Source organism: Providencia sp. UF-183 (genome assembly GCF_058246155.1).
In genome coordinates this window covers 1-57,671 of record NZ_JBSICD010000018.1, presented here as the reverse complement: position 1 = coordinate 57,671, position 57,671 = coordinate 1, and the positions used below count along the sequence as shown (strand labels likewise).

General features: G+C 41.2%; 54 protein-coding genes and 1 other RNA gene (1 of these 55 running past the window's edge). 38 read left to right on the top strand and 17 right to left on the bottom strand.

The window, feature by feature from the left end:
• From secM to mutT, 3 genes are all read left to right on the top strand, one after another.
• A protein-coding gene (secM, locus tag AC4IFT_RS16200) for a secA translation cis-regulator SecM (protein ID WP_490733613.1) crosses the window boundary here: on the top strand, positions 1–123 show its final stretch. 405 nt of this gene lie to the left of the window's left edge; the window shows 123 of its 528 coding nt (coding positions 406–528); its start codon lies off the left edge, out of view; its stop codon occupies positions 121–123.
• A gap of 91 nt (positions 124–214) precedes the next feature.
• Positions 215–2,926: a preprotein translocase subunit SecA gene (gene secA / locus AC4IFT_RS16195; protein ID WP_219246532.1), complete on the top strand. Its 2,712-nt coding sequence runs from the start codon at positions 215–217 to the stop codon at positions 2,924–2,926.
• Between the two features lie 63 nt (positions 2,927–2,989).
• Entirely contained in the window at positions 2,990–3,382 is a 393-nt protein-coding gene (gene mutT / locus AC4IFT_RS16190) for an 8-oxo-dGTP diphosphatase MutT (protein WP_490751892.1), read from the top strand.
• A 74-nt stretch (positions 3,383–3,456) separates the two neighbouring features.
• On the opposite strand, the gene yacG is transcribed toward mutT, so the two are convergent.
• From yacG to ampD, 7 genes are all read right to left on the bottom strand, one after another.
• Positions 3,457–3,654, bottom strand: a complete 198-nt coding sequence (gene yacG, locus AC4IFT_RS16185) for a DNA gyrase inhibitor YacG (RefSeq protein WP_490733608.1) — start codon at positions 3,652–3,654, stop codon at positions 3,457–3,459.
• A gap of 16 nt (positions 3,655–3,670) precedes the next feature.
• Positions 3,671–4,429: a cell division protein ZapD gene (gene zapD / locus AC4IFT_RS16180; RefSeq protein ID WP_490733606.1), complete on the bottom strand. Its 759-nt coding sequence runs from the start codon at positions 4,427–4,429 to the stop codon at positions 3,671–3,673.
• Positions 4,430–4,437: 8 nt separating this feature from the next.
• Positions 4,438–5,043 (bottom strand): dephospho-CoA kinase, encoded by a 606-nt coding sequence (coaE, locus tag AC4IFT_RS16175; protein ID WP_490733604.1) that lies wholly within the window; start codon positions 5,041–5,043, stop codon positions 4,438–4,440.
• 160 nt (positions 5,044–5,203) lie between these two features.
• The gene (locus AC4IFT_RS16170) at positions 5,204–6,391 is read right to left on the bottom strand and encodes a type II secretion system F family protein (protein WP_490733602.1); all 1,188 of its coding nucleotides are present in this window, start codon (positions 6,389–6,391) and stop codon (positions 5,204–5,206) included.
• 1 nt (position 6,392) lies between these two features.
• Complete coding sequence (locus AC4IFT_RS16165; protein ID WP_490751891.1) at positions 6,393–7,790, bottom strand: ATPase, T2SS/T4P/T4SS family; 1,398 nt, start codon at positions 7,788–7,790, stop codon at positions 6,393–6,395.
• A gap of 12 nt (positions 7,791–7,802) precedes the next feature.
• Positions 7,803–8,228, bottom strand: a complete 426-nt coding sequence (ppdD, locus tag AC4IFT_RS16160) for a prepilin peptidase-dependent pilin (RefSeq protein WP_490751889.1) — start codon at positions 8,226–8,228, stop codon at positions 7,803–7,805.
• A gap of 289 nt (positions 8,229–8,517) precedes the next feature.
• Positions 8,518–9,060 carry a 1,6-anhydro-N-acetylmuramyl-L-alanine amidase AmpD gene (gene ampD, locus AC4IFT_RS16155; protein ID WP_490733596.1) on the bottom strand — a complete coding sequence of 181 codons (543 nt, stop codon included), beginning with the start codon at positions 9,058–9,060 and terminating at the stop codon, positions 8,518–8,520.
• Between the two features lie 105 nt (positions 9,061–9,165).
• Between ampD and nadC the strand changes: the two genes are divergently transcribed.
• From nadC to acnB, 13 genes are all read left to right on the top strand, one after another.
• Complete coding sequence (gene nadC / locus AC4IFT_RS16150) at positions 9,166–10,065, top strand: carboxylating nicotinate-nucleotide diphosphorylase (RefSeq protein WP_490751887.1); 900 nt, start codon at positions 9,166–9,168, stop codon at positions 10,063–10,065.
• A 607-nt stretch (positions 10,066–10,672) separates the two neighbouring features.
• Positions 10,673–11,443 carry a pyruvate dehydrogenase complex transcriptional repressor PdhR gene (gene pdhR / locus AC4IFT_RS16145; RefSeq protein WP_490733592.1) on the top strand — a complete coding sequence of 257 codons (771 nt, stop codon included), beginning with the start codon at positions 10,673–10,675 and terminating at the stop codon, positions 11,441–11,443.
• Positions 11,444–11,614: 171 nt separating this feature from the next.
• The gene (gene aceE, locus AC4IFT_RS16140; protein WP_490733591.1) at positions 11,615–14,281 is read left to right on the top strand and encodes a pyruvate dehydrogenase (acetyl-transferring), homodimeric type; all 2,667 of its coding nucleotides are present in this window, start codon (positions 11,615–11,617) and stop codon (positions 14,279–14,281) included.
• Positions 14,282–14,294: 13 nt separating this feature from the next.
• The gene (gene aceF / locus AC4IFT_RS16135) at positions 14,295–16,154 is read left to right on the top strand and encodes a pyruvate dehydrogenase complex dihydrolipoyllysine-residue acetyltransferase (protein ID WP_490751885.1); all 1,860 of its coding nucleotides are present in this window, start codon (positions 14,295–14,297) and stop codon (positions 16,152–16,154) included.
• 204 nt (positions 16,155–16,358) lie between these two features.
• Positions 16,359–17,786 (top strand): dihydrolipoyl dehydrogenase, encoded by a 1,428-nt coding sequence (lpdA, locus tag AC4IFT_RS16130; protein WP_206082677.1) that lies wholly within the window; start codon positions 16,359–16,361, stop codon positions 17,784–17,786.
• A gap of 268 nt (positions 17,787–18,054) precedes the next feature.
• Positions 18,055–18,591 (top strand): hypothetical protein, encoded by a 537-nt coding sequence (locus AC4IFT_RS16125; protein ID WP_490751883.1) that lies wholly within the window; start codon positions 18,055–18,057, stop codon positions 18,589–18,591.
• 56 nt (positions 18,592–18,647) lie between these two features.
• Complete coding sequence (locus AC4IFT_RS16120) at positions 18,648–19,406, top strand: Contact-dependent inhibition of growth factor CdiA (RefSeq protein WP_490751881.1); 759 nt, start codon at positions 18,648–18,650, stop codon at positions 19,404–19,406.
• Positions 19,403–19,639 carry a hypothetical protein gene (locus AC4IFT_RS16115; RefSeq protein ID WP_219249335.1) on the top strand — a complete coding sequence of 79 codons (237 nt, stop codon included), beginning with the start codon at positions 19,403–19,405 and terminating at the stop codon, positions 19,637–19,639. The genes AC4IFT_RS16120 and AC4IFT_RS16115 overlap by 4 nt, the downstream gene beginning before the upstream one ends.
• 274 nt (positions 19,640–19,913) lie before the next feature.
• Positions 19,914–20,198 carry a hypothetical protein gene (locus AC4IFT_RS16110; RefSeq protein WP_490751880.1) on the top strand — a complete coding sequence of 95 codons (285 nt, stop codon included), beginning with the start codon at positions 19,914–19,916 and terminating at the stop codon, positions 20,196–20,198.
• 219 nt (positions 20,199–20,417) lie between these two features.
• Positions 20,418–20,642, top strand: a complete 225-nt coding sequence (locus AC4IFT_RS16105; RefSeq protein WP_353242985.1) for a hypothetical protein — start codon at positions 20,418–20,420, stop codon at positions 20,640–20,642.
• A gap of 97 nt (positions 20,643–20,739) precedes the next feature.
• Positions 20,740–21,087, top strand: a complete 348-nt coding sequence (locus AC4IFT_RS16100; RefSeq protein ID WP_490751878.1) for a DUF3969 family protein — start codon at positions 20,740–20,742, stop codon at positions 21,085–21,087.
• Between the two features lie 197 nt (positions 21,088–21,284).
• Positions 21,285–21,638, top strand: coding sequence for a VOC family protein (locus tag AC4IFT_RS16095; RefSeq protein ID WP_275076458.1), 354 nt, complete (start codon positions 21,285–21,287; stop codon positions 21,636–21,638).
• A 441-nt stretch (positions 21,639–22,079) separates the two neighbouring features.
• Entirely contained in the window at positions 22,080–24,677 is a 2,598-nt protein-coding gene (gene acnB / locus AC4IFT_RS16090; protein WP_219246564.1) for a bifunctional aconitate hydratase 2/2-methylisocitrate dehydratase, read from the top strand.
• Positions 24,678–24,730: 53 nt separating this feature from the next.
• Here acnB and AC4IFT_RS16085 read toward each other — a convergent pair whose 3' ends face one another.
• On the bottom strand, positions 24,731–25,108 hold the full coding sequence (locus tag AC4IFT_RS16085) for a VOC family protein (RefSeq protein WP_490751876.1): 378 nt from the start codon (positions 25,106–25,108) through the stop codon (positions 24,731–24,733).
• A gap of 181 nt (positions 25,109–25,289) precedes the next feature.
• Between AC4IFT_RS16085 and AC4IFT_RS16080 the strand changes: the two genes are divergently transcribed.
• The 4 genes from AC4IFT_RS16080 (at position 25,290) to AC4IFT_RS16065 (ending at position 28,364) form a co-directional block, all read left to right on the top strand.
• Entirely contained in the window at positions 25,290–25,655 is a 366-nt protein-coding gene (locus tag AC4IFT_RS16080; protein ID WP_273804531.1) for a YacL family protein, read from the top strand.
• Between the two features lie 142 nt (positions 25,656–25,797).
• Positions 25,798–26,664, top strand: coding sequence for a small-conductance mechanosensitive channel MscS (gene mscS, locus AC4IFT_RS16075; protein ID WP_490733577.1), 867 nt, complete (start codon positions 25,798–25,800; stop codon positions 26,662–26,664).
• Positions 26,665–26,842: 178 nt separating this feature from the next.
• Positions 26,843–27,475 (top strand): arginine exporter ArgO, encoded by a 633-nt coding sequence (gene argO / locus AC4IFT_RS16070; protein ID WP_490733575.1) that lies wholly within the window; start codon positions 26,843–26,845, stop codon positions 27,473–27,475.
• A 157-nt stretch (positions 27,476–27,632) separates the two neighbouring features.
• A complete protein-coding gene (locus AC4IFT_RS16065) occupies positions 27,633–28,364 on the top strand; it encodes an oxidative stress defense protein (protein ID WP_490751874.1) in 732 nt (243 codons plus the stop codon).
• Here AC4IFT_RS16065 and AC4IFT_RS16060 read toward each other — a convergent pair.
• Positions 28,361–29,275, bottom strand: coding sequence for a LysR family transcriptional regulator ArgP (locus AC4IFT_RS16060; protein WP_219246576.1), 915 nt, complete (start codon positions 29,273–29,275; stop codon positions 28,361–28,363). The two genes, AC4IFT_RS16065 and AC4IFT_RS16060, sit on opposite strands and share 4 nt — an antisense overlap.
• A gap of 193 nt (positions 29,276–29,468) precedes the next feature.
• Between AC4IFT_RS16060 and rpiA the strand changes: the two genes are divergently transcribed.
• Together rpiA and serA are read left to right on the top strand one after the other, a co-directional pair.
• Positions 29,469–30,131 (top strand): ribose-5-phosphate isomerase RpiA, encoded by a 663-nt coding sequence (gene rpiA, locus AC4IFT_RS16055; protein WP_490751872.1) that lies wholly within the window; start codon positions 29,469–29,471, stop codon positions 30,129–30,131.
• 484 nt (positions 30,132–30,615) lie between these two features.
• The gene (gene serA, locus AC4IFT_RS16050) at positions 30,616–31,866 is read left to right on the top strand and encodes a phosphoglycerate dehydrogenase (protein WP_219246580.1); all 1,251 of its coding nucleotides are present in this window, start codon (positions 30,616–30,618) and stop codon (positions 31,864–31,866) included.
• Between the two features lie 44 nt (positions 31,867–31,910).
• Here serA and AC4IFT_RS16045 read toward each other — a convergent pair whose 3' ends face one another.
• The 3 genes from AC4IFT_RS16045 to zapA all read right to left on the bottom strand — a co-directional run bounded on the left by AC4IFT_RS16045 (position 31,911) and on the right by zapA (position 33,257).
• Entirely contained in the window at positions 31,911–32,501 is a 591-nt protein-coding gene (locus AC4IFT_RS16045; RefSeq protein WP_490751870.1) for a 5-formyltetrahydrofolate cyclo-ligase, read from the bottom strand.
• Between the two features lie 133 nt (positions 32,502–32,634).
• Positions 32,635–32,816, bottom strand: a non-coding RNA gene (gene ssrS, locus AC4IFT_RS16040) — 6S RNA.
• Between the two features lie 111 nt (positions 32,817–32,927).
• On the bottom strand, positions 32,928–33,257 hold the full coding sequence (gene zapA / locus AC4IFT_RS16035; protein WP_047756767.1) for a cell division protein ZapA: 330 nt from the start codon (positions 33,255–33,257) through the stop codon (positions 32,928–32,930).
• Positions 33,258–33,395: 138 nt separating this feature from the next.
• Here zapA and AC4IFT_RS16030 point away from each other — a divergent pair, with 138 nt between their 5' ends.
• The 4 genes from AC4IFT_RS16030 (at position 33,396) to ubiI (ending at position 37,942) form a co-directional block, all read left to right on the top strand.
• Entirely contained in the window at positions 33,396–33,974 is a 579-nt protein-coding gene (locus AC4IFT_RS16030) for a YecA/YgfB family protein (protein ID WP_490751868.1), read from the top strand.
• 164 nt (positions 33,975–34,138) lie between these two features.
• Entirely contained in the window at positions 34,139–35,461 is a 1,323-nt protein-coding gene (gene pepP, locus AC4IFT_RS16025) for a Xaa-Pro aminopeptidase (protein WP_490751866.1), read from the top strand.
• Between the two features lie 48 nt (positions 35,462–35,509).
• Entirely contained in the window at positions 35,510–36,688 is a 1,179-nt protein-coding gene (gene ubiH / locus AC4IFT_RS16020) for a 2-octaprenyl-6-methoxyphenyl hydroxylase (protein ID WP_490751864.1), read from the top strand.
• A gap of 24 nt (positions 36,689–36,712) precedes the next feature.
• Positions 36,713–37,942 carry an FAD-dependent 2-octaprenylphenol hydroxylase gene (ubiI, locus tag AC4IFT_RS16015; protein ID WP_490733562.1) on the top strand — a complete coding sequence of 410 codons (1,230 nt, stop codon included), beginning with the start codon at positions 36,713–36,715 and terminating at the stop codon, positions 37,940–37,942.
• An 81-nt stretch (positions 37,943–38,023) separates the two neighbouring features.
• Here the strand turns inward: ubiI and AC4IFT_RS16010 are convergent, their stop codons facing one another.
• Positions 38,024–38,599 carry an NleF caspase inhibitor gene (locus AC4IFT_RS16010; RefSeq protein ID WP_490751862.1) on the bottom strand — a complete coding sequence of 192 codons (576 nt, stop codon included), beginning with the start codon at positions 38,597–38,599 and terminating at the stop codon, positions 38,024–38,026.
• Positions 38,600–39,101: 502 nt separating this feature from the next.
• Here AC4IFT_RS16010 and gcvT point away from each other — a divergent pair.
• From gcvT to gcvP, 3 genes are all read left to right on the top strand, one after another.
• Positions 39,102–40,196, top strand: coding sequence for a glycine cleavage system aminomethyltransferase GcvT (gene gcvT / locus AC4IFT_RS16005; protein ID WP_490751860.1), 1,095 nt, complete (start codon positions 39,102–39,104; stop codon positions 40,194–40,196).
• 43 nt (positions 40,197–40,239) lie between these two features.
• Positions 40,240–40,632: a glycine cleavage system protein GcvH gene (gene gcvH / locus AC4IFT_RS16000; protein WP_273827314.1), complete on the top strand. Its 393-nt coding sequence runs from the start codon at positions 40,240–40,242 to the stop codon at positions 40,630–40,632.
• 275 nt (positions 40,633–40,907) lie between these two features.
• Positions 40,908–43,784, top strand: coding sequence for an aminomethyl-transferring glycine dehydrogenase (gene gcvP / locus AC4IFT_RS15995; protein ID WP_490751858.1), 2,877 nt, complete (start codon positions 40,908–40,910; stop codon positions 43,782–43,784).
• A 94-nt stretch (positions 43,785–43,878) separates the two neighbouring features.
• On the opposite strand, the gene AC4IFT_RS15990 is transcribed toward gcvP, so the two are convergent.
• From AC4IFT_RS15990 to ygfZ, 3 genes are all read right to left on the bottom strand, one after another.
• Positions 43,879–44,775 carry a YncE family protein gene (locus AC4IFT_RS15990; RefSeq protein ID WP_490751856.1) on the bottom strand — a complete coding sequence of 299 codons (897 nt, stop codon included), beginning with the start codon at positions 44,773–44,775 and terminating at the stop codon, positions 43,879–43,881.
• Between the two features lie 185 nt (positions 44,776–44,960).
• Entirely contained in the window at positions 44,961–45,581 is a 621-nt protein-coding gene (locus AC4IFT_RS15985; protein ID WP_490733552.1) for an HD domain-containing protein, read from the bottom strand.
• Between the two features lie 11 nt (positions 45,582–45,592).
• Positions 45,593–46,579: a tRNA-modifying protein YgfZ gene (ygfZ, locus tag AC4IFT_RS15980; RefSeq protein ID WP_490751854.1), complete on the bottom strand. Its 987-nt coding sequence runs from the start codon at positions 46,577–46,579 to the stop codon at positions 45,593–45,595.
• Positions 46,580–46,828: 249 nt separating this feature from the next.
• Here ygfZ and sdhE point away from each other — a divergent pair, with 249 nt between their 5' ends.
• Positions 46,829–47,095: an FAD assembly factor SdhE gene (gene sdhE / locus AC4IFT_RS15975; protein WP_490733548.1), complete on the top strand. Its 267-nt coding sequence runs from the start codon at positions 46,829–46,831 to the stop codon at positions 47,093–47,095.
• Complete coding sequence (locus AC4IFT_RS15970; protein WP_490751852.1) at positions 47,025–47,486, top strand: protein YgfX; 462 nt, start codon at positions 47,025–47,027, stop codon at positions 47,484–47,486. The genes sdhE and AC4IFT_RS15970 overlap by 71 nt, the downstream gene beginning before the upstream one ends.
• 53 nt (positions 47,487–47,539) lie before the next feature.
• On the opposite strand, the gene fldB is transcribed toward AC4IFT_RS15970, so the two are convergent.
• A complete protein-coding gene (gene fldB / locus AC4IFT_RS15965) occupies positions 47,540–48,058 on the bottom strand; it encodes a flavodoxin FldB (RefSeq protein ID WP_490733544.1) in 519 nt (172 codons plus the stop codon).
• A gap of 117 nt (positions 48,059–48,175) precedes the next feature.
• Between fldB and xerD the strand changes: the two genes are divergently transcribed.
• The 7 genes from xerD to AC4IFT_RS15930 form a co-directional block, all read left to right on the top strand.
• A complete protein-coding gene (gene xerD, locus AC4IFT_RS15960) occupies positions 48,176–49,078 on the top strand; it encodes a site-specific tyrosine recombinase XerD (protein ID WP_490733542.1) in 903 nt (300 codons plus the stop codon).
• Between the two features lie 17 nt (positions 49,079–49,095).
• The gene (dsbC, locus tag AC4IFT_RS15955) at positions 49,096–49,800 is read left to right on the top strand and encodes a bifunctional protein-disulfide isomerase/oxidoreductase DsbC (protein ID WP_490733541.1); all 705 of its coding nucleotides are present in this window, start codon (positions 49,096–49,098) and stop codon (positions 49,798–49,800) included.
• A 9-nt stretch (positions 49,801–49,809) separates the two neighbouring features.
• Positions 49,810–51,543: a single-stranded-DNA-specific exonuclease RecJ gene (gene recJ / locus AC4IFT_RS15950; RefSeq protein ID WP_490733539.1), complete on the top strand. Its 1,734-nt coding sequence runs from the start codon at positions 49,810–49,812 to the stop codon at positions 51,541–51,543.
• Between the two features lie 128 nt (positions 51,544–51,671).
• Positions 51,672–52,773 (top strand): peptide chain release factor 2 gene (gene prfB, locus AC4IFT_RS15945; protein ID WP_490733537.1). Its coding sequence is split into 2 segments (ribosomal slippage): positions 51,672–51,749 and positions 51,751–52,773, totalling 1,101 coding nucleotides; the frame shifts between segments, so codons are not numbered across the junction.
• Positions 52,774–52,780: 7 nt separating this feature from the next.
• Positions 52,781–54,295, top strand: a complete 1,515-nt coding sequence (gene lysS / locus AC4IFT_RS15940; RefSeq protein ID WP_490733535.1) for a lysine--tRNA ligase — start codon at positions 52,781–52,783, stop codon at positions 54,293–54,295.
• Between the two features lie 816 nt (positions 54,296–55,111).
• Entirely contained in the window at positions 55,112–55,657 is a 546-nt protein-coding gene (locus AC4IFT_RS15935; protein ID WP_490733533.1) for a YuaE family lipoprotein, read from the top strand.
• The coding region (locus AC4IFT_RS15930) for a coiled-coil domain-containing protein (RefSeq protein WP_490751850.1) at positions 55,654–57,671 on the top strand (2,018 nt) is incomplete at its 3' end. The genes AC4IFT_RS15935 and AC4IFT_RS15930, both read left to right, overlap by 4 nt.

The window sequence follows — 57,671 nt, the reverse complement described above, 5'->3', positions numbered from 1 at the left end:
CTTCAAACGCATGAAAGCACAGTGCTAGTCAGTCATTATATTTACCCTCACTTCATTACCTACCAACCTGCGATTTGGGTTGCACAAGTACATGGCATCCGTGCTGGTCCATTAACTGCTTGATCTCTTAATAGATTTATCAATTCAATGTTGAGAAAATCTGCGCCTTAAATTTATGAAAAAAATAACTTATTGATTTAATGAGATTAAAAGTATGTTAACTAAAATTTTGACCAAAGTATTTGGTAGCCGTAATGATCGTACTCTGCGTAGACTGCGCAAAGAAGTAGAAAAAATTAACCGTCTAGAGCCTGATTTTGAAAAGTTATCAGACGATGAGTTAAAAGCCAAAACAGTTGAATTTCGCGAGCGTTTAGCGAAAGGTGAGAGCCTAGAAAGTATTATTCCAGAAGCATTTGCGACCGTGCGTGAAGCCAGCCGTCGTGTTTTTGGTATGCGTCACTTTGATGTACAGTTAATCGGTGGGATGGTACTGAATGAACGTTGTATCGCAGAAATGCGTACAGGTGAGGGTAAAACATTAACCGCGACATTACCAGCATATATCAACGCATTAACGGGCAAAGGCGTCCACGTTGTAACGGTGAATGACTACTTAGCAAAACGTGATGCGGAAAATAACCGCCCATTATTTGAATTTTTAGGTTTAACCGTTGGTATTAACTTACCAGGTATGGCGCCGCCTGCGAAGCGTGAAGCTTACGCCGCAGATATTACTTATGGTACTAACAACGAATTTGGTTTCGACTACTTACGTGACAACATGGCATTCAGCCCTGAAGAGCGTGTGCAGCGTAAACTTCACTATGCATTAGTGGATGAGGTCGACTCAATTCTTATTGATGAAGCGCGTACACCACTGATCATTTCAGGCCCCGCAGAAGACAGCTCAGAACTTTACCAAAAAGTGGATAAACTCATTCCACATCTGCAACGCCAAGAAAAAGAAGACTCTGATACGTTCCAAGGTGAAGGTCATTTCTCTGTTGATGAAAAATCACGCCAAGTCACTATCACCGAACGCGGTCTGGTATTAATTGAAGAACTTCTGGCGAAAGAAGGCTTAATGGATGAAGGTGAGTCGTTATATTCACCAGCAAACATTATGCTTATGCACCACGTAATGGCAGGTTTACGTGCGCATGCGCTGTTCACATTAGATGTTGACTACATTGTTAAAGATGGCCAAATCGTTATTGTTGACGAACATACAGGTCGTACAATGGAAGGTCGTCGCTGGTCAGATGGCTTACACCAAGCGGTTGAAGCTAAAGAAGGCGTTGAAATTCAAAATGAGAACCAAACCTTAGCGTCGATTACATTCCAGAATTATTTCCGTCTATATGAAAAACTAGCGGGTATGACGGGTACAGCGGATACTGAAGCATTTGAATTTAGCTCGATTTATAAGTTAGATACCATTGTTATTCCAACGAACCGCCCAATGGTGCGTAAAGATTTGCCTGACCTCGTTTACATGAACGAAGCTGATAAATTTACGGCAATTATTGAAGATATCCGTGAAAGAACATCTAATGGTCAGCCTGTTCTAGTTGGTACAATCTCTATCGAGAAATCAGAGCTTATCTCGAATGCACTGAAAAAAGCCAAAATTAACCATAACGTTCTGAATGCAAAATTCCACGCAATGGAAGCGGATATCATCGCAAATGCGGGTCAAGCAGGCGCAGTTACTATTGCAACTAACATGGCAGGTCGTGGTACCGATATCATGTTAGGGGGAAGTTGGCAGACGGAAGTTGCTGCATTAGAAGAGCCAACGCAAGAGCAAATTGATGAAATCAAAGCTAATTGGAAAGTGCGTCATGATGCGGTTTTAGCTGCGGGTGGCTTACATATTATTGGTACAGAGCGTCATGAATCACGCCGTATTGATAACCAGTTACGTGGTCGTGCGGGTCGTCAAGGGGATGCAGGTTCTTCACGTTTCTACTTATCAATGGAAGATGCTTTGATGCGTATCTTCGCCTCTGACCGTGTTACAGGCATGATGAAAAAACTCGGTATGAAACCGGGAGAAGCCATTGAGCACCCATGGGTTACTAAAGCAATTGCGAACGCACAACGTAAAGTTGAAAGTCGTAACTTTGATATTCGTAAACAATTACTTGAATATGATGATGTTGCGAGTGATCAACGTCGTGCTATTTATACCCAGCGTAATGAATTGCTCGACGGTGGCGATATTAAAGAAACGGTTGATAGCATTCGTGAAGACGTATTTACCACCACAATGGATGCATATATTCCACCTCAATCATTAGAGGAAATGTGGGATATCGAAGGTTTGCATCAGCGTTTAGTTAATGATTTTGACCTTGATCTGCCAATGAAAGAGTGGCTGGATAAAGAACCAGAGCTGCATGAAGAAACTCTACGCGAGCGTATCATGCAAAAAGCGGTTGAAATCTATGCGCGTAAAGAAGAAATTGTTGGCGCAGAAGCGATGCGTAACTTCGAAAAAGGTGTCATGTTACAAACATTAGATACCTTATGGAAAGAGCATTTGGCTTCAATGGATTACTTACGCCAAGGCATTCACTTACGTGGCTACGCGCAAAAAGATCCAAAACAAGAATATAAACGTGAATCATTCAGTATGTTCGCTAATATGCTTGAAGCCTTGAAATATGAAGTAATTAGTACCTTATCTAAGGTTCAAGTTCGTTTGCCAGAAGAAGTTGAAGCGTTAGAGCAACAACGCCGTGAAGAAGCAGAACGTTTAGCAAAAAGACAACAGCTGAGCCATGAAACGGGTGCAGAGTCTTTAATGACAGAAACTGAAGCTAAAATGGCAACAGAAGGCCATAAAATTGGCCGTAATGATCCATGCCCTTGTGGTTCAGGCAAGAAATATAAACAATGCCATGGTCGCTTAAACTAATCGATCTTTAATTTATATAACTAAATAATAGGCGGGGTAACCCGCCTTTTTGACGAAAAAATTATGGAAAAAAAACATCTGCATATTGCCGCTGGAGTTATTCGTAATTCACAGCAACACATTTTTATTACTAAACGCCCAGAAGGGACTCACATGGCAGGGTTTTGGGAGTTTCCCGGCGGAAAATTAGAACAAGGTGAATTACCTGAGGCTGCATTAATTCGTGAACTTGAGGAAGAAGTAGGGATTATTGTCACTGAATATGAACAATTTCACCGTGTAGATCATGAGTTTGAAGATAGAATTATTACGCTTTATTTCTTTATTGTGTCTGCGTGGGATAACGAGCCTTATGGAAAAGAGGGGCAGGATTCGCGTTGGGTAGAGCAAAAAGCATTGATAGCCGATGAATTTCCGCCTGCGAACCGTATTATTGTTGATATGCTGACACGATAATATATTGAAAATAAAGTGGAAAATATACAAAATTAAAGCTGATTTACATTTTCCACTTTATGAGAAATTCACAATCAATTATCGGGTTGCTCACTCCAGTCATCACTTTCAGAAATGTCACTCTGACTAGCAATGCGTTTCTCTTCACTCGCCCATTCACCAAGATCAATTAATTGGCAGCGCTTGCTACAAAAAGGTCGAAAAGGGCTAGCTTCATTCCAAATCACAACTTTTTGACATGTTGGGCAGTTAACTTCAATAATTTCACTCATAAAACATTTCTCTACTTTAACAGCAAGATAATTCAAAACGGATCATATCAGGGAGTATACCATTCTCGCTATCTATATGCAGGAAACGTAAAGCAAAGCGTGTTTTATGGCCTGAAATTTGTGGGTAAATAAAGTTTTCAGCGGGTAATTTTATGCGGAGCAATTCTTTGCCTTCAACACTATCTTGGTAAAAGCCATTATAGGATTCTTTGCTTTCAAACGTTCCTGCTTGGCGAATCAATGACAGAACTGTTTTTAAAGCATCATTAAGTGGGTCGAGACTTTGGAGCCAACCGCTGATAGCTTTATCACGCTCACTTTGTGGGACATTTAGCCATAGTTGTAATGTAGGTAAATCGAAACTGCAGCAACCACCGGGAATGCTTAAGCGTTGACGAACCATACTGATGATTTTATCTGTTCGTAAATGATGGCCAAAGCGAGGTGCTGACATTAAACGAGAAATTTTTGCTGATAAATCTGACAATAATGAGCTAATTAGCTGGTTATCAGCATTCGGATCACTAGCCCAATTTGATAAACGTGTGCGTTGCTTTTCAAGCTCTTTGATAAGATCTGAACGAACTTCGCCTCTATCAAGGATTTCAATAAGTTCTGAGACAGAACGGAAGAAGGCGATACCGGAAGAGTAGGAGGTGATATTGCTGAGCTCATAAATTTGAGACAAAAGAGTTTCAAGGCGCAACCAAGAACGGATCTTTTCATTCATTGGATATTCATAAGTGATAAAATTTGTAGCTGCTAGTTCGCCCATTTTAATTCCTATGTTTTTATTTTTGCTAATGTCAAATACTGATTGTGAAGATTTGCTACCTTGTCTTGAATGCTGGTGTCATTAGTATGGTTTGTAATAACATCATCAGCATAAGATAATCGTTTTTCGCGACTAACTTGTGCTTTTAATATATTTTTAACCTGTTCGAGACTTATATTATCTCTTTTTATTGTGCGTTGAATTTGTTCTTCAGGAGTAACATCTACAACTAATACTCTATTTGCTAAATGAGAAATGTTGTTTTCAATTAATAAAGGAACAACCCACAGGACATATGGATAAATAGCTTGCTTGAGCTGTTTTTGTGTTTCTTGTTGAATTAATGGATGAAGAAGGGCATTTAGCCATTTTTTCTCATCGGAATTTGAAAAAATAATTTCTCTTAAGAGATCTCTATTTAAAGCTCCCTCTTTAGAGACTATTCCATTACCAAAATGCGATATGATAGCCGCAAAAGCAGGAGTATTAGGCTCAACAACCTGACGAGAAATTACATCAGCATCGACAAGCGGGACTCCGAGTTTAGCAAATTCATTTGCAACGGTAGTCTTACCACTTCCTATTCCACCTGTTAGAGCAACTATATAAGGCATAAAATTATTCGTTCACCTATTGGAGATAAAAATAGATTACACTGAAATTACCCATTTGTCTTCATTCAAATTAATGTAACTGAAATAGTTAAAAATACTTATTAAACATGATTTTATATGGTTATAGTATGTTAATGATATAAGTTGCATTATCTACGAATTATAAGCCTGTAATGACGTTTCCTAAGTTAAATATTGGTAGGTACATAGCTAACATAATTATGCCAACCAACAAAGAGATACCTAGAAGAAGTATAGGCTCAAGGCTTTTAATTTTTCTCTCGATAAATAGCATATATTGATCTGTATAATAATTAGACAAATAATTCGTAAAGTATTGAAGTTTACCTGACTCTTCAGCAATCGCGATTAATTGAACGACTAAATTAGGAAATAAAGTTGTTTCTTTCATTGCGTTAGACAGTGAGCTACCTCTAAGAACAGCAGATAGAATATTTTCACAATCTTGTTTGTATTGTACATAATTGATTGTTTTTATTGTACAGCGCAAACAATCAATCAATGGAAGACCATTTTTATATGTTGATGATATTACTAGAAAATATAAATTTAGGTGGTAGTATTTGATTAAATCCTTAAGTATAGGGGTATGTAATAAGACATTATATAGGTATGGGGTTAAATTTTGCTTTATTTTAAATATAACGATAAAGCTAATAGCAACATACAACAAAAAATAAGTGTATTTTTTTTCGATAAAGTCAGATATATAAATCATGGTGGTGGTTATTAGTGGTAAATCATGCTGAAAACTATCATATATACTTTTAAATTGTGGAATTACATATAAAAATAAAATGAATAGCAACCCTCCTGAAAATAGACAAAGCGTAAATGGATAGCGTAATGATTTTTTGAGTAATCGCATTGTCCTTTCATGATGCTCTAACATAAAACTAATCGTATTGAAATTTTCATCATATTTTCCCGTTTTCTCTGCAACAAGAATAAGACTAATAATTGTGCTATTGAAAATTTGCGGGTAATTTTTTAAAAAATCAGAAAAAAGCTCTCCTTTTTCAATATGCAGAATCAAATTGTTAATAAACCCATCCCAAAAAGGAAGATGGCTATTTTCTGATAGTATTTTTAAGCTTTGTACCAGTGTTATCCCTGATGAGGTTAAGGCGCCTAATTGATGAAAGAAAAGTATTCGGTAGTTAATATTTTTTTTGCTTAAAGTAAAAATAGCTTTGAAATTAATTCGTAAGGGAGTTAAGTTTTTTTGCGTAATGATAATAAAAGCTTTTCTTTTATTTTTTGCTATCAAAGTATCTTTAATTATCTGGTTGTGAGCATTGAGTGCAACATACGAATAAATGAACATTTCATGCCCCCTCGATACCAACAACGGCATAAATTTCTTGTAACGTTGTTTCTCCTGACTCAATGAGTTTGATACCCGCTTGAAAAAGGCGCTCAAAATTTACACTGTTGCTACCTTTCTGCTCCGGTATATCTTGAATTATTTGCTGGTCAATGTACTCATAAACAGCGGTTCTTCCCATAAAGCCAGAAAAGCAGTGCTCACAGCCCTTAGATTTCCACTCGTTAATCGTTAGCAGGTTATTTAGCTGAGTTTTTGATGGCGCAGGTATTTTACATTTAGGACATAATTTACGCACCAATCTTTGGGCTATTACCATTTTTAAGCAAGACATAAGTTGTTTTTTTTCTACACCAAGCTGCACCATACGTTCAATAGCGCTTACAGTACAATTGGTATGCAGTGTTGATAAAACTAAATGCCCTGTTTGTGCTGCACGAGTAGCTATTTGGGCTGTTACTTCATCCCTTATTTCACCGATCATTATAATATCAGGGTCTTGACGTAATAGTGCTCTAAGAATAAAAGAAAAACTAAGCTCGGATTTTTCATGAACTTGTATTTGATTTATTCCGTGTAAAGGAATTTCTATGGGATCCTCTATTGTTGAAATATTTCGAGAAGATTGATTTAGAAATTCTAAGGCACTATATAAAGTCACCGTTTTGCCACTGCCTGTAGGCCCTGTTACTAAAATTAGGCCTTGCGGCTGATTTAAGGATTTTTTTAATGAGTCTAGAAGGGAAGAGCACATCCCTATGTGCTCTAATGAATATTTTAATTGGGTATTAAGAATTCTTAATACGAGTTTTTCACCATATAAGGTGGGGATACTAGAAAGGCGAATACTGTAATTTTGCCCATCAAAATACCAATTCATTTGCCCATCTTGTGGACGCCTTTTTTCCGCAATATTCATTTTGGAAAGTATTTTTAACCGTGCAATAATTTCATTGTGGATTTCGTATGGGGCGGAGGGAAGAAAGTAAAGTTTTCCATCAACACGGATCCTAATTTTTAAACCTTGTTTCGATGGCTCAAGGTGAATATCGGATGAGCGCTTATGAATCGCAGTTCTAAGTAAATTCTCAACAAAATCAACAGCAGGGGATGTTATGTCTAATGACTCCGTCTCTTTAGGCTGATAAGGAACAATCTCCTCTTTGATTTGATGTATTGCACTATTGAAATAATGGTCAATTTTTTCTTTAGGCCAGATGTCATAACAAACAGGCACGCTAGCAATAAATTTTAGAGTTGCCATAAGGTTATCATCGGGCTTTTTAACCGTAGCGATTGATAATCGCTTCTGATTATAATCGACGATAATAATATAGTGTTTATCGCATAGTTTTTTCAGTTCTTTATAGATAAATTGGTTGTCTTTCGTTGTGTTCATAATTGTCCTTAATTAAAAACTAAACGTCTTTTCACATAAAGATTTTAAATTTGCATTATTTTTTACTTCGCATATAACATTCCATTTAAATGGTGTGTTATTTGTTGTGGGAATAGGTGTTAGGGATATATTAAGGTCCGATAACGTTTTATCTCCACTAAGTTTTATAACACCTGCTTTTACATCAATAGTTTTGATGTGTTTCCCTGATACATTATTTGGAATGTTGTCATTTCCACTATCACATTGAGATAGGCTACCAAAGTTAAAGTGGCATATTTCAACGCTATTTTTGTAAGGTAAAACGGTTTGAAGGACATCGGTCATTGCCGCTTTTTGCATATAACTTTGATAACTAGGAATAGCAATAACACCAAGTATAGATATGATTGCAATGACTACCATTATTTCGATAAGTGAAAATCCTTGTTGACGCATGATAAAACCTCCGTTGTTAAGTGAGGCTCTAGCATAAAGCGTATTTTCTAGAGATTTTATTTAGAGTAAATGATATTGCGAAGCGCTTTGTAGATAAATAAAGAAAATGATTAGTTATTGCATTTTTTTTCGAGCCGCTTCGCAGAATATAATTTATCATTAATTTTGGTTTGTTTTATGCTTTTAATTAAAGAAAAATAAGTGTGCGAATAAAATGAATAGGGATATTGAAAAATATATTAGCAATTAAAAAATAGATTAATTATTAATTGCTAATAATATTATTAAATTAACATGAAAGTAGGCCATTATAATATTGCCAATCAAAGAATGGACCAGGATCGGTTTTACGCAAGGGGGCTATATTGCTATGACCCGTAATATTATGGGCAATCAATGGATATTGAGTAATCAGTTGTTGCGTTAAAATTGCGAGAGATTGGTACTGTGATTCAGTAAAGGGCTCAAAATCAGTCCCTTCTAGCTCAATCCCTATTGAAAAGTCATTGCATTTTTCTTTTCCTTGGTAGCTAGACTGCCCAGCGTGCCAAGCACGTAAATGGAAAGGAACATATTGAATGATAGAGCCATCACGACGAATTAAACAATGAGCAGAAACACGAAGATGTTTTATCTCATCAAAAAAAGGATGCTCTTGAGGGTTTAAGGTCCCTGTAAATAATTGGTTGATATAAGGCCCACCAAATTGGCCGGGAGGAAGGCTAATATTATGGATAACCAGCAATGAGGGGGTAACCCCATCAGGCCGTTGATCATGATGCGGTGAGGGGATATGAGTCACATTATTTAACCAACCATCATGTATTTTCATCTCGTTATCCATAGTATTCTGTTTTCTTTTTGTCAGCGCTCGTTATCTTTGGATGGAAAGATTAGCATAGATACAATAAGACGAGAGCATATTTTGGAGTAAGAAATGGCTATACGACGTTATGATGAGCAGCAAAGACGCAGCATTCTATTAGAACGATTAGCGGTTGATATCCCTTTTATGGTGACGGTTGCGTTAAAAGAAGATCTAGGGCAAGTTGTTGACTATAAAAGAGATATTACAGGGCAACTACTTAATGAAGGTACAATGGCAGCCGCCCGTATAATTACACGGGAAAATGGCGTCTTTTGTGGTAAGCAATGGCTCGAGGAAGTCTTTCTGCAGCTAGGCGGGCAAGTCAAAATTGATTGGAAAGTGCAAGATGGCGATACTGTTGCACCAAACCAAGTATTGTGTGAAATGCAGGGGCCATCTCAAGTTTTATTAACAGGGGAGCGGACTGCACTAAATTTTATTCAAACTCTCTCCTCTGTTTCGACAGCAACCGCAATATATGTAAAAGAAATTGCAGAGACGCGCGCTAAGTTACTTGATACTCGTAAAACCATTCCTGGCCTAAGAACTGCGCTGAAGTATGCTGTTCTTATGGGTGGGGGGTTTAACCATCGTTTAGGTCTTTCTGACGCATATTTAATTAAAGAAAATCATATTATTTCAGCGGGTTCTGTGGATAACGCAGTTGAACTCGCCAGACAAGCGCATCCTGACGTGCCTATTGAGATTGAAGTGGAAAGCCTAGACGAATTACTCCTCGCGCTAAAGGCAGATGCAGATATCATCATGTTAGACAACTTTACACCAACAATGATGAAAGAGGCCGTAGTGTTAACCGCTGGGAAGGCTGCGCTTGAAGTTTCAGGTAATGTGACATTAAAAACAATAAAGGAATTTGCCGAAACGGGTATTGATTTTATTTCAGTCGGAGCTTTGACTAAACACATTCAAGCAATGGACTTATCAATGCGTTTTGTTGAGAACCACTAGTTACAAGGGCTTACCCTATCGATTATTTGGCAAGAGAATTGTATGAAGCAAACTCGTCATATAGTTCTCTTGCTCCTTATACATCTCTTATTGCTATATTGGTAATTTGTTAGAATGAAAATAGGAAAGGGCACTTCTCAATAAATTTGACATTCCACTGAAATGAGATGACCAATCTTGCCAAATCAGGGCTTATTAAATTTAAGTTAAGTTTTTTTTGATTGCATTTTTAACATTAATGAAACAAAAAAGATGTAGGTTATAAGTATAATATAAAGGTTATAAGTGCATCTGATTTTTAAATCATAAAAAGTGAATAATTAGTCGGTATAATTTGTGGTTTTACGATTCAGCTTTTGGTTTTAAGCAGTAATGATTGTTTTTTATGTTAAAAATTCTCTTACCTAGTTGCTCACTTAGTTATCAAAACATGCTAAATTTTAAAAAAAATTGTTAAGATTTGCAGGATTTTATGATTTAGCGCAAGGTCTTTATGGACAGATAGTGAATACTTTGTTACTTTATTAGCCCATAAACAAATTGGTATTACCAATTAACACTGGGTAATACGTAATCAATAATTACTCACTAATGAATATGGCAGATTATGACTTACGGTAAAATTCGCCAACCAAAGTTATCAGATGTAATAGAGCAACGGCTTGAACATCTCATTTTCGAAGGGACATTGCGCCCTGGCGAAAAGCTGCCCCCTGAACGCGAACTTGCAAAGCAGTTTGACGTATCTAGGCCATCAGTGCGTGAAGCTATTCAAACATTAGAAGCGAAAGGGCTTCTATCTCGTCGCCAAGGCGGCGGAACCTTCGTACAAAAGAAAATGTGGCAAAGCTTTAGCGACCCTTTAGCTCTACTACTTGAAGGTAATCCTGAATCTCAATTTGATCTTCTCGAAACTCGTCATGCCCTTGAAGGTATTGCGGCTTATTATGCTGCTCTTCGCGGTACTGAAGAAGATCTTGACCGTATTCGTCAAAGTTATGAACTTATCGAAATAGCGCAAAAAAGCGGCGAATTAGATGCTGAATCTGATGCAGTACTTCAGTATCAACTCATTGTGACGGAAGCGGCTCACAATGTGGTTTTGCTACATCTATTGCGTTGTATGATCCCGATGTTAGAACAAAATATCCGTCAAAACTTTGAATTTTTGTATACCCGTAAAGAGATGTATAACGCAGTTAGCTCCCATAGAGCGCAAATTTTTGCAGCAATAATGGCAAGAGAGCCTGAAAAGGCGCGCGAAGCATCTCACCGTCACCTGTCCTTTATTGAAGATTTGCTATTGGATATTAGTCGAGAGCAAACTCGCAGAGAACGTTCTTTACGGCGCTTACAGCAACACCCTGATTTAACTTAATAATATAGATCCTGACTGCTGCGTCTATATTATTGTGAATGCTCTAAAAGAGAGTTAAAGCGGCAACTACATCAGGGCCTATCTTCCCGCTGTTTTAGCAACATTGGGAAAATAGCAGGAAGATAGGCTCCACATAACCATATAAAATAGATAACAGATAAGGAATACACCATGTCAGATATGTTAAAAAATGACGTGGATCCGATTGAAACTCGCGACTGGCTACAGGCGATTGAATCGGTCATCCGTGAAGAAGGTGTTGATCGTGCTCAGTTTATTATCGAACAGGTATTAAGCGAAGCGCGTAAAGGCGGCGTAAGTATTGCTGCTGGTGCATCTGGTCGTTCTGATTACATCAACACAATTGCTGTTGAAGATGAGCCTGCATACCCTGGTAACATGGACTTAGAGCGCCGTATTCGCTCTGCAATTCGCTGGAACGCAGTAATGACTGTTCTGCGCGCGTCTAAAAAAGACTTGGAACTGGGCGGCCATATGGCTTCTTTCCAGTCATCAGCAACCTTGTATGAAGTCTGCTTCAACCACTTCTTCCGCGCTCATAATAACAATGATGGCGGGGACTTAGTATTCTTCCAAGGCCACATCTCTCCAGGAATCTATGCACGTGCTTTCTTAGAAGGCCGTTTAACTGAAGAGCAAATGAACAACTTCCGTCAAGAAATTGGTGGAAATGGTCTGTCTTCATATCCGCACCCTAAATTGATGCCTGATTTCTGGCAGTTCCCAACCGTATCAATGGGTCTGGGCCCAATCAACGCTATCTATCAAGCTAAGTTCCTGAAATACCTTGATAACCGTGGCCTGAAAGATACATCTGCGCAGCGCGTATATGCATTCTTAGGTGATGGTGAAATGGATGAGCCAGAATCTAAAGGTGCAATTACTATCGCAACACGCGATAAATTAGATAACTTAGTTTTCGTTATCAACTGTAACCTGCAACGTCTGGATGGCCCAGTAACAGGTAACGGCAAAATTGTTAATGAATTAGAAGGCATCTTTAGTGGTGCTGGTTGGCAAGTTATCAAAGTTATGTGGGGCGACCGTTGGGACGAGCTGCTGCGTAAAGACACGAGCGGCAAACTTGTTCAATTAATGAACGAAACCTTAGACGGTGACTACCAAACCTTTAAATCACGTGATGGCGCATACGTCCGTGAGCACTTCTTCAATCGTTACCCAGAAACTGCTGCATTAGTTAAAGATATGACTGATGATGAGATTTGGGCACTGAACCGTGGTGGTCACGATCCGAAGAAAGTCTATGCTGCATTTGCGAAAGCAAAAGAAACCAAAGGCAAACCAACTGTTATTTTAGCGCAAACCATTAAAGGCTATGGTATGGGCGAAACAGCAGAAGGTAAAAACATTGCACACCAAGTGAAGAAAATGAACATGGACGGCGTTCGCCATTTCCGTGATCAATTCAATGTGCCAGTGGCTGATGAGCAAATCGAAAAACTGCCATACATTACTTTCGAAAAAGATTCAGAAGAGTACAAATACCTGCACGAGCGCCGTCAAGCGCTGGGTGGCTATTTACCTGCTCGCCGTGCAACTTTTGATGAGAAACTGGAAATCCCTGCTCTGGCAGATTTCAGCCAATTATTAGAAGAACAATCAAAAGAAATTTCGACCACGATCGCTTTCGTTCGTGCATTGAACGTGATGTTGAAAAACAACTCTATCAAAGAGCGTTTAGTGCCAATTATCGCTGACGAAGCGCGTACATTTGGTATGGAAGGTCTGTTCCGTCAAATCGGTATTTATAGCCCGAAAGGTCAGCAATATACGCCGCAAGACAGAGAACAAGTTGCCTACTATAAAGAAGACTCGAAAGGTCAAATCCTGCAAGAAGGTATCAACGAGCTGGGTGCAGGTTCTTCTTGGTTAGCTGCTGCAACATCTTACAGCACTAACAACTTGCCGATGATCCCATTCTATATCTACTACTCAATGTTTGGTTTCCAACGTATTGGTGACTTAATGTGGGCAGCGGGTGACCAACAAGCGCGCGGCTTCCTGATTGGTGGTACTTCAGGTCGTACAACGCTGAACGGTGAAGGCTTACAACACGAAGATGGTCACAGCCATATTCAATCACTGACTATTCCTAACTGTATTTCTTATGACCCAGCATTCGCTTATGAAGTTGCTGTGATTATGCAAAACGGTTTAGAGCGCATGTACGGTGAGAAACAAGAGAACGTGTACTACTACATCACGACGCTGAACGAAAACTACCACATGCCTGCAATGCCAGAAGGCGCAGAAGAGGGTATCCGTAAAGGTATCTACAAACTGACTTCTGTTGAAGGTAGTAAAGGTAAAGTGCAGTTATTAGGTTCAGGTTCAATGATGCGCCACGTTCGTGAAGCGGCGGATATCCTGTCTGCTGAGTATGGCATCGGTTCTGATGTTTACAGCGTAACTTCATTCACTGAATTGGCGCGTGATGGCCAAGATTGTGAGCGTTGGAACATGCTGCACCCATCTGCAACACCACGCGTTCCATACATTGCACAAGTGATGAATGATGCGCCAGCGGTTGCATCAACTGACTACATGAAACTGTTTGCTGAACAAGTTCGTACTTACGTGCCTGCAAGTGATTACCGTGTACTGGGTACTGATGGTTTTGGTCGTTCTGACAGTCGTGAAAACCTGCGTCACCACTTTGAAGTGGATACCAGCTATGTCATCGTAGCAGCGTTAGGTGAATTAGCTAAACGTGGTGAAGTTGATGTTAAAGTCGTTGAAGAAGCGATTAAAAAATACAACATCAACCCAGAAAAAGTTAACCCACGTTTGGCATAAGAGGTAAATATCAATGTCTATTGAAATCCAAGTGCCAGATATCGGTGCTGATGAAGTTGAAGTCACCGAAGTGATGGTTAAAGTTGGCGACAAAGTAGAAGCAGAGCAATCGCTCATTACCGTTGAAGGTGATAAAGCCTCTATGGAAGTCCCATCACCACAAGCGGGTGTGGTAAAAGAAATTAAAATTGCGACTGGCGACAAAGTCAAAACTGGCTCGCTGATCATGGTCTTTGAAGCAGAAGCGGGTGCAGCTGCGCCTGCTCCAGCACAAGCGCCAGCTGCTCCTGCGGCAGCACCAAGCGCAGCAGCGTCAAAAGACGTTGCTGTACCTGATATCGGTGGCGATGAAGTTGAAGTTACTGAAATCATGGTTAAAGTTGGCGATACCGTGACTGCGGAGCAATCTTTAATTACCGTTGAAGGCGATAAAGCTTCAATGGAAGTCCCTGCACCATTTGCAGGTACCGTTAAAGAAATCAAGATTGCGACAGGCGACAAAGTGAAAACTGGCTCGCTGATCATGGTCTTTGAAGTTGCAGGCGCAGCGCCAGCCGCAGCTCCAGTTGCACAAGCTGCAGCACCAGCGGCTCCAGCAGCCTCTGCAATTAAAGATGTTAACGTTCCAGATATCGGCGGTGATGAAGTTGAAGTTACCGAAGTGATGGTTAAAGTGGGTGACACCGTTTCTGCTGAGCAATCAATCATTACGGTTGAAGGCGACAAAGCATCAATGGAAGTTCCTGCACCATTTGCTGGAACCGTTAAAGAAATCAAGATTGCGACAGGCGACAAAGTGAAAACTGGCTCGCTGATCATGACCTTTGAAGTCGCCGGTGCAGCACCAGCTGCGGCGTCAGTTGCTCAAGCAGCGGCACCAGCACCTGCAGCAGCGCCAGCAGCTTCTGCACCTGCGAAAGCAGCTGATAGCAAAAATGAATTTGTTGAGAACGATGCATACATTCATGCAACACCGGTTATTCGCCGCTTAGCGCGTGAGTTTGGTGTTAACTTGGCGAAAGTAAAAGGCACTGGTCGTAAAGGCCGTATCCTGCGTGAAGACGTTCAAGCTTACGTGAAAGATGCAGTCAAACGTGCTGAAGCTCCAGCTGCGGCAGGTGGCGGTTTACCAGGTATGCTGCCATGGCCGAAAATTGATTACAGCAAATTTGGTGAAGTTGAAGAAGTCGAACTGGGTCGTATCCAAAAAATCTCTGGTGCAAACCTGAGCCGTAACTGGGTGATGATCCCGCACGTTACGCTGATGGAAGAAGTGGATACCACTGAAGTTGAAGAATTCCGTAAGCAACAAAATAAAGAAGCAGAGAAGAAAAAACTGGACGTGAAAATCACGCCATTAGTTTTTGTCATGAAAGCGGTTGCTCGCGCTCTGGAAGAAATGCCGCGCTTTAACAGCTCGATTTCTGAAGATGCACAGCGTCTGTTCTTGAAAAAATATATCAACATCGGTATCGCGGTTGATACACCAAATGGCTTAGTTGTTCCTGTCTTTAAAGACGTTAACAAAAAAGGCATTTTAGAGTTATCTCGTGAACTGATGGAAGTTTCTAAGAAAGCGCGTGCAGGTAAACTGACTGCGGCTGATATGCAAGGCGGATGTTTCACCATCTCTAGCCTTGGTGGTATCGGTACAACCGGTTTTGCACCAATCGTGAACGCACCAGAAGTTGCTATTATGGGGCTGTCACGTTCTTCAATGAAACCTGTTTGGAACGGTAGCGAGTTTGTTCCTCGCCTGATCCTGCCTATGTCACTGTCCTTTGACCACCGTGTCATCGATGGGGCTGATGGAGCACGCTTCATCACCCTAGTAGGGCAATTAATGAGCGATATTCGCCGTTTAGTGATGTAAGTAATAAGACCGGCGAATAAGCCGGTCTGTTTTATTTAGGCTGAGGCAGAATTTTTTGCTGCTGCTACGAAAGGTTGGGAGTTACATCACGAAATGAGCCTTTTCAGGGTGTTAACAATTCTGTAAACTGCTCTCGGTGTGTACTTTTCCAGTGGAAGATCGTTTATTCAGCAGTACCGCTGGACAAAACAAAAAGAGGTCATGATGAGTACTGAAATTAAAGCCCAAGTCGTTGTGCTTGGTGCAGGCCCTGCAGGCTATTCTGCGGCTTTCCGTTGCGCTGACTTAGGTTTAGAAACTGTTTTAGTAGAACGTTATTCAACCCTTGGTGGTGTTTGTTTAAACGTTGGCTGTATCCCTTCAAAAGCTTTGTTGCATGTTGCAAAAGTGATCGAAGAAGCGAAAGCATTAGCAGAGCACGGTATCGTATTTGGTGAGCCAAAAACCGATATCTCTAAAGTTCGCTTATGGAAAGAAAAAGTCATTAATCAGCTGACAGGTGGTTTAGCTGGTATGGCGAAAGGCCGTAAAGTTACCGTCGTTAACGGTCTGGGTAAATTTACTGGTGCAAATACACTGGTTGTTGAAGGCGAAAACGGTAGCACGACTATCAATTTCGATAACGCAATCATTGCAGCGGGTTCACGTCCAATTCAATTACCATTCATTCCTCATGAAGACCCACGTATTTGGGATTCAACCGATGCGTTAGAACTGAAAGAAGTTCCAGAGCGTCTTCTGGTTATGGGTGGTGGTATCATCGGTTTAGAAATGGGAACTGTGTACCATGCACTGGGTTCTCAAATCGATGTGGTTGAAATGTTTGACCAAGTCATCCCTGCGGCTGACAAAGATGTGGTTAAAGTATTCACCAAACAAATCAGCAAAAAATTCAACCTGCTATTAGAAACGAAAGTAACTGCAGTTGAAGCGAAAGAAGACGGTATCTATGTGTCTATGGAAGGTAAAAAAGCTTCCGCAGAACCACAACGTTATGATGCTGTGTTAGTGGCTATCGGCCGTGTTCCTAACGGTAAAAACTTAGATGCAGGCAAAGCTGGCGTTGAAGTTGACGATCGCGGCTTTATCCACGTGGATAAACAAATGCGCACTAACGTTCCGCACATCTTTGCTATCGGTGATATCGTTGGTCAACCAATGTTGGCTCACAAAGGTGTTCATGAAGGTCACGTTGCCGCAGAGGTTATCTCTGGTCTGAAACACTACTTTGACCCGAAAGTTATCCCATCTATCGCTTATACTGAGCCAGAAGTTGCTTGGGTTGGTTTAACTGAGAAAGAAGCGAAAGAGCAAAACATCAGCTACGAAGTGGCAACTTTCCCATGGGCTGCATCAGGTCGTGCAATTGCATCTGACTGCTCAGAAGGTATGACTAAGCTGATTTTCGACAAGCAATCTAACCGTGTTATCGGTGGTGCGGTTGTCGGTGTGAACGGTGGCGAATTACTGGGCGAAATCGGTCTAGCAATTGAAATGGGCTGTGATGCAGAAGATTTAGCATTAACTATCCATGCTCACCCAACACTGTACGAATCAATTGGTATGGCTGCTGAGATCTACGAAGGTAGCATCACTGACTTACCAAATGCAAAAGCGAAAAAGAAAAAGTAATTTTCTAATTCGCAGTGGTAAATAGTCTCTCTAGTCGGCTATTTATCACTAACGTATATAAAGAAGCCAATGTGGAAACACATTGGCTTTTTTGTATCTGTCTAAAAATAAAAAAATATTTTATTTAATTCACTAATGCTTATTTTAAATATAATTATTTAATTCTGAAATTTCATATTATTAGAATGATATCGCTTAGTTGACTATAAAAAATTAAAATCTTATTTTCCTTATTGAGTTATTTAATCGCTAATAAGGATATTAGATTATGGAAAATATGAGTCATATAGATTCAATGACAGTAATAGGAAGTCACTCCCCACCCAGTAGCTTTAGTCATTATTTTCAAAATGAAATGAATCATGTTTCTGATGAGCAATATGAGGACATAAATAAAAATACATGGGTTACTGATTATTATGATAGGTTAAAAGAAGCGGATTATTATGATAGCTTCCATAAAGAGCCTCCTCAAAAGGAGTTTTATGATTATCAGGATCAGGTACAGTCACCACCAGAGTTACCCGTTTTAAAATATGAATCGCCAAAATCACCACAAGAAATTATCGAAGATAAAATTGTTATATTAAGGGGGGAACTGAGTAATATTGAAAAATCTTATGAGTGGAAGTTTTTGAATAACCCAGAGCAATACCCTTGTACTTATCAATGGAAGTTTTATTCATCAGAGTTAAATATCACTGCAACATTAAAATTAAATACGAAGCAAGATAGAGATAGAATTTTATCTAATAATTTTTCAGGTAACATACCGGGTATACCCCGAGTTGATTTTTTAATGTAGAGCCATTTTATAAGGCAGTTAATCAGCGCGTCGAAATAGAAGCAAGAAATCATTTATTGGCTTTTAAAGCGCGGCATCAAAATACGTTGAATGAAATTCAGTCTAATATAAATGAATTAAATAAACTGAGAATAGCTCGAAGTAGTGTATTGGCTATCCCCACGCCAAGTGTTCCTACATTATCTTATCATGCAGGTTCAAACTCGCAAGTAACACAAACGGCAAATAGTGGCCTTGCGAAAGGTATCGAAAATACATTTGGCAATATTCGCGATGGTCTAGCGGAAACGTTTGATTGCTCTTTTGGCATGAGCTGCTCAAATGATATCGATCAAGCAAATAAAGATCCGAATGTTGGAAAAGAGCTAACCGCAGAAGAGAAAGAGGCGCTTGGAATCTCTAGTGGTGGTAGTGCTACTGGCACACCTAATGGATTTGAGCCAGATGATGAAGAGTATAAATATAATCAACAGCAACAACAGAAAGAGAGTAAATTTAAAAACTTCTCTGAAGAAGATCTCATTTCCTCAGCAAATAAACCAATAAATAAACAAGGACTTTCTACGGCAGCTCGTGCATGGGATAAGCATGCCGCTAGACCTGATGGAGTATTTGAACCATTAAAAGGTAATCCAGCGCAAAAAAATGCTGCTGCTGAAAATTTTATTCGAGAAATTCTTAAAGACCCTAAAGTAGTCCGAAAAGATTTAAGTGGCGGTGCATTCGAATATCGTTTACCTAGCGGAAAAGGTATCAGATATAATGCGGATGGTTCGTTTAATACGGTGTTAGATCCAACTAAGGTAAAAAAATGAAAGATAATAAATTAGAATTATTTTTTTCAAGTCCAATGGAATATGAGAGTCTAACGTTAGAGGTTCAATTAAATTGGGATAAGGTTGTAGAAATTAATCAAGATAAAGGTGTTGATAATTTAGAGGCCGAACTATTTGGTTCAGATCTATCTCGCAACTTTATAGCTAAAATGCCTTTAGATGATCTAATTGCAATATTAATTGAAGCTAGAGATACATTGAAGAAACAGTGAGTCTCTAGCCTAGCAAGTAAAAGATCCCATTTTACTGGGATCTTCTTAGTCGTCTTACTCACTCCTCACCCTGCTGGATAATCAACAGTCCAGCTTGGCGCATCGAGGGCAGACTCTACCTATGGCGTGTTTAGTTGCACAACGGTTTCAAGCGACTATTGAGGAAATACCTCAATCATTTCACAAAGTGAAGATATTGGATGGCTGGTTGATAGAAAAATTAAAGCCGTTGAAGATTAATAAAAAATAGTAGTGAAATAATAAAGGCTAATACATGAAAGTAGAACTTGAATTACTTGAAGAATGTATTGTGACAATTTTTAATGAAATGAGAAGTCAAAACATTAATGCTATTAATTTAGAATCGGATTTTTATTGGAATGTACCTATTGAATCTATTTATGATATCTATAAAGAGCCAATTCAGCTTGATATTGGCCAGCTAGAAGACGATTATAAAATATTATCTCAGGCAAAAGAAAAAAATATTTTAGTAAACCATAATTTAAAGAGTGTATCTGCTATCTTAAGATATATAGCAGAAAAATATCCTAATTAACTTTTTTATTAGCTACGCCATAATGAAATAGTGTAATGAGCCTAGTCATTATAGTCTTCGCTGCATCTTTAAAATAGAAAAACAATAAATATAGGTAATGAATTGAAGTCATTGATGCTGAATTATTGGATGCTCGGGTATTAAGATTTAGTATAGATGGTAAGAAATTTATTAGTTTTAGAGAACTATAAGGTTTGCAAATGATTGATGGGGTATTTTATGTTAGAATACAGTGTTGGAAGTTCTTTAAGCCGAGATGATTTATATGCTGAGCTCTCCTTTAATAATGTTCAGTGGGGAGAAATATCATTATCTGAAGATAAAAGAGAGGTGAAAATTATTATTTACCCTGATTCAGATATTTTAGAATTTAATTACAATGAATTTTTATTATTGATAGAGAAAGCTAAAGACCATCTTTTACGTTTAGAGCCTTTAGTTTAATTTCCGCACAATCAGGCTGGTTCCCCCCATTTTTAGAGTGGGGGAACCAAAGTGGAAGAGTTATTAATATAAAAATTAAACGGGGTTGGAGTAATAAATGATGAAGCTTTGCTATAGCATTGATGATAAACAGGCGAGCAAATTTATAAGCTTTTTAACTTTAGGTGTATTAACTGCATTAGATAGAAATTTGATATCAATTGATGAAGCGGAAGGATTTATTTTCAAACCGTATTTGGCCAAATTACTTGAGCAAATTGGATTAGATAAAAAATTAATAGAGATAATTAACCTAGGTTGTGAATTAGATGATGTAGAATGTTTAATTCCTGAACAGCTTCAAGCAAGTATTGATGAGTTAATACAGAAAACCATCACCGTAATTTCACAGAGTGAAAGCTTTGGGCGACTAGTTGATAAAGAAATTAAAGTCGTTAAAGATTAGCTTTGAGGCTGTAATTTAACGGGTTATCTTCTCGTTTGTCAGATTATTGATTATTTGCTTAGGCACTCCATAATCAGCAAATTCATGGTGTACCTAAATCATTCATACATATCAAGCTAACAGCGTACTTGATCTGATTTGATAACTTCTTATGATACAGGCCATCGTTTATCATCTAGTTAAATAACTAAACCATCATGCAACTAAAACCAACTGCGATTTTAATTCACGTACCTGATGTTCAAGCAGGGCTGGCTTGGTATCAACAGGCATTTCCTCAAGCTATTGCTGAATATTTACCTGAGTTTGACTTTACCTTATTGCATGTGGGGGACTTTACGATAGAAGTGGTGCAAGCGGATGAAAAAGTCAGTGAAGGTAAAAAAGGAACTGTGCTGTATTGGCAAGTAGACAATTTTGCTTTGGCGTTTGAGCACTTTACTCAGTTAGGGGCTAAGTTGTATCGTGGACCTATGTTAATAGATGGTAACAAGCAAATGTGTCAGTTCGTTGATCCCTTCGGAAATTTGCTTGGAATAAAAGGCCAATAAAATCAATTAAATCCTTTAAGTTGATTAAAACCAATCGCAATGATTTACCTTATCAATTAGTAATGTAAATAAAATTGCGATAATAAATATAATTTGTGATACCTGAAGGAAAAAGCCACAAAAGAGGGTGCTTTACTCAGCAAAATGCATTATAAAAAGTATGGTTTTTTCAGCTTTTTATGATGATTTATAGTCTCTTAAGCTAAAAAATAACCCGTAATTAAGTGTTAAGGCATGAAGTTAGTAGATAAATGTTACTTTCTTGTGAATGAATTAACATTACGTTTAAATTCTGCTATGCTGAGAGCCCGAAGCTGGACATAATTTTACCGCCATTGAGATTATGCGAGCAAATTCCTCTGACCTGGCACCGGATGATAATTTTGTCAATAAGGTGCAGACAGCCGGGTATATAAATAACAAAGAAGCGAGGAGAACGTCGTGCTAGAAGAATACCGTAAGCACGTAGCCGAGCGTGCCGCTCAAGGGATTGTCCCTAAGCCATTAGATGCGTCACAAGTAGCTGCACTGGTAGAGTTACTGAAAAACCCACCCAAAGGTGAAGAAGATTTCTTGTTAGACCTGCTGACCAACCGCGTCCCCCCTGGTGTTGACGAAGCAGCGTACGTAAAAGCTGGATTTTTAGCCGCTATTGCAAAAGGCGAAACATCCTCCCCTCTGATCTCCCCTGAAAAAGCGATTGAACTGCTTGGTACTATGCAGGGTGGATATAATATCCATGCACTGATTGAAGCGCTGGATGATGCTAAATTAGCTCCTATCGCGGCAAAAGCCCTTTCCCACACCTTATTAATGTTCGATAACTTCTACGATGTAGAAGAAAAAGCGAAAGCTGGGAATGCACACGCGAAACAAGTTATTGAATCATGGGCAGATGCCGAGTGGTTTAAACAACGCCCTGCATTAGCCGAAAAAATGACTGTCACGGTATTTAAAGTGACAGGCGAAACCAATACCGATGACTTATCACCTGCACCAGATGCATGGTCACGCCCAGACATCCCTCTGCACGCGTTAGCGATGCTGAAAAATGCCCGTGAAGGTATTGAGCCAGATGATGCGGGTAACGTTGGACCAATCAAACAAATCGAAGCACTGAACAAAAAAGGCTTCCCACTGGCGTATGTCGGTGATGTTGTGGGTACAGGTTCTTCACGTAAATCTGCAACCAACTCCGTACTGTGGTTTATGGGCGATGATATCCCATTCGTCCCGAACAAACGCGGCGGTGGTGTTGTTTTAGGTGGCAAAATTGCGCCAATCTTCTTTAATACAATGGAAGATGCGGGTGCGCTGCCAATTGAAGTGGATGTCTCTAAACTGAATATGGGTGATGTCATTGATATCTACCCATTTAAAGGTGAAGTTCGCAACCACGAAACCAATGAATTACTCGAAACGTTTGAATTAAAAACTGACGTGTTGATTGACGAAGTGCGTGCAGGTGGTCGTATTCCACTGATCATCGGTCGTGGTTTAACCAGCAAAGCGCGTGAGTCATTAGGTTTAGAAGCAACTGACGTCTTCCGTCATGCGAAATCCGTTGCACAAAGCAATCGTGGTTTCTCATTAGCACAGAAAATGGTTGGTCGAGCCTGTGGTCGCCCAGGTATTCGCCCGGGTGAATACTGTGAGCCAAAAATGACCTCTGTCGGTTCGCAAGATACGACAGGCCCAATGACACGTGATGAGTTAAAAGACTTAGCGTGTTTAGGCTTCTCTGCGGATTTAGTGATGCAGTCATTCTGCCACACTGCGGCATATCCAAAACCGGTTGACGTAACAACTCACCACACATTACCTGATTTCATCATGAACCGTGGTGGTGTTTCTCTGCGTCCGGGGGATGGTATTATCCACTCGTGGTTAAACCGTATGTTGTTACCAGATACTGTTGGTACAGGTGGTGACTCTCATACTCGTTTCCCAATCGGTATTTCGTTCCCTGCGGGGTCTGGTCTGGTGGCGTTTGCTGCGGCAACAGGGGTTATGCCACTGGATATGCCAGAATCTGTATTGGTGCGCTTTAAAGGTGAAATGCAACCGGGTATCACGTTACGTGACCTTGTACATGCTATCCCATTATATGCGATTAAAGACGGCCTTCTGACGGTTGAGAAAAAAGGGAAGAAAAACATTTTCTCTGGCCGTATTTTAGAAATTGAAGGTCTGCCAGAACTGAAAGTTGAACAAGCGTTTGAATTAGCGGATGCCTCTGCTGAGCGTTCAGCCGCAGGTTGTACGATCAAACTGGATAAAGCGCCAATCACAGAATACCTGCAATCTAACATCGTCCTGTTAAAATGGATGATCGCAGAAGGTTATGGCGACCGTCGTACTATCGAACGTCGTATTAAAGGCATGGAAAGTTGGTTAGCAGATCCACAACTGCTTGAAGGTGATGCAGATGCGGAATACGCAGCTGTAATTGAAATCGACTTAAATGATATCAAAGAGCCAATTCTGTGTGCACCAAATGACCCAGATGATGCACGTTTACTGTCTGATGTTCAAAACGAGAAAATCGATGAAGTGTTTATCGGTTCTTGTATGACTAACATCGGTCACTTCCGTGCCGCAGGTAAGTTATTAGACTCGCATAAAGGCCAATTACCAACACGTTTATGGGTTGCTCCGCCAACGAAGATGGATGCAGCGCAATTAACGGAAGAAGGTTATTACAGCGTATTTGGTAAGAGTGGGGCGCGTATTGAAGTCCCAGGCTGTTCACTGTGTATGGGTAACCAAGCACGTGTGGCAGATGGCGCTACCGTCGTTTCGACCTCAACGCGTAACTTCCCGAACCGTTTAGGTACTGGAGCGAATGTGTACCTTGCATCCGCTGAGTTAGCGGCTGTTGCATCACTGTTAGGTCGTTTACCAACCCCAGCAGAATACCTGCAATATATGGACAAAGTGGATGAAACCGCGGCAGATACTTACCGCTATCTGAACTTTGACCAGTTATCACAATATACTGAAAAAGCTGACGGTGTGATTTTCCAAACCGCAGTCTAATTCATTATTTTGGTAATTATAAGGCCTCTACAAACAGAGGCCTTTTTTATGCTTTAAAGATATTCAGAAATCTCAATCAGGTTTAAATCCACATCACGTAAATAGATAGATAGGATTGGCCCCATTGCGCCTGTTCGTTTCACGGGGCCTTCGATAATTTCTACACTTTGCTGTTGAATATGTGCCTGAACTTCAGCGAGAGGGATATCGCTGATAAAACATAAATCTAACGCACCGGGTACAGGTAAGTGTGCTTTGGGTTCAAACTCTTTGCCATACTGATGGATATTGATTTTTTGCTGGCCAAATTGCAGAGCATAACGCTGCTCGCCAAAGGTTATGACCTGCATTTTTAAAACGCGTTGGTAAAAATCTAGGCAGGCGTCTAATTGCGTTGTCGTGAGAACAATATGGTCTAATCGATTGATCATTGAGACTCCTATTTCGTACATTCACATTATTTGCATTAATTTTAAGCGAGTTTTATCGCGGATGCGTTGAAATTCATGCCATTATTGAAATATCTCAGAATAGGCGTTAATACCTCTCAACAAATCGAATTGTCTCGCGTTATACTGAGCCATAATGACGCAAAGAGTAGAGGTATTGCATATGGACTACCAATTTTTCCAAGATATTACCGGAGTTATCTCCGCAAAATTCTCGATGGATCATGAGGCGATTGGATATTGGCTAAATGAAGAGGTTAAAAACGACCTTAGTCTGCTCGATACTATCGAAGAAAACTACGAAAAGTTAAAAGGCAGCGAAAATCAGTGGGAGCTGATTGGGCACGAATATACGTTACTGCTTGATGATGAAGAAGTGATGATTAAAGCTAACCAGTTATCGTTTGAAACTGAAGGCCTCGAAGAGGGAATGAGTTACTATGATAATGAAAGTGTTGCTTTTTGTGGTATTGATGACTTCCTATTAATGTTAAAAGACTATCGTGTTTTTGTTATCGAAAACCGATAAATGCATTTTTTTTAGTGATAAGTTTTGTATTTTAACAAATTATCGCTATTATTTGCAGTGTAAAACTAGCGATTTAACGTTCTAGTTAAAATGAGCTAGCAGAAATTTATTTTTTGATAACAAAAGCGAAAGGAACACACATATGAATACTGATGATGTTACAGGTGCGTTGAATGATGCAACGAATTGGTTTGTCGCAAACCAAGATCTGTTAGTCCAGTATGTGGTGAATATTGTTTCTGCCATTGTCATCCTGATTGTCGGTATGATGATTGCGAAATGGGTTGGCCGCGGTTTACACCGTGTAATGACCATGAAAGGTATTGACACAACCGTCAGTGACTTTTTATCGGCCATTGCGCGCTATACCATTGTTGCGTTTACCTTAATTGCCGTTTTAGGCAAGATTGGTGTTCAAACGGCTTCTGTTATTGCGGTGATGGGTGCGGCAGGTTTAGCGGTTGGTTTAGCATTACAAAATTCACTGGGTAACTTTGCCGCCGGTGTATTGCTGGTGGTATTTAGACCACTTAAAGCAGGGGAATATGTGACAATCGGTGCTGTTGAAGGTACCGTACAAAACGTGCAAATTTTCTCAACGACGCTAAGAACTGGGGATGACCGCATTATTGTGATCCCAAATGGTAAAATCATTGCAGACAACATTATTAACGTCTCGCGTGAGCCAAACCGCCGCCGTGATATTATCGTTGGTGTTGCTTACGATTCTGACATTGATGTTGTGAAGAAAGTGTTAGGTGACATTGTTGCTGCTGACCCGCGCATTCAACATGATAAAGGTGTGACCATCCGCCTTAATGAAATGGGCCCGTCGACTTTAAACTATTTGGTACGTTACTGGACAACCAATGGCGATACTTGGGCGGTGTATTGGGATCTTATGGAAAACTTCAAACGTGCATTAGACAAGCACAATATTGGTATCCCATTCCCACAAATGGATGTGCATCTGCACCAACAAGGTTCAGAAACCCATAAAATTCAATAAATGAATTTTTAATTAGATTCAATAAAATAGCGCTATTTATGGCGCTATTTTTGTCTCTGTATTTCCCTTCCATTATATAAGTCTAACTTATGACCTATTAGAGTTAATCATTTCCACTAATAATTTTTTCTCGCTACTATTTGCGCATACGAATTGAATAATTATTAGGGTTTTTTGCATGTTTACAACGTATGTTCAGGGCGCACTTCTTGGTGCAGCGATGATTTTACCGCTAGGGCCACAAAATGCCTTTGTTTTACAGCAAGGCAGCCGTAAACAGTTTCATATGATGAGTGCATTTCTATGCGCTTTAAGTGATACCGTGTTAATTATTGGTGGGGTATTTGGCGGCAGTGCGCTATTAAGTCAATCTGAAATATTGATGCAGTTAATTACATGGGCAGGGGTTATTTTTCTGGCATGGTATGGTTATGGCGCATTTCGCACCGCGCTCAGCCCAGATGATGCCGTCTTACAAGCTGAAAATAAAGTCATTACCCGCTGGAAAGTGATTGTTACGCTATTTGCCGTCACATGGTTAAACCCGCATGTGTATTTAGACACTTTTGTCGTACTTGGTAGTGTGGGAGGGCAATTAGAAAGCCAGTTACGGCCTTGGTTTACGGCGGGGGCGCTGACAGCATCATTTGTTTGGTTCTTTGCTTTAGCGATTTTAGCCGCATGGTTTTCGCCTGTGCTGAATAAGCCACGCTCACAAAGAATTATCAACGTTTTTGTGGGGAGTGTGATGTGGTTTATTGCACTTCAATTGGCAATACAAGGGCTTAAAGGATTAGGGGTAATATCCTAATAACACAACATAACCTCAACAGAATGATAAATACTGTGAATTTCTTATTATTCTGATCTGCACTTTTTTTATGATGTGTTACTGTTAATTTGTACTCGGGATAGTTTATGGTGAACTATCCCTTTTTTAGCGACAAATTATTGTATTGGGAGGTTCTGTGAAATTAAAATCTTTAGTTCTCGCTGCCATGGTGGCAGGTACGGCGGTTCCTACCCTGTCTCTGGCCGATGCGTTACCGAATGGCCCGCACATTACCACATCTGGTAATTCTGTTGTGAAAGCAACGCCAGATATGGCGACGTTGAACATTGTTGTTGAAGTGACTGCAAAAGACGCCGCTGCGGCAAAAGCTGCTGTAGACAAGCGCGTTGCCGAGTATTTCGAATTCTTAAAGAAAAATGGAATCGAAAAACAGGACATTAACGCGGCCAATGTGCGTACGCAGCCAAAATATGATTACAGCAGTGTAAAACAAAAATCGACGATTGAAGGTTATACTGCAATCCGCTCTGTTGAAGTGAAAGTGACTAAACTGGACCAACTGAATACCCTGTTAGACGGTGCGTTAGCGGCAGGTTTAAATGATATTAACTCAGTGCAATTTGGTGTGTTAAAACCTGAGCAATATCGTGATGCAGCCCGTGCGCAAGCCATCAAAAATGCAACAGAGCAAGCGACTGAAGTCGCAAAAGGGTTTAATGCGCAGTTAGGCCCAGTGTATAGCATCAGTTATAACGCGCCTGCGGCAGTGCCTTACCCAATAGCGGCGAGAGCCTATGGTGGGAAAATGAAAGCCGCTGTTCAAGATCTCAACATTGATGAGACCTATGAACAGCAAAGCATTGATTTTAATGACCAAGTTGATGTGGTGTTTGAGCTAAAACGTTAACTTTCAGCTGCAATTTCATCTTCTTGTTTTAACATCTGGCGCCCGGTTTTTAATAGGGCGTCAGTCACTCTCTTCATCGTGCGGCTTTCAGGCGCAAAGCGATGCCAGTACAGCATACGGCGTTGGCACAACCCCGGCGTTAAGTCGACTAACTCACCATTTTTTAATTCATCAGCAATCTGCAAATGTGGGATCATGCAGCAGGTAGAACCCTGCTTAGCCAATTGCACAAAGGCTTCGGACGAATTAACAATATGGCAAGGAACACTGCCCGGCGATAAGCCAAAGTTTTGCTGAACAAACGCTTGGTGCATATCATCCAAGTGGTCAAATGCCACTGCGGGGGCCTTTAATAGGGATGAGCGAGTGACACCATCTGGGAAATATTTGGCGGCGAAATCAGGAGAAGCAACAAAGATATAGTCCAACGCGCCGAGTTTATCGACTAAACAGCCGGGTAATGCTTGTGGCTGGATACTGATTGCACCTACCACTTCACCCCGTCTTAAACGTTCTTGAGTACGGGTTTCGTCTTCCACTTGGATATTCAACCGAATAGGGCTATTACCTAAAACAGGGTTGAGCGCAGGGAGGAACCACGTTGCTAAACTGTCGGCGTTGACGGCAAGGGAAAGTAACAGAGGCGTTGAACCCGTATTTTCATCCCCAAGCCATTGTTCTTCCAACAATTCAACTTGATGAAGCAGCGCTAACAGCTTTTGCCCTTGTTCAGTCGGATGCGGCGGAACGGTTCGCACAAGTAACGGTTGCCCAAACAGGTTTTCTAGCTGTTTTATCCGTTGTGAAACAGCGGATTGCGTGATGCAAAGCTTTTGAGCTGCACGCTCAAAGCCGCGTTCGCGGATAACGGCATCCAGTGCTTGTAATGCGCGATAGTCGGGGCGCTTCATCAAAAAGTCTCCTTGTTGTTATTCTGCTAAGCACTATGCCATATTTTTATTGATAACACCTGCAATTATTGCGGGCACTCGACAAATCACAAGAAGTAACGCACAAATGCAGCGAACAACACTGCAACTTATTGCGGGCTCGGTATATACTAATTCTTAATTACGTCTCAATTAAATAGCAAAAGGCATGAGCATGACGCAGGATGAATTAAAAAAAGCGGTGGGTTGGGCAGCACTGGAATACGTAAAACCCGGCACAATTGTTGGTGTCGGTACAGGGTCTACTGCATCACACTTTATTGATGCATTGGCAACAATGAAAGGGCAAATTGAAGGTGCTGTTTCTAGCTCCGAAGCGTCTACGCAAAAACTTAAATCGTTGGGTATCCCTGTTTTTGATTGTAATCAAGTGGACTCATTAGATGTTTACGTTGATGGTGCGGATGAAGTCGACCATCATATGAACATGATCAAGGGCGGCGGTGCTGCGTTAACACGTGAAAAAATCGTTTCTGCGATTGCAAAAACCTTTGTGTGCATCGTTGACCAATCAAAACTGGTTGATGTGTTAGGCAAGTTCCCTCTGCCTGTTGAAGTTATCCCAATGGCGCGTAGCTATGTGGCGCGTGAATTGGTCAAACTGGGTGGTACACCGGAATATCGTCAAAATGTGGTTACTGATAATGGCAACGTGATTTTAGATGTTCACAATTTAAGTATTGTTGACCCTGTTGCATTAGAAAACACCATCAATGGTATCGCAGGCGTTGTGACTGTTGGTCTATTTGCTAATCGTGGTGCTGATGTTGTCCTGATGGGCACAACGGATGCCGGGGTTAAAACGATCAAACTATAATCGCAATTATTTGCGATAAATTAATTTGGTTAATCTACAGGCCAGCAAACTATTTAGTTGCTGGCTTTTTTGTGCAGTAAAAAAAAGGCATTAACGTATTTGGTTAGTGGGTAGATTGAAAAATAATTGACCAGTTTTATAAATATCATTAATTTGAAATTTATTTCATTATTTTTATTATCCCGCGATTTTGGTGATATATCTCACACTAATATGCATTGTGCAGGAAAAATCCTTATTTTGTGTTACTGCTCCTGATTTTCTACCATTTAACTTCTTTTTCCTCGCGCTTTTTAGTACGCCTTAAGCAAACGGTTGTATTGATACTGCGCTGAATTTTGCTATGTTGGTATACTCTTTTCAGATTTCAAGGTAGATGAATGTGCTGGTATGGATATGCCTTGAATTATGTTGAGCAAAACCATGAGTCAAACAAGCAAATTCATCTGTCACAAATTTAAAACGTTCACGATAGGGTAGGGAAATGGTCAAGGTATCTTTGCATAAAGACAAAATAAAATTTTTACTGCTAGAAGGTGTTCACCAAAGCGCGGTTGATAACTTAAAAGCAGCGGGTTATACCAATATTGAATACCATAAAAGCGCATTGTCTGATGAAGAATTAAAAGAAGCGATCAAAGATGCGCGCTTTGTCGGTATCCGTTCCCGCACTCATTTATCCGAAGAGATTTTCGCTGCCGCTGAAAAGTTAGTGGCGGTTGGTTGCTTCTGTATCGGAACCAACCAAGTGGATTTAGACGCCGCGGCAAAACGTGGTATCCCTGTCTTTAATGCACCATTCTCAAACACCCGTTCCGTTGCTGAGATGGTATTAGGCCAGCTATTACTGTTGTTACGTCGTATTCCTGAAGCGAATATGCAAGCGCACCGTGGTATTTGGGAAAAACAAGCGAAAGGCTGTTTTGAAGCACGTGGTAAACGCCTTGGTATTGTTGGATACGGCCATATCGGTACTCAGCTGGGGATCTTAGCTGAAGGCATTGGTATGAATGTTTTCTTCTATGATATTGAAAATAAACTGCCTTTAGGAAATGCAACCCAAGTACGTTCTTTGACTGAGTTACTCAATATGAGCGATGTCGTCAGCTTGCATGTTCCAGAAACGGCCAGCACGAAAAACATGTTTGCTAAAGAACAGTTTGACCGCATGAAACCAGGTTCAATCTTTATCAATGCGTCACGTGGTACCGTGGTGGACATTCCTGCATTGGCAGCAGCGCTGGAAAGCAAGCATTTATCCGGTGCAGCGGTTGACGTATTCCCAAGTGAGCCCGCGGCAAATAACGACCCGAATGACCCGTTTATTTCTGAGCTGATTAAATTCGACAATGTGATTTTAACGCCTCACATTGGTGGCTCTACAGAAGAAGCACAAGAAAACATTGGCTTAGAAGTTGCGAGTAAACTGGCAAAATATTCTGATAACGGTTCAACGCTTTCTGCGGTCAACTTCCCAGAAGTTTCTCTGCCTGTACACACTGAAGACACTAACCGTTTCTTGCATATCCACGAAAACCGTCCGGGTATTTTGAATAGCATTAACCAAGTGTTTACTGACAACAACATTAACGTTGTGGGTCAGTATTTACGGACGTCAGGTAATGTGGGTTACGTCGTTATCGATGTACTGATGCAAACACCAAATCAAACGGATGAAGCACTACAGAAACTGAAAGACCTGCCGGGCACTATTCGTGCACGTCTGTTGTTCTAAGTTCCCATAACCCGTTTTTTCTCATGATATGGCGCAGGTATTGATTACCAGCGCCATATTTTTTTCGGGGTAATAATTTCAGGCAGCGGAATATCCCAATACGCAACAGGTAACTGTTCAACCTGTTGGCAATCATGAGCTAGCCCGATGGGGTAAAAACCACTTTGTTGCCAGTTCGCTAGCGTTCTATCGTAAAACCCACCCCCCATTCCTAAGCGCTGCCCTTGGTTATCAAAGGCCACTAACGGAATTAACATCACATCAAGTTGTTCAGGGGGGAGAACATCGCGCACATCTAAGGGGGGCTCTGCAATATTAAAGCGGTTTTTGATTAACTGTGTGTCTGGGCGATAGTGCAGAAATAATAGATGATGAGCACTAAAAGGGTGTAAAACAGGTAGATATACTTGTTTATTTTGTTGCCATAAAGCATCGATAAGTGGCTGGGTATTAATTTCACCATCAAACGATAAAAACAGTGCGATATTTTTTGCTTGTGCAATTTTAGGGTGCTGCAACGCATTGAGTTTAGCTTGTTCAGCCGCTATTTTTTGCTGCTCAGGGGTTAACTGACGTCGAGCTTGGCGTATGGCTTGGCGGATTTGTTGGCGCTGCGTAGAAAGTGTGTCTTGCATATAAATAACCTACAGTGGACGGCGATAGGAAATAGCAATATTCAAAATAGTATATCGCAAGGCCAGAAATAGTGTAGGTTAATAAATTGAGTTTGAGGGATTAAGCGATTGAAAGTACAGCAAGAAAAAATTGAGGGTCTCCAAGATGCCGTTGTAGGCTGTAACCCTTGAACCCTTGGTTCAAGGTGAACGCAGTTTAGCAACCTTTAGGCTTCCTGAACGAATCAGGCATGCTCACCAGCGCAATAACCGCATTCTTTTTAGTTGAAATATCGGCTCAGGGGACTCGCCCACTCACGCGCATCTCAGAGAAATTTGGTTTGAGAACTTTTCGTTACTCAGTGACTTCATTGTACGAAACTAGATTTAAAATGCAACCCTAATTTTGTATATTTTTTTCTACTAGTGTCTGATTAATAAGCAGATTTACTCTAAGGGCAATACTTGCCTCTCAGTGATCTTCACCTGGTCGTGCAACGCTTGTTCAATGGTATGTTGCAACATTTTTATCTTCTCTTCCATATTATAAGCATAATCACGCGTTTTTGTCTTTTCTTGTGCTAATTCGTGACAGACGTTCAATGCTACGATAAAAATAAGCTGTTCCATATTGGTAACGCCGCTTTTATCTTTCAGATTTTGCAAGCGTTGTTCTAATTCTTTAGCCGACTCAAGAAGGGCCTCTTTTTGTTCTGATGGGCAATTAACGCGCATTGAACGCCCAAAAATCTGAATGTCGACAGGTTGTGCGGACATGAAACCTCCATACTGAATAATACTCGCCATAAATACATCATATTTGGCGCAATTAATAGATAAGACAAAAGCATACTGGTTAGCGACTACCCTTGATGGTAGCATATCACGAATCATAAGCTAACATGACGAATTCAGATGTCTATACAAAAATCTTTACCAAACTATGAATCACTGGACAAACTGCTGCAACAGCACTCAATAGCACTTACCGCTGCGGAAATCCATGGTTTAATAACGGGGTTAATCTGTGGCGGAAGTCGTGACCATGGCTGGCAAACACTTGTCCATGACCTTGCAAACGATGGCCTTGCATTCCCACAAACGGTCGCTCAACCTCTACGCGAGCTGTTCGATACTACATTTGAAGCACTTGATGACAGTGAATTTGCATTTACCATGCTATTCCCTGATGAAGATGCGTCGATATTTGACCACGCAGATGCATTAGCGGGCTGGGTTAATCACTTTTTATTAGGTGTGGGTGTCGCACAACCGAAACTAGCTGATAAAAAAGAAATCAGCGAAGTCATTACGGATCTGCGTAATATCGGGATGCTTGGTTACGATGAAGATGAAGACCAAGAAGAACTCGAACAAGCGCTGGAAGAAGTGGTTGAGTATGTGAGAGTGGCTGTGCAGTTATGTTATATCGCGTTAGTTGAGCCGAAAAAAGGCCCAACAGCAGCTGAGAATAACAAGCCGATCCTTCACTAATCCCGACTTGTTTGTCACTAAAAACACGCCACTTTGTTTTATCGAAAGGTAGAACGAAGCGGCTTTAGGTCGATTTTAATCAGTGTTAAGTCATTATCGTCGCGCATATTGGCAGCAGTAATATGTTAGCAACCTAATAATTCAGATAATAAGGCAAAAACGGTATGAATAAACAGGAATTTGTTGCTCGTCGCAATGCATTATTGGCAAAAATGGACGTGGGGAGTGCCGCAATTATTTTTTCTGCGCCGCCTGCGCAGCGTAATGCCGATTGTGAATACCCGTATCGTCAACACAGTGATTTTCTGTATTTGACAGGGTTTAGTGAGCCAGAAGCAGTATTAGTACTGATTAAAAGCGATGAAAAACATGGCCATACCGTTCTTTTTAACCGCGTTCGTGATTTAACGGCAGAAATTTGGTTTGGTCACCGCCTAGGTCAAGAAGCAGCCCCTCAAAAACTGGGTATCGATAAAGCATTACCTTTCGGTGAAATTGAAGAGCAACTTTACCAATTACTGAATGGATTGGATGTGGTTTACCATGCACAGGGTGAATTTGCTTACGCAGATAAGCTGGTGTTTGATGCGCTGGAAACCTTGCGTAAAGGTAGCCGCCGTAATTTACATGCGCCGCAAACGGTTATCGATTGGCGCCCAATTGTTCATGAAATGCGCTTGTTTAAATCTGAAGCAGAACTGAACACAATGCGTGAGGCGGGGCGTATTTCTGCCTTGGCACATATTCGCGCAATGGAAAATTGCCGCCCAAATATGTATGAATATCAACTCTGTGGTGAGTTAGAACATGAATTTACTCGCCATGGAGCGCGCTTCCCATCTTATAATTCGATTGTTGGTAGCGGCGAAAATGCCTGCATTTTGCATTACACCGAAAATGAATGCCAAATGAAAGATGGTGAGTTAGTACTGATTGACGCCGGTGCCGAGTTTGACGGCTATGCAGGGGATATTACTCGTACTTTCCCCGTTAATGGCAAGTTTAGTCAGGCACAACGTGAAATTTATGGCATTGTTCTCAAAGCATTAGATACTGCATTAACGTTGTATCGCCCAGGTACCAGCATCCATGAAGTCACGCGTGAAATTGTGCGGATTAAAACCGAAGGGTTGGTTGCACTCGGAATTTTACATGGCGATGTCGATCAATTGATCGAAAACAAAGCATATCAAGCCTTCTTTATGCATGGTTTAAGTCATTGGTTAGGGTTAGATGTGCACGATGTGGGGTTCTATGGTACAGACCGTGACCGTACATTAGAAGTGGGCATGGTGCTGACTATTGAACCTGGTTTATATATTGCGCCAGATGCTGATGTGCCGCCGCAATACCGTGGCATCGGTATTCGTATTGAAGATGATATTGTGATCACTGAAAACGGGAATGAAAACTTAACGGACTTAGTGGTCAAAGACCCTGATGAAATTGAAGCCCTAATGGCAGCTGCAAAACAGCGTTTGGGGTAGGGGTTATTAACAGTAAAAGGTTAATCATAAAAAGGTAAGAAACAACCCATGAATGTGATCATCGTGGGTGGAGGAATGGCTGGCGCGACATTGGCACTGGCGATTTCTTCACTTAGCCAAGGAAAATTATCGGTTTCATTAATCGAGGCCTCTTTGCCAGAAGGTAAACACCCCGGATTCGACGCGCGTGCTATCGCATTAGCCCATGGTACGTGCCAATATTTAGCGAAAATAGGGGTATGGCCTGCGTTTGCTGATTGCGTAACGCCGATTACTCACGTTCATGTGTCTGACCGCGGGCATGCGGGTTTTGTGAATATCAACGCAAAAGACTATCATATTCCAGCACTTGGCAATGTGATTGAGCTGCATGAAGCCGGTGCTCGCCTCTTTTCATTATTACGAAAAGCACCAGGGGTAACGCTACATTGCCCCGCAAAAGTTGAACGTATCCATCGCGAACAAGATTCTGTTACCGTGACATTAGATACAGGTGAAACGGTGAGCGGGGCGCTAATCATTGCCGCCGATGGTAGCCGTTCTTTAGTGGGTCAAGCCTGCAATATGCAGTGGCAGCAGGATGATTATGGCCAAGTGGCGATTATTGCCAATGTGAAAACGGCCATTGACCCGCAAGGCCAAGCTTTCGAACGTTTTACCGAGTTTGGTCCACTGGCGTTATTGCCTATGTCAGAAGGCCGTAGTTCGCTAGTATGGTGCCATCACCAAGAGCATGCGGATGCGATTAAAGCATGGGATGATGCAACCTTTATCAACAAGTTACAAACCACATTTGGTTGGCGCTTAGGGAAAATAGACATGGCGGGCAAACGCCATTGTTACCCGCTGGCGCTGCGCAAAGCACTGAATCCGGTGAGCCATCGAGTCGTTTTAGTCGGAAATGCCGCTCAGACGTTACATCCCATCGCGGGGCAAGGGTTTAACCTTGGTATCCGTGATGTGATGCAACTGGCGCAAATTCTGGTTAAGGCTCATGAAAATCAGCAAGATATTGGCAGTTATTCCCTATTAAGCCAGTATCAACAAGCGCGTGCAATTGACCGAGAAAAAACCGTGACCATGACAGACGGTTTGGTTCGCGTATTTGCAAATCGCTGTATCCCATTAATTGTGGGGCGAAATTTAGGTTTAATGGCAATGGAAATGTTGCCGCCTGTCCGCGATGTTTTGGCTCGCCAAACATTGGGTTGGGTTGTTCACCAATAACCACGAAATAAAGAGGAAAAAAGTATGCAATCGTTTGATGTGGTTATCGCTGGTGGTGGCATGGTGGGGCTTGCCCTTGCATGTGGCCTTGAAGGAAGCGGCCTGCGCGTTGCTGTGGTGGAAAATCACCCACCGAAAAAGACATTTTCTGCGTCGGAGCCTTATGCATTACGGGTATCCGCGATTAATGCGGCAAGTGAAAAACTGTTAACTCATTTAGGCGTTTGGTCAGCGATTAAGAGCATGAGAGCCGCTGCCTATAATGGTATGGAAGTGTGGGATAACAACAGTTTTGGTCGTATCACATTTTCAGCGCAAGAGCGCAACCTGACCCATTTAGGCCATATTGTTGAAAATAATGTGATTCGCGATGCATTGTGGCAAAAAGCGTCAGAGCTGCGTGATGTGACATTATTGGCACCTGCCACCATCAAGAAGGTGGTGTGGGGTGAGAATGATGTGTTTATCACGTTAGATGATGAAAGTATGCTGACCGCAAGGCTAATTGTTGGCGCTGATGGCGCAAATTCGTGGTTACGCAGCCATGCCGATATCCCTCTGACATTTTGGGATTACGAACATACCGCGCTGGTGGCAACCATTCGCACAGAAAAGCCACACGAGGGTGTTGCGCGTCAATCTTTTGATGGCGAAGGCATTCTAGCCTTTTTACCATTAGCTGATCCGCATCTTTGCTCTATTGTTTGGTCGCAACCAGCAACAGAAGCCGCAAGGCGCCAAGCACTCGATAAAGCTGATTTTGATAAAGAACTTGCCGTTGCATTCGATGTTCAGCTTGGTTTGTGCCAAGTCGAAAGTGACCGCATGACCATTCCACTCACAGGGCGTTATGCACGGCAGTTTGCGGCGCAGCGATTAGCCTTATTGGGCGATGCTGCCCATACCATCCACCCATTGGCTGGGCAAGGTGTTAACCTTGGGTTTATGGATGTGGCGATGTTAATCGGTGAAATTAAACGCTTGCACCGTGAAGGTAAGGACTTTGGTCAGTATTTTTATTTGCGTGATTATGAGCGTAGCCGTAAACACAGTGCTGCATTGATGTTGGCGGGGATGCAAGGTTTTCGTGAGTTGTTCGATGGCAATAACCCTGCGAAAAAACTTTTGCGCGATATCGGTTTAGTATTGGCAGATAGCCTACCGGGTGTAAAACCCCAACTATTGAACCACGCGATGGGGCTGTTTGATATGCCTAAGTGGCTGGAACAGTTACAGGTTGAAGTGACTGAATAGTTGGTATTTATTTTAATCTGAGAAGAAGGGTTGAAAGTGAAACCCTTCTTTTTTTTGTTATATAAGCTCTATTTTTTGTCGTTAACCGAACTGGGTAGAACCACGGTTATAGGTTAAGTCAGGCAGGACGGTTGATTGACCTTTGATTAAGTTTTCAAGTGCCTTCCAGTCACCGTATACCTGGCCACTATGATGTGGTGCCGCTATTCTTCTAATTGAGAAATCAAGGTCATTGGGTAATGACTTTAATTCGTTATCGCATTGGAAATAGTGAACTAACGCTCTAATGTATTTATCACGATCGGAATCAGTATACCCCTCTGCCATGCGACCATATACCCAATCTGTGTCTTCATTTTCTACCGTAAAATAATTGTTTCTCATCTCTTGAATGCCATCAGCTAACTTCTTTGCTGCTGTTTTTATTTCATTGGTTAATTTTTTTGCGTCAGCTATTGAATCAGTTCCTTTGAGTTTGTTAATCAATGTAGACATCGGTTTTCCTTCCGCTTCTGTAGGAAAATGGTTTGCACTTAGCTCCGTTACAAAAGAGTGTTGATGGCTTTCCATGTGCTTTTGTGGAATGAGGTTTTGTGTGCTGTATTCACTGGTCGGTGCTAAAGGAATACTGCTTTTTGTTGAACTTACCTGAAACATATTAATTCATCCTTTGTGTAATATATTGCATTTTTCTTTTTGCCAGTTAATTATGCTGAATTTTGTGCCAAAAAATTTCATATTTCGATAGGAATTGTTTTTTAGCTCTCTGTTTTTCATTTCTCTTATGCCTGAAAAAAACTAATTACATCAATTTTTCGCATTAGTTTTTCTTATCTAATGAGCTTTTGATTAATTTAATCATCCTCGTGTTTAGGGGGTAGTTTGGTGGTATTTTGAGCTAAATAAGCAGTGAAAGGCTGTTTTTGAGTGATCATTCTCAATTATTTAACAAAATTCACTGGTAAAAGTAGGGGGTAATCAGTAATACAGTGGGTAGGTCGCCCTATTTTTTTTTATAGGATCAGAAGACAAATAGTGGTAGTTTTTTTACAGAAGTTATCGTTTGCGTCAGGTTAAAAATGCCCATTTAATAATTGCCAATTGGTATTTTTAACCCGTAAACATTCCAAAATATCTTAATCGAACAAAGAGGGTATTCATGGTAAAGCAGACAACACTGTATGACGAGCATATTGCTTGTGGTGCAAAGATGGTGGATTTTCATGGTTGGATGATGCCATTGCATTATGGTTCGCAAATTAATGAACATAATATTGTTCGAACGGATGCAGGGATGTTTGATGTTTCCCACATGACCATTGTCGATTTGCATGGTAGTGGCTGCCGTGACTTCCTACGTTACCTCTTAGCAAATGATATCAATAAACTTACTGAGCAAGGCAAAGCACTGTATACCGGTATGTTGAATGCATCTGGTGGCGTGATTGATGACTTGATTGTGTATTACTTTGCTGATGATTTTTACCGTCTTGTGGTTAACTCCGCGACACGGGAAAAAGACCTCGAATGGATTGAGCAACATGCCTCAGGTTATACGGTTGATATCCAAGTGCGTGATGATTTAGCCCTTCTTGCTGTTCAAGGCCCTAAAGCGCCAGAAAAAGTCCATTCATTATTGACCCCAGAACAAAATCAAGCCATTGACGGCATGAAACCATTTTATGGGGTTCAAACAGACGATTTGTTTATCGCCACAACAGGGTACACTGGCGAAAAAGGCTATGAAATTGCAATGCCAAAAGAGCAGGTAATTGATTTTTGGCATAAATTATTGAAAGCTGGCGTCCATCCTGCTGGGCTAGGTGCTCGTGATACATTGCGTTTAGAAGCGGGGATGAACCTATATGGCCAAGATATGGATGAAAGTATTTCTCCCCTTGCAGCCAATATGGGGTGGACTATTGCGTGGAAACCTGAAGACCGCCAGTTTATTGGCCGTGAAGCCCTCGAAAAGTTACGTGAGCAAGGAACTGAAAAACTTGTCGGTATTGTGATGCGTGATAAGGGTATACTGCGAGCAGGGCAAGTGGTTCGCTTTACGGATGATCTGGGTGAATTGAAAGAAGGCGTTATTACCAGCGGTTCTTTCTCTCCTACTTTAGGTTTCAGTATTGCGTTAGCGCGTGTCCCGAACGGAATTCAAGACAAAGCGATTGTTGAAATTCGACAGCGAGAAATGCCAGTTGAAGTGGTTAAACCGGGCTTTGTCCGCGAAGGTAACTGCTTAGTGTAATTTGGGCTAACCCAATGAATAAATTTAAAATGAGAGGCTAATGATGAGCAATACACCTAAAGAGTTAATGTATACCCGTGAACATGAGTGGCTGCGTGATGAAGGCAATGGTGAATATACCGTTGGTATCACAGAACATGCGCAAGAAACGTTAGGGGATATGGTGTTTGTTGATTTACCTGAAGTGGGTAATGTTGTGAGCGCAGGTGATGATGTAGCAGTGGTTGAATCTGTAAAAGCCGCGTCTGATATCTATGCACCACTGAGCGGCGAAATTGTGGCAGTGAACAGTGAACTGAGCGATTCTCCAGAGCTGGTGAACGAACAGCCGTATCAAGAAGGTTGGATTTTCCGCATTAAAGCATCAGATACCGCAGAGTTGGCGGATTTGATTGATGCGGCGGGGTATAATTCTATGATTGAAGCTGAAGAATAGTTTATTCGTCATATTTTGTGTTGTGGCGGTGTTGGCTGCACTCGATAACTTGGGGCACATACTGGTGTATGCTCCCCAAGATTGTCTCGCTTGTTGCCTAGCCACAACGCAAACTAGATAGAATAAACACCTTTTAGAGTGTTAAAAAAAACAAATAGTTAGAAATAAGAAACAAGAAACAATCGCTACATCACTGATTTTGAGTGTTATCTCGCAAGTTCCGTAATAACCGCCCGACAACTTATGCATAGCAGACAAAGGATGGGAACACAGATATGTCGATGTCACTGAGTCAATTAGAAAACCGTTCAGAATTTATCTCGCGCCACATTGGTTCTTCAGAACAACAAATAAAAACCATGTTAGATACCGTGGGGGCGTCATCGCTCGATAACCTAATGGATAAAATTGTGCCGAAGGCCATTTTACTTCCAGAGCCGCCAAGAGTAGGCGGCGGAGCCACCGAACAAGAAGCATTGGCTGAATTAAAAGTCATTGCATCGTTGAATAAACGCTACAAAAGTTACATTGGGATGGGCTATGCACCTGCCGTATTACCTCCTGTTATCTTACGTAACTTACTGGAAAATCCGGGCTGGTATACAGCTTATACGCCTTATCAACCTGAAGTTTCCCAAGGCCGCTTAGAATCTCTGCTCAATTTCCAACAGCTCACCATTGACCTAACTGGGTTAGACCTTGCCTCTGCATCATTATTGGATGAAGCCACGGCTGCGGCAGAAGCGATGGCGATGGCGAAACGCATTAGCAAATTAAAAAATGCAGAACGCTTCTTTGTGGCGGATGATGTTCACCCGCAAACCCTTGATGTGGTACGCACACGTGCAGGGACTTTCGGCTTTGAAATTATCGTCGATAGCGCTGACAAAGTGTTAGAACATGAGGGCGTATTTGGTGTGTTGCTACAACAAGTTGGCACAACGGGTAATGTCCATGATTACACTGAGTTGCTTGCACAACTAAAAGCGCGCCAAATTGTCAGTTGTGTTGCGGCAGAAATGATGGCACTTGTGCTATTAACTGCACCGGGTAAACAAGGAGCAGATATTGTTTTCGGTTCCGCGCAACGTTTTGGTGTACCGATGGGCTATGGCGGTCCACATGCGGCGTTTTTTGCGTGTCGCGATGAGTTTAAACGCGCCATGCCGGGTCGTATTATTGGAGTTTCCCGTGATGCAGCGGGCAATACTGCGCTACGTATGGCAATGCAAACCCGTGAGCAACATATTCGCCGTGAAAAAGCGAACTCCAATATTTGTACTTCCCAAGTCTTGCTGGCAAATATTGCCGCCATGTACGCGGTATATCATGGCCCTGAAGGGCTTAAATTGATTGCAGGGCGTATCCATCGCTTTACCTCTATTTTAGCGAAAGCATTAGCGGATGCGGGTTTCACATCACGCCATAAAACTTGGTTTGATACCTTAGCGATTGAAGTGGCCGATAAAACCGCAGTGTTAGCGCGTGCAGAAAAAGCAAAAATCAATTTACGAACCGATATTCATGGTGCTGTAGGTCTTACGTTGAGTGAAACAACCACTCGCCAAGACATTAATGAATTATTCGCCGTAATAACTGGTTCTGATGACAAATTAAATTTTGAAAAACTAGACCAGCAAGTGGCTGAAAATGAACAAGTCATCCCCGCAGCATTACAGCGTAAAGACGAAATCTTAGCGCATCCTAATTTCCACCGTTACCACAGCGAAACGGAAATGATGCGTTATATGCACAGTTTAGAACGCAAAGATTTAGCGTTGAACCAAGCGATGATCCCACTCGGTTCTTGCACAATGAAGCTCAATGCCGCTGCGGAAATGATCCCGATTACGTGGCCAGAATTTGGGGAATTACACCCATTCTGCCCTGCGGATCAAGCGCAAGGTTATCATCAAATGATTGAGCAGCTTTCCCATTGGTTGGTGCAATTAACCGGTTACGATGCAGTTTGCATGCAGCCAAACTCAGGTGCTCAAGGGGAATATGCTGGCCTGTTAGCGATTCGCCGTTACCATGAAAGCCGCAATGAAGGCGCGCGTAATATTTGTTTGATCCCAGCTTCGGCACACGGGACTAACCCAGCCTCTGCCCATATGGCGGGAATGGAAGTGGTGGTAGTGCGTTGTGATGATGAAGGTAATATCGATTTAACAGATTTACGTGAAAAAGCGCAGCAGCACAGCAACGATTTATCCTGTGTGATGGTCACTTATCCATCAACGCATGGGGTGTACGAAGAAAGTATTCGCGAAGTGTGTGAAATTATTCACCAACATGGTGGGCAAGTGTACCTTGATGGTGCCAACATGAATGCGCAGGTTGGGTTGACGACGCCGGGCTTTATTGGCGCGGATGTTTCTCACCTTAATTTACATAAAACGTTCTGTATCCCACACGGTGGTGGTGGCCCAGGTATGGGGCCTATCGGTGTGAAAAAGCATCTCGCACCTTTTGTGCCGGGGCATTCCGTAGTCGAATTAGATATGGTTACTGACCAAGGCGCCGTTTCTGCTGCGCCGTTTGGTAGTGCGTCAATATTACCGATTAGCTGGATGTATATTCGCATGATGGGTTCGTATGGCTTAAGAAAGGCAAGCCAAGTGGCAATTTTGAATGCGAACTATATCGCTAAGCGCCTTGCGGGTCGTTATGACATTCTGTACACAGGGCAAGAAGGCTATGTGGCTCACGAATGTATCGTCGATTTACGTCCTATCAAGAAAGATACTGGGATCAGCGAATTAGATATTGCTAAGCGTTTGATTGACTATGGCTTCCATGCACCAACAATGTCTTTCCCAGTCGCGGGAACATTGATGATTGAACCGACTGAGTCTGAAAGTATCACAGAAATCAATCGTTTCATTGATGCGATGTTAGCGATACGTGATGAAATTGACCAAGTGGTTGAAGGGAAATGGACGTTAGAGGATAACCCACTGGTGAATTCTCCACACGTGCAAACTGAGCTGGCGAGTGACTGGCCACACGCTTATAGTCGCGAGCTAGCCGTATTCCCAACGGAACAAACCAAAGCGAATAAATATTGGCCAGCGGTAAAACGCCTTGATGATGTCTATGGCGACCGTCATTTGCATTGTTCATGTGTACCGATTGAAGAGTATATGTAACAGTCCGAATTGGTAAACTAGATATATTTAGTTGGATCAGTATTAGGCTTGCTTCCTTTTTCATTGGGGGCAAGCCTTTTTACTTTTCTATCGTTTAACCAGAATATTGGTCAATACCTGTAAAGCCGTTACCTTGGTAAAGCTTTTTAACCTCACCCGTTGTTATATTCGCTTGATATACGCCGCCAAGGAGATCGGCGACATACATCAGTTGTGCCGATTTATCGTAAGTTAGACCTATTGTTTCCTTGAATCCTCGGCTGATCACGCGGTGATCCGTGAGCCCATGAAGGGTCACGTTGGCACAGTTTAGGCTATTACCATCAGGTTCAGCACCTCTATCCGTCCAATATAAAATATTGGCTTCTTCATCGAGTAATAAATCGATAGGCTCAGGTAAATTAGCCAAGAGTAACTGAATATCACTTCGGCTTTCGGGGGATTGCGAATTTTCAGGGCTTAATGGCGCTCTAAAGAGACGGCCTAAATTCCCTTTCGGTGTTCCTTTTTGCGTCCAGTAAATCCAATTATTTTTTATATCAATGGCAATGCCTACACATTGTTCAAGTATATCAACTTGATCATTTTTATCTCGCGGCCTAGCAATGTGGGTTATTAGATCGGAACCATCAATGAAGCAAGAGGAAACCATTCCACCTTCACGATCGCACCAATACAACCGTTGATTGAGCAGATCGAGTTGTAATTGTTTGGGGGTTCTTATTGCCCCTTTGCCTAATAGCATTTTTCTATTGCTACCATCAAAGTGCATAACATTGATTGAGCCATCGTTTTCATCAAAATTATCCCCCATATTGCTCCAATAGATTAAGCGATTATCAGGATCAACGGCGATACCGTCAGGTGTACCACCGAGACCTTCAATGAGTGGCATCAGGTGATGAGTTGATTTATTGAACTGAACAATAGAAGGGGAATGAATATCAAGCAATAATAAATAAGGGGAAGCATTTTTATTGTCTTTTGGCATATTTGACCTCATTGACAGCGAATAAAAACTAAATAAAAGATAAATTACTAGGAAATTATTTATCTAAGTATAATTTAATTTAATAGATTGCTATTAATTAGGTTAGTTTCATTTAAGGGGCGGTAAGTGAAGAGATGCTTTCAGGGGGAGGCTAAAGCGACAGAAAAGCCGCTTTAGCCTATTAATTAAAGTAGCCAACCTTTTTGTTGGGCAAGCTCTAATTGTTGTTTAAGCTGTTGGTAAAACTCAGGAAGAATTTGCTCAATGTAATCACATTTGCTGAGCACTTGTTCGAGTCGAATATGATTTTCGACCCAGCTTTGCCCTTGATTATGCAAATTCATCAGCATTGGCATTGCCCTATCAATCGCATTCGCATAAACCGACTCAGGGGTTTCTAATGCATCATATTCATTCCACAGCGCCAACAATGTTGCGTTTTGTGGGCTAGGTAGAAGGTTAAAAATACGGTTTGCGGCTTTGACTTCCTCTGCATGAATAGCATCACGAGCGGCATTATCGAAAACCAATACATCACCCGCATCAATTTCAACAATGTCATGCACGAGAGCCAGTTTAATCGCATGTTCGATATTCACGCCTTGAACATAAGGCGCAAAACTCATTGCCGCAACGGCAAATTGCCAGCTGTGTTCCGCCGTATTTTCGTGGCGTTCACGGTTGAGCAACTTATTTTTACGATAAACACTTTTTAGTTTATCCAGTTCCATTAAAAATTGGACGACTTCAGTAAAAGCCCCAAAATTGACCACCTCAGCGGGCTTGTTACTTAATGCTGATGACATAAAAACCTCAATTAATGTTCTTCTTCTAATGAATAAGGTAAAGCAGCAATGGTTAAATGGCTTTGTTCATCGGCCATAACGCGGAAAACACTGTCGGCTTCCATATCGTTATTCATAATGATTTGCACATAAATTTCGCCATTACCTAAGCGTACAGCGGCAAGGACAGTACCTGTACGGCGCCATTTGTCACCTAATTGCCATTCAACGCCTTCACCAATAGTGGGAAGTGTTGTGGCAGTGCCTTTTAGTAAATACATTGCACGTTTATTGGCACCACGGAATTTTGCTCGAGCCACCATTTCTTGGCCGGTATAACAGCCTTTTTTAAAGCTGATCCCATGAGGAAGTGCTTGCAGATTTGTAGCTTGCGGTAAGTGCTGCGCACTATTTTCTTGGTCAATAACAGCAAAACCCGCTTCAAGCTCTAACGCAAGCCATTGATCATCACCGACTTGAACAGCACTTAATGTGTCAGATATCTTTTGTGCTATGTTTTCAGTGGCTATCACTAAGAAGCGTTCTGCAGGGAGTGAAAAGTACAACAACGTGGTATCGCCCTCAGTGACAACTTGGTTTTGCTCATCAGGTAATGTGGTAAACAACGTTGCGAGTGCTTCTCTTGCCCCTTTTCCTGCAACACCCAGCAATTTCAGTTCAGGTTTTTTCTCAAATGTAATCTTAGAGAAAACTGCATATTTTTTGAGCTCAGCTAATTGTGAATCTGCAACGCTGCGTCTAAGCAAATAAGAAAAACCATCTAAATGATGGAATAGGCGTAGGTCGCTCCACATTTTGCCTTTTGGATCACAGTGTGCTGTTAAGGCATGGGCTTGTGTCAGTGTTGCGATATCCGCGGTCACTTGCCCTTGCAGGTATTTTTCTGCGTCGAGGCCAGTAAGATGAATGAGTTCCCAGTTTTCCAGTGAAATCAAAACGAGTGGTAAAGACTGAGATTCAAGGGGAAATTGCTGTGTACTATCAATGTGGGTAGTCATGATTTCACCTGTTGTTCTTTGATAGATAAAGGTGCTTAATGGTAAAATAGCTAGATAACATTGCAAGTAGTTATTATGATGCAGCTTGCATTATCTCGGATTTTTTTAGCACCTGTTTGTAGAAAAACGGCATTTTACTACTAAAATTACAACAATGTAGTCTATGACATGTTTTCTTCGTAGATAATCTGTTAGAGTATTGAAAATAATCAATCTTATCAGTTAACTGCAACAAAAGGTCGTAGTGGAATGGATATTGAGAATAAAGCACGAATTCATTGGGCGTGTCGGCGTGGAATGCGTGAGCTAGATATTTCAATCATGCCGTTTTTTGAGTATGAATACGATAGCTTATCAACGCAAGACAAACAGATATTTGTTCGTTTATTAGAGTGTGCGGATCCAGACTTATTCAATTGGTTAATGAATCACGGTCGTCCAGAGGATGACGAGCTGTTCCGTATGGTTAAACTCATTCAGGAAAAAAATAAAAATCGTGGTCCTGTGGAAATCTAATCTCTCCATTTCGTGGAAGACACAATTTTTTTCTACCTGTGTTCATGGCGCAGTCGGTATATTTTTACTGCTTGCACCATGGTCACCAGGTAATTCCATGTTTTGGCTACCATTGTTGGTCATCGTGGTCGCCAGTTGGGCAAAAAGCCAAAAAAATATCAGCAAAATAAAAGGTGTCGCCGTGCTGGTAAATGGCAATAAAGTTCAATGGAAGAAAAACGAATGGAATATCGTGAAAGCGCCATGGCTAAGCCGTTATGGTGTGTTACTTACATTAGAAGCGTTGCAAGGCAAGGCACAAAAAATTCATTTGTGGGTAGCCAAAGATTCAGTTTCAGAAGAAAACTGGCGGAATCTCAATCAGTTATTACTCCAATACCCTGATATTTAAAAGTAAATGGATTAACGTCTAATAGGGACATTATTTACCGCCAGAATTGCGTCTTAAAGAGACGCTTCGATTTCTTGTAAAATTTGCACACACCACTGTGCAATGCGCTCATCAGTTTGCTCAAATTGATGCACTTCATCAAGGGCTAACCCAACAAACATGTCACCAGTTTCATTCAAAGGTTTAGGGCTATCAAAGGTGTAACCATCCGTTGGCCAGAAACCAATAAACTGTACGCCTGTGGGTTTAAGTTGATGATAAAGCAAGCCAAGAGCATCAAGGAACCATTCGCTATAATCTATTTGATCGCCTAACCCATACATAGCAACAATTTTGCCTGTTAAGTTAAGATTGGGAAGCGCGTCCCAAATTTCTAGCCAGTCTTCCTGTATTTCACCAAAATCCCACGTAGGTATTCCCAAAATCAGAATATCGTACTGTTCCATTTCACTGGGAGGGGTATCGTTGACATTATGCAGCGTGACGAAATCATCACCGAGAATGTCACGTATTTTTTCGGCAACCATTTCGGTATAACAGGTACTAGAACCGTAAAAAAGACCTATTTTCATATATATTATTACTATGTCCAGCTATGGTTTTTATCACAAGAAGGGTATTGTAACAGATGCACCCCCATGCAGGCATAATAGAATCGTGTGGTATCATTCAAAGGAAACGAATTGGTCGTGGAAACAAAACACCTTAATCCATTAATTGAACAATTTCTTGATACAATTTGGCTTGAACAAGATTTAGCTGAAAATACACTAGCCTCGTATCGAAATGACCTTCAATCGCTAGATAAATGGCTTGATGCGCATCAGTTGCATTTAGAAAGCGTTCAATCAATTGATTTACAATCTTTTCTCGCAGAGCGTATTGATGGCGGCTACAAAGCGGCAAGCTCAGCGCGTTTATTAAGTGCGATGCGGCGTTTATTTCAATATTTATATCGTGAAAAACTGCGGGCGGATGACCCTTCTGCTGTTATAGCAGCACCTAAAATACCGCAGCGATTACCAAAAGACCTTAGTGAACAGCAAGTGGACGATTTATTAAATGCGCCTGCAACAGAAGACTCGCTAGAATTGCGGGACAAAGCCATGCTAGAGGTTTTATATGCCTGTGGTTTACGTGTTTCTGAGCTGATCGGTTTAACGTTTTCTGACATTAGTTTGCGCCAAGGCGTCATCCGTGTTGTCGGGAAAGGCGATAAAGAAAGATTGATTCCTTTGGGGGAAGAGGCAATATATTGGCTGGAGAAATACATTGATGAAGGCCGCCCTGATTTATTAAAGGGTAAAACCAGCGATATTTTGTTTCCAAGTAAACGTGGAACAAAAATGACCCGGCAAACATTTTGGCATCGAATAAAGTATTATGCGGTGCTGGCACAAATTGATGCGGAATCGCTCTCGCCCCACGTCCTTAGACATGCCTTTGCAACACATTTATTGAACCATGGGGCAGATTTACGTGTCGTACAGATGTTATTAGGACACAGCGATTTATCAACAACGCAAATTTATACTCATGTTGCGACGGAACGATTACGTGCGCTACATGAACAACATCATCCAAGAGGATGACAATTAAAGGATTATTAATGAAACGTAAATGGCTATTATTGGCAGCAGCTTGCTTTGTTGCAATGACGACAACTACCTATGCTGCAACAGAAGAAAAAGTCATTCGTGATACATTGGCAAAATACGATATGACAGTAGAGTCGATTAAACCTTCGCCTATTGTCGGGTTAAATGTCGTAGAAACTACGACAGGTATTGTGTACATCACGGATGATGGTAAGTATTTACTTCAGGGGCCGATTTACGATATGAGTGGAAAAACCCCAGTCAATATTAGTAATCAACCGTTAATGAAAAAGGTAGAAGCCCTCAAAAATGAAATGATTTATTTCAAAGCGCCGCAAGAAAAATACGTGGTGACGGTTTTTACCGATATCAGTTGCGGCTATTGTAAAAAGCTCCATGAAACTGTAGGCGAACTTAATAGCAAAGGTGTGACGGTGCGTTATCTTGCTTACCCTCGTCAAGGTGCCCAAAGTGATGTGGGTAAAAAAATGGCGTCTATCTGGTGTAATGGCTTACCACAAAATGCGTTAACACAAGCGTTTAAAGGCGAAGAAGTCGCGATGATTGATAACTGTAAAATTGATCTAAGTAAGCATATGAGTGTTGCTAACTTATTTAAAGTGACAGGTACCCCTGCGATTATTTTACCTGATGGTCAAATGCTACCTGGCTTCCTAAAACCTGATGCGCTTATTCAATTACTCGACGAAAAATAGTTAATTATTGTGAATGTAGAAACTTTTTTACGACAACGGCACGTTGATGGTGAGTCCGCTCAACTTCCAGGGCTCCCTGAATTATTGCAGCGCATTTACCTGCATCGTGGTATCACGGATATGGCTCAGCTAGAGCGTAAAGCCACAAATTTGCTGGATTATCGTTCGCTATCAGGCATTGAAAATGCACTTGTCTTACTTTACCGAGCACTGACGGAGCATGAATCCATTACCATTGTAGGGGATTTTGATGCGGATGGTGCAACAAGTACAGCACTGGCAATTCGCGCATTAAAATCGATGGGCTATGTCAATTTAAATTATATCGTACCGAATCGTTTTGAAAATGGTTATGGGTTAACACCGTTGGTGGTAGAAGAAGCTCACAAGCGGGGGGCAAATTTAATTATCACCGTGGATAATGGGATTTCATCTCATGAAGGTGTAGCCGTTGCTAAGCAGTATGGGATTAATGTCATTATTACCGACCACCATTTGCCGGGTGAAACGCTGCCTGAAGCCGACGCTATTATTAACCCAAACCTCAATGAGTGCCACTTCGGCTCAAAATCATTAGCGGGCGTCGGGGTGACATTTTATTTAATGTCGGCACTGCGCGCACATTTACGCCAAAAAGAATGGTTTATCCAACAAGGGTTAAGCGAACCTAATTTAGCGGAATATCTTGATTTGGTGGCATTAGGTACAGTGGCGGACGTGGTGCCCCTTGATACCAACAATCGGATACTGGTTCACCAAGGATTAAACCGTGTTCGAGCAGGGCGTTGCTGCGCAGGTATTAAGGCGTTAGTTGAAGTTTCAAAACGTGATTTATCGAGGCTTGTTGCCAATGATTTTGGCTTTGCGCTTGGTCCGCGATTAAATGCGGCAGGTCGGTTGGATGATATGTCAGTGAGTATTGAGTTATTGCTGACTGATGATATGGCCTATGCGAGGGAGCTTGCTAACGAATTAGATGGGTTAAATCAAGCTCGTCGTGAAATTGAACAAGGAATGCAGCAAGAAGCATCCGTTCTTTTTAATAAATTTGAGTACAGCGATAATCAATTACCAAACGGCCTTGCCATCTATCACCCAGAATGGCACCAAGGGGTTGTTGGAATTCTAGCCTCTCGAATTAAAGAACAATATCACCGACCTGTGATTGCATTTGCGCCTGCCGGGGATGGTGTACTGAAAGGCTCTGGGCGTTCAGTTCAAGGTGTGCATATGCGCGATGCCCTTGAACGGCTTAATACGCTGCAACCAGGCTTAATGCAAAAGTTTGGCGGTCATGCAATGGCCGCAGGGTTGACCTTAGAAGAAAATAATTTTGCAGATTTTAAGCACCATTTTGAGCTTTTAATGGGCGAGCTTATTGCTCCTGAGCAACTTGCCGGTGTTGTTTGGAGCGATGGTGAACTTTCTCGCAACGAGTTTTGCCTAGAAACCGCAGAACTCATTCGTGAAAGTGGGCCGTGGGGGCAATCGTTCCCTGAGCCTGTATTTGATGGCCATTTTCAGTTATTACAGCAGCGTTTAGTGGGGGAGCGTCACCTTAAACTGATGTTAGAACCTATAAACGGTGGGCCAATGCTTGATGCGATTATGTTTAATATTGATGTGCGTAGGTGGCCGGATAACAGTATTAAAAAAGCTAAAATTGCATTTAAGCTCGACGTAAATGAATATCGCGGGCAAAAAAGTGTACAGCTGATGGTTGAACATATTTGGCCTGATTAATCATAAATATGTTGGGGTAACTTAGGCTGAATTAGCACCTCAGAGCGCTATAAACCTGTGATAAATTCCGTTATACTAAATGGTTTGTAAATAAAAAATTATTTTTGACCAACCATAAGATATTGAAAATGACGTTTGAAATAAACCCAGTAAAAAGTAAGATTCAGGACCTGTCTGATCGGACAGCGGTTCTGAGGGGGTATCTTTGACTATGATGCCAAGAAAGAACGCTTAGAAGAAGTCAACGCAGAGCTTGAGCAACCTGATGTCTGGAATGAGCCAGAAAGGGCGCAAGCACTCGGTAAAGAACGCTCATCCCTTGAGGCGATAGTTGAAACAATCGATCAGCTAACACAAGGCCTTGAAGATGTTGAAGGTTTATTAGAGTTGGCGGTTGAAGCTGACGATGAAGACACATTCAACGAGGCCGGTGCTGAGTTAGAGCAACTGCAAGGGAAATTAGAGCAGCTGGAGTTTCGCCGTATGTTCTCTGGTGAATATGACAGTGCTGATTGCTATATTGACTTACAAGCAGGTTCTGGTGGCACTGAAGCTCAAGATTGGGCAAGTATGTTATTACGCATGTACTTGCGTTGGGCTGAGTCAAAGGGCTTTAAAACCGAGATTATTGAAGAGTCTGATGGTGACGTTGCGGGTCTAAAATCAGCAACAGTGAAAATTATTGGTGATTACGCTTACGGCTGGTTAAGAACGGAAACGGGTGTTCACCGTTTGGTTCGAAAGAGTCCATTTGACTCCGGTGGGCGTCGTCACACTTCGTTTAGCTCGGCCTTTATTTACCCTGAAGTTGATGACGATATTGATATCGAAATTAACCCTGCGGATTTACGTATTGATGTGTACCGCGCTTCAGGTGCGGGTGGTCAGCACGTAAACAAAACGGAATCAGCGGTACGTATCACCCATATTCCAACGAATATTGTGACGCAGTGCCAGAACGACCGTTCGCAGCATAAAAATAAAGACCAAGCGATGCGCCAGTTAAAAGCGAAGCTATATGAACTGGAAATGCAAAAGAAAAATGCAGACAAGCAAGCGATGGAAGAGAACAAATCAGACATTGGCTGGGGAAGCCAGATTCGTTCTTATGTCCTTGATGATGCAAGAATAAAAGATTTACGTACTGGTGTGGAAACGCGTAACACGCAAGCCGTGCTGGATGGTGATTTGGATAAATTCATTGAAGCTAGTTTAAAAGCTGGCCTGTGAGGAAAAAATGTCTCAAGAGCAACAGGGTGCAGAACAAGCTCCCGATTTGAATAACGAACTGAAAACCCGTAAAGAAAAACTCGCGGCGTTGCGTGAAAAAGGAATTCCATTCCCAAATGATTTTCGTCGTGAAGATCTTTCTGACAAAATTCATGCGCAGTATGGTGAAAAGTCATCAGAAGAATTGGAAGACTTAAATATTGAAGTCTCTATTGCGGGTCGTATGATGACTCGCCGTATCATGGGTAAAGCCTCATTTGCAACATTGCAAGATGTCGGCGGGCGTATTCAAATCTACGTATCTCGTGATGATTTAGCCGAAGGCGTTTATAACGAACAGTTCAAAAAATGGGACTTAGGTGACATTTTAGGTGCCAAAGGTCGTTTATTTAAAACGAAAACAGGCGAACTGACGGTTCACTGCCATGAAGTTCGTTTATTAACGAAAGCCTTGCGCCCGCTACCAGACAAATTTCACGGTTTATCAGACCAAGAAACACGTTATCGCCAGCGTTATTTGGATTTGATTGCAAATGATGAATCACGTAATACGTTCATTGTGCGCTCTAAAATCTTAGCTGAAGTGCGTAATTTTATGGTTGCCCGCCATTTTATGGAAGTTGAAACCCCAATGATGCAAGTCATTCCTGGTGGTGCATCAGCGCGTCCATTTATTACGCATCACAATGCGTTAGATATTGATATGTATCTGCGTATTGCACCAGAACTGTACTTAAAACGTCTCGTTGTTGGTGGTTTCGAACGTGTTTTCGAAATTAACCGTAACTTCCGTAATGAAGGTTTATCACCTCGCCATAACCCTGAGTTCACCATGATGGAACTCTATATGGCGTATGCAGATTACCGTGACCTGATTGAATTAACGGAAGATTTATTCCGTACACTGACACAAAAAGTGTTAGGCAATACAGTCGTTCAGTATGGTGATCAACAGTTTGATTTCGGTCAACCGTTCACTAAATTGACCATGAAGCAAGCTATCTGTAAATATCGTCCAGAAACGAATGTGGCTGACTTAGACGATATGGATAAAGCTGTAGCGATTGCAAAATCGTTAGGTATTAAGATTGAGAAAAGCTGGGGCTTAGGCCGTGTTCAGTGTGAAATCTTCGAAGAAGTTGCGGAAAGTCACTTAATTCAACCAACTTTTATCACTGAATACCCAGCTGAAGTTTCCCCTTTAGCACGCCGTAATGATGATAATCCATTTATTACAGACCGTTTTGAGTTTTTCATTGGTGGTCGCGAAATTGGTAATGGCTTCTCAGAATTAAATGATGCAGAAGACCAAGCAGAACGTTTTGCAGAACAAGTTCGTCAAAAAGACGAAGGTGATGATGAAGCAATGTTCTATGACGAAGACTATGTGACTGCGTTAGAACATGGTTTACCGCCAACTGCGGGTCTTGGTATTGGTATCGACCGTATGGTGATGTTATTCACTAACAGTCATACTATTCGCGACGTTATTTTATTCCCAGCTTTACGTCCGACAAAATAATCTGTGTTATTTTGTGCCCAGATAACTCTGGGCACATTGTTAACTCTTATTATGTTCAGTAATTCCTTTCATTTTATCCCTTATATCCACGAATCAATCTAACTAATATCAAAATAATATGTATTTACCTATTTTTATCCTAGGCATTAGCTAATTAGTAAAAAGTAGTCTATATAATAATGTTGAAAATAAATTTGAGTTACGAATGGTATCAATTTAGTATAAGTAATTATGTCAGAGAGTTGGTATACTTACACAGGTATTACATAGGGCCTACGCTGTTTTTTTTAACATAACCCGTTGAGTACACATGAAATTTATTGTTCCTGTCTTTTCTATAATTGGGGTTTAGGTGAAGTTACTTATTTTCAGGTGAAATGGTTATACTAAAATTTTTAAAGCAATATAAAGGCTATTAGACTGATTAAAACACTTTTTTTGTGTGATAAAGCTATTTTATTTGTGAATAAATGTTTCAGCAGCAAGATAAAAAAGAACTCGAATTTTGTGTTATTGAACTGTTATGTTTATGGTTACATAAGCTAGTAAAATAATGTTTAGATAACATAATATAATTAAATGGCACGTTAAAAGTGTTAATTTATGACTGACTTGGTGTATTAATAAGAATAAGCTCATAAAAGTAACGAAAGAGTAGCGATAAAATAAATTTAAAACTAAAATTATTTTAATCTAAATTTATGAGATGACTCTATTTCTACATTCGGACTTATAGAAAATAACTAGTTTTTAGCTTACACTAGGTTTCTTGGACATCATTATAATAGCGAAGAAAAGTACTGGTAAGGTAACCATATGTTTTTAAAAAATAAATTTCATGTTGCATCTTTGCTTATAGCAGGTACGGCTCTTCTTTCTGGCTGTACATTTGGCTCAGACACATATAATACAGCAACGCCGAACACCCCAAAACAAACAGTAAATGCAAATACGACTCCAGTTGCTCCGCAACCTGCTGTAAATGCAACTCAAACTGATGATTCATACCCAGAATCTCAAAAAGTGTTAAATAGCGCTATTAATCGCACTCCGATAGCGACAACAACTTATGGACAAAGTGGCGCTGATCAACAAACGTTTGCACACCTCAATACGTGCGTTAAGGAATTAAACGCACTAAAAACACTTTCACCAAAAGATTACAATCGTTTAGTAGGTTCATTTAAGGAAGTGAGTGATATCAACCGTCTTTACAGAGAAGTTGAAAGCACCGCGAGCCCTGACACAATTGAATTACTGCAAATGGCGATTGAGTCTAAAACGAAAGTACTCTGTGCAAAAGTTCGCTATAACTCAGTATTGTCTACCGAATCAACATTGAAGAAAATTAGTGGATTATGAGAATAAACCTTAGACTTTGTGTGTCGCTGGCACTTGTTACGACATTTTTTAGTCATGCTCCAAAAGCAGACAAATTTAATAGCGTTATTGATGATTTTGATACTTACCTTCAATTGGAAAATGAAGGCAAAGTAAGTGAGCAAAAGCAGCAGCAACAGCCAGTTAATACACAAGCTCAAGGTTACGATATCTTCTCTTCCTTATCGACGGTGCCTGCGCCAAAGGAAAGACAAAAGTCCGCGGCGGCGAATAAAGGAACCAAAGGTAAGACAACGGGTAAAAGAAAATCAGGTGCAGCATCGACTAAGCCAGTCGATGCTGCTAAAACGACACCGATAGAACCAGAAAATACAACCTTTTCTGGAGTTTGCCCGGTGATTGTTGATAATGCATCAGCGCCGGTATTGCTTTCATCTTATCCTTATTTTTTTCAAAGTAATCAATGGAACTCTGCGTATCTTGCAAAAGATTTTGCAAAATACCAGCTCGTCCTCGATCCTCTGGGGTTATATTCATCTAAATTTGCACGGCCATCAGGGATAGATACTACGGCGTATCTTGAACAGCTCGCTAAATTAATTGAACGCCAACAGTTAACCAACTTATATAAATTTGGTATAGCTCAAGGTGTAGGCCAACTTATTGCTTACAATAATTTGTTAAATGATGAGCAGTTAGTTGCTGAGTTAATTAATCACAATAAGAGTATTGCGCAATTAACACAGACAATCGCCGAAAAAGAATTTGAAATTAATAAGCTTAATGACGATGTTAAGCAAAATAAACATCAGATAACGCAGTTACAAGCGTTATTAAATTCATCATCAGATGATCAATCGTTAATTGATACGTTAAACCATAAGCTTGCAGAAGCAGAAAAAACGATTGAACAAAAACAGAATAATTTAACCCAGCTCAGTCAAGAAAATCAGCAAACTCAAGAAACAATTGCTCAGCTTGAAAAACAATTAAATGAGAGTGCAATTGAACAATCAAAAATAAAGCAGCAATTGGCTGAAAAAGAGCAGCAATACGCTGCTGCGAATTTAAAAATTGAGCAATTAACCGCGAATATAGCTAAATTAGAACTGGATGCCAAAAACCAGTTACAGATTGCTGGCAGCACTGATGAGCAAGTGAAATTAGTGACGAATGAGCTATTACAGCAAAAAGAATTGCTCAAACAAAAAGAAACTGAGCTGAACACAGCAAAAAGTGAGAAAGAGGATGTCCAATCCGCTTTAGCTGCACAGCAAGCGGGTACTAAACAGTTAGAACAGCAAAACCAGCAATTATTGGCTCAATTAGCTGAAAAAGAGCAACTTGCTGAGAAAATTCAGGCATCATTAGCAGAAAAAACAGTACAAGCAGAGCAAAAAGTTGTCTTAGAACAAGCACTAAAAGAGGCTCAAACCGCACAAAATGTACTCGCTTCTCAGTTAGCTTCAAGTGAAAAGCAACAAGCTGATTTACAAGCTAAATTAAGCCAAAACGAACAAAATTATGCCACGGCGCAAGCACAGTTGCAGCAAGCTGATACAGATTTACAGAAACTGCGTAAAGATGTTGAAAAACAAACGGCATTGTTAAATCAAGCCAGTGATGAGCAAGTTAAAGCCATCACCGCAGATTTAAATAAACAAATTGCGTTGCTGAAACAAAAAGAAGACGGGCTGAAAAAAGCCGAAGCGGACAGCCAATTAACCCGTGATGCACTGGCAAAACAGCAAGCTGCGGCCAAAGATCTAGAGCAGAAAAACCAGCAATTAGCAGCGCAGTTAACGGAAAAATCACAGCAGGCTGATAAAATTCAAGCGGCATTAGCCACACAAACAGCGAAGGCGGCGGATAAAGCTGCGTTAGAAAGCGAATTAGCGACGGCGAAGAAACAATTAGCTGAACATGAATCAATGCAAAATACATTGGCGAAGCAATTGGCCGCCAGTGAAAAGCAACAAGCTGATTTACAAGCTAAATTAAGCCAAAACGAACAAAATTATGCCACGGCGCAAGC

Excerpts from the sequence above, each read along its gene's own strand:
- nadC (WP_490751887.1), top strand. The coding sequence starts at position 9,166 with ATGGCTATACGACGTTATGATGAGCAGCAAAGACGCAGCATTCTATTA.
- ampD (WP_490733596.1), bottom strand. The coding sequence starts at position 9,060 with ATGAAAATACATGATGGTTGGTTAAATAATGTGACTCATATCCCCTCA.
- AC4IFT_RS16085 (WP_490751876.1), bottom strand. The coding sequence starts at position 25,108 with ATGATCAATCGATTAGACCATATTGTTCTCACGACAACGCAATTAGAC.
- secA (WP_219246532.1), top strand. The coding sequence starts at position 215 with ATGTTAACTAAAATTTTGACCAAAGTATTTGGTAGCCGTAATGATCGT.
- gcvT (WP_490751860.1), top strand. The coding sequence starts at position 39,102 with ATGGTAAAGCAGACAACACTGTATGACGAGCATATTGCTTGTGGTGCA.
- aceE (WP_490733591.1), top strand. The coding sequence starts at position 11,615 with ATGTCAGATATGTTAAAAAATGACGTGGATCCGATTGAAACTCGCGAC.
- AC4IFT_RS16125 (WP_490751883.1), top strand. The coding sequence starts at position 18,055 with ATGGAAAATATGAGTCATATAGATTCAATGACAGTAATAGGAAGTCAC.
- zapA (WP_047756767.1), bottom strand. The coding sequence starts at position 33,257 with ATGTCCGCACAACCTGTCGACATTCAGATTTTTGGGCGTTCAATGCGC.
- serA (WP_219246580.1), top strand. The coding sequence starts at position 30,616 with ATGGTCAAGGTATCTTTGCATAAAGACAAAATAAAATTTTTACTGCTA.
- yacG (WP_490733608.1), bottom strand. The coding sequence starts at position 3,654 with ATGAGTGAAATTATTGAAGTTAACTGCCCAACATGTCAAAAAGTTGTG.
- ubiI (WP_490733562.1), top strand. The coding sequence starts at position 36,713 with ATGCAATCGTTTGATGTGGTTATCGCTGGTGGTGGCATGGTGGGGCTT.
- aceF (WP_490751885.1), top strand. The coding sequence starts at position 14,295 with ATGTCTATTGAAATCCAAGTGCCAGATATCGGTGCTGATGAAGTTGAA.
- mutT (WP_490751892.1), top strand. The coding sequence starts at position 2,990 with ATGGAAAAAAAACATCTGCATATTGCCGCTGGAGTTATTCGTAATTCA.
- gcvP (WP_490751858.1), top strand. The coding sequence starts at position 40,908 with ATGTCGATGTCACTGAGTCAATTAGAAAACCGTTCAGAATTTATCTCG.
- AC4IFT_RS15970 (WP_490751852.1), top strand. The coding sequence starts at position 47,025 with ATGACGAGCTGTTCCGTATGGTTAAACTCATTCAGGAAAAAAATAAAA.
- AC4IFT_RS16010 (WP_490751862.1), bottom strand. The coding sequence starts at position 38,599 with ATGTTTCAGGTAAGTTCAACAAAAAGCAGTATTCCTTTAGCACCGACC.
- AC4IFT_RS15990 (WP_490751856.1), bottom strand. The coding sequence starts at position 44,775 with ATGCCAAAAGACAATAAAAATGCTTCCCCTTATTTATTATTGCTTGAT.
- AC4IFT_RS16110 (WP_490751880.1), top strand. The coding sequence starts at position 19,914 with ATGAAAGTAGAACTTGAATTACTTGAAGAATGTATTGTGACAATTTTT.
- rpiA (WP_490751872.1), top strand. The coding sequence starts at position 29,469 with ATGACGCAGGATGAATTAAAAAAAGCGGTGGGTTGGGCAGCACTGGAA.
- AC4IFT_RS16100 (WP_490751878.1), top strand. The coding sequence starts at position 20,740 with ATGATGAAGCTTTGCTATAGCATTGATGATAAACAGGCGAGCAAATTT.
- fldB (WP_490733544.1), bottom strand. The coding sequence starts at position 48,058 with ATGAAAATAGGTCTTTTTTACGGTTCTAGTACCTGTTATACCGAAATG.
- AC4IFT_RS16030 (WP_490751868.1), top strand. The coding sequence starts at position 33,396 with ATGTCTATACAAAAATCTTTACCAAACTATGAATCACTGGACAAACTG.
- AC4IFT_RS16105 (WP_353242985.1), top strand. The coding sequence starts at position 20,418 with ATGTTAGAATACAGTGTTGGAAGTTCTTTAAGCCGAGATGATTTATAT.
- zapD (WP_490733606.1), bottom strand. The coding sequence starts at position 4,429 with ATGGGCGAACTAGCAGCTACAAATTTTATCACTTATGAATATCCAATG.
- argO (WP_490733575.1), top strand. The coding sequence starts at position 26,843 with ATGTTTACAACGTATGTTCAGGGCGCACTTCTTGGTGCAGCGATGATT.
- AC4IFT_RS16165 (WP_490751891.1), bottom strand. The coding sequence starts at position 7,790 with ATGAACACAACGAAAGACAACCAATTTATCTATAAAGAACTGAAAAAA.
- lysS (WP_490733535.1), top strand. The coding sequence starts at position 52,781 with ATGTCTCAAGAGCAACAGGGTGCAGAACAAGCTCCCGATTTGAATAAC.
- ppdD (WP_490751889.1), bottom strand. The coding sequence starts at position 8,228 with ATGCGTCAACAAGGATTTTCACTTATCGAAATAATGGTAGTCATTGCA.
- AC4IFT_RS16115 (WP_219249335.1), top strand. The coding sequence starts at position 19,403 with ATGAAAGATAATAAATTAGAATTATTTTTTTCAAGTCCAATGGAATAT.
- pepP (WP_490751866.1), top strand. The coding sequence starts at position 34,139 with ATGAATAAACAGGAATTTGTTGCTCGTCGCAATGCATTATTGGCAAAA.
- pdhR (WP_490733592.1), top strand. The coding sequence starts at position 10,673 with ATGACTTACGGTAAAATTCGCCAACCAAAGTTATCAGATGTAATAGAG.
- gcvH (WP_273827314.1), top strand. The coding sequence starts at position 40,240 with ATGAGCAATACACCTAAAGAGTTAATGTATACCCGTGAACATGAGTGG.
- ygfZ (WP_490751854.1), bottom strand. The coding sequence starts at position 46,579 with ATGACTACCCACATTGATAGTACACAGCAATTTCCCCTTGAATCTCAG.
- AC4IFT_RS16080 (WP_273804531.1), top strand. The coding sequence starts at position 25,290 with ATGGACTACCAATTTTTCCAAGATATTACCGGAGTTATCTCCGCAAAA.
- dsbC (WP_490733541.1), top strand. The coding sequence starts at position 49,096 with ATGAAACGTAAATGGCTATTATTGGCAGCAGCTTGCTTTGTTGCAATG.
- lpdA (WP_206082677.1), top strand. The coding sequence starts at position 16,359 with ATGAGTACTGAAATTAAAGCCCAAGTCGTTGTGCTTGGTGCAGGCCCT.
- ubiH (WP_490751864.1), top strand. The coding sequence starts at position 35,510 with ATGAATGTGATCATCGTGGGTGGAGGAATGGCTGGCGCGACATTGGCA.
- AC4IFT_RS15985 (WP_490733552.1), bottom strand. The coding sequence starts at position 45,581 with ATGTCATCAGCATTAAGTAACAAGCCCGCTGAGGTGGTCAATTTTGGG.
- AC4IFT_RS16095 (WP_275076458.1), top strand. The coding sequence starts at position 21,285 with ATGCAACTAAAACCAACTGCGATTTTAATTCACGTACCTGATGTTCAA.
- coaE (WP_490733604.1), bottom strand. The coding sequence starts at position 5,043 with ATGCCTTATATAGTTGCTCTAACAGGTGGAATAGGAAGTGGTAAGACT.
- AC4IFT_RS16170 (WP_490733602.1), bottom strand. The coding sequence starts at position 6,391 with ATGTTCATTTATTCGTATGTTGCACTCAATGCTCACAACCAGATAATT.
- sdhE (WP_490733548.1), top strand. The coding sequence starts at position 46,829 with ATGGATATTGAGAATAAAGCACGAATTCATTGGGCGTGTCGGCGTGGA.
- AC4IFT_RS16060 (WP_219246576.1), bottom strand. The coding sequence starts at position 29,275 with ATGAAGCGCCCCGACTATCGCGCATTACAAGCACTGGATGCCGTTATC.
- AC4IFT_RS16045 (WP_490751870.1), bottom strand. The coding sequence starts at position 32,501 with ATGCAAGACACACTTTCTACGCAGCGCCAACAAATCCGCCAAGCCATA.
- AC4IFT_RS15935 (WP_490733533.1), top strand. The coding sequence starts at position 55,112 with ATGTTTTTAAAAAATAAATTTCATGTTGCATCTTTGCTTATAGCAGGT.
- mscS (WP_490733577.1), top strand. The coding sequence starts at position 25,798 with ATGAATACTGATGATGTTACAGGTGCGTTGAATGATGCAACGAATTGG.